49 protein-coding genes, 3 tRNA genes and 1 riboswitch (2 of these 53 only partly in view) are annotated in these 57,671 nt (G+C 62.2%); of the genes, 25 read left to right on the top strand and 27 right to left on the bottom strand.

Annotated elements, in window-relative coordinates; genetic code table 11:
• Positions 1-164, top strand: the end of a protein-coding gene (locus J3A64_RS14145) for a sulfurtransferase (protein WP_210064581.1). 658 nt of this gene lie to the left of the window's left edge; 164 of the gene's 822 nt are visible here — the last part of the coding sequence; its start codon lies off the left edge, out of view; the stop codon is at positions 162-164.
• 67 nt (positions 165-231) lie between these two features.
• Here J3A64_RS14145 and J3A64_RS14140 read toward each other — a convergent pair whose 3' ends face one another.
• The 7 genes from J3A64_RS14140 to J3A64_RS14110 form a co-directional block, all read right to left on the bottom strand.
• The gene (locus J3A64_RS14140; protein ID WP_011773569.1) at positions 232-918 is read right to left on the bottom strand and encodes an N-acetylmannosamine-6-phosphate 2-epimerase; all 687 of its coding nucleotides are present in this window, start codon (positions 916-918) and stop codon (positions 232-234) included.
• Between the two features lie 22 nt (positions 919-940).
• Complete coding sequence (locus tag J3A64_RS14135) at positions 941-1,921, bottom strand: ROK family protein (protein ID WP_210064579.1); 981 nt, start codon at positions 1,919-1,921, stop codon at positions 941-943.
• 5 nt (positions 1,922-1,926) lie between these two features.
• Positions 1,927-2,844 carry a dihydrodipicolinate synthase family protein gene (locus J3A64_RS14130; protein ID WP_210064577.1) on the bottom strand — a complete coding sequence of 306 codons (918 nt, stop codon included), beginning with the start codon at positions 2,842-2,844 and terminating at the stop codon, positions 1,927-1,929.
• A 37-nt stretch (positions 2,845-2,881) separates the two neighbouring features.
• Positions 2,882-3,697, bottom strand: coding sequence for an ABC transporter ATP-binding protein (locus J3A64_RS14125; RefSeq protein ID WP_210064575.1), 816 nt, complete (start codon positions 3,695-3,697; stop codon positions 2,882-2,884).
• Positions 3,694-5,805 carry a dipeptide/oligopeptide/nickel ABC transporter permease/ATP-binding protein gene (locus tag J3A64_RS14120; RefSeq protein WP_210064574.1) on the bottom strand — a complete coding sequence of 704 codons (2,112 nt, stop codon included), beginning with the start codon at positions 5,803-5,805 and terminating at the stop codon, positions 3,694-3,696. The genes J3A64_RS14125 and J3A64_RS14120 overlap by 4 nt, the downstream gene beginning before the upstream one ends.
• A gap of 3 nt (positions 5,806-5,808) precedes the next feature.
• Positions 5,809-6,765 carry an ABC transporter permease gene (locus J3A64_RS14115; RefSeq protein WP_011773574.1) on the bottom strand — a complete coding sequence of 319 codons (957 nt, stop codon included), beginning with the start codon at positions 6,763-6,765 and terminating at the stop codon, positions 5,809-5,811.
• Between the two features lie 101 nt (positions 6,766-6,866).
• On the bottom strand, positions 6,867-8,504 hold the full coding sequence (locus tag J3A64_RS14110; protein WP_210064573.1) for an ABC transporter substrate-binding protein: 1,638 nt from the start codon (positions 8,502-8,504) through the stop codon (positions 6,867-6,869).
• Positions 8,505-8,826: 322 nt separating this feature from the next.
• On the opposite strand from J3A64_RS14110, the gene J3A64_RS14105 reads away from it, so the two are divergent.
• Complete coding sequence (locus J3A64_RS14105; RefSeq protein WP_011773576.1) at positions 8,827-9,555, top strand: FadR/GntR family transcriptional regulator; 729 nt, start codon at positions 8,827-8,829, stop codon at positions 9,553-9,555.
• A 138-nt stretch (positions 9,556-9,693) separates the two neighbouring features.
• Here J3A64_RS14105 and J3A64_RS14100 read toward each other — a convergent pair.
• Positions 9,694-9,767, bottom strand: a tRNA-Arg gene (locus J3A64_RS14100).
• 284 nt (positions 9,768-10,051) lie between these two features.
• On the opposite strand from J3A64_RS14100, the gene J3A64_RS14095 reads away from it, so the two are divergent.
• Positions 10,052-11,878, top strand: a complete 1,827-nt coding sequence (locus J3A64_RS14095; protein ID WP_011773577.1) for a phosphoenolpyruvate carboxykinase (GTP) — start codon at positions 10,052-10,054, stop codon at positions 11,876-11,878.
• A gap of 89 nt (positions 11,879-11,967) precedes the next feature.
• Here the strand turns inward: J3A64_RS14095 and J3A64_RS14090 are convergent, their stop codons facing one another.
• The 4 genes from J3A64_RS14090 to J3A64_RS14075 form a co-directional block, all read right to left on the bottom strand.
• The gene (locus tag J3A64_RS14090; protein WP_210064571.1) at positions 11,968-13,125 is read right to left on the bottom strand and encodes a globin domain-containing protein; all 1,158 of its coding nucleotides are present in this window, start codon (positions 13,123-13,125) and stop codon (positions 11,968-11,970) included.
• A 186-nt stretch (positions 13,126-13,311) separates the two neighbouring features.
• The gene (locus tag J3A64_RS14085) at positions 13,312-13,782 is read right to left on the bottom strand and encodes an Rrf2 family transcriptional regulator (RefSeq protein ID WP_011773579.1); all 471 of its coding nucleotides are present in this window, start codon (positions 13,780-13,782) and stop codon (positions 13,312-13,314) included.
• A 22-nt stretch (positions 13,783-13,804) separates the two neighbouring features.
• Positions 13,805-14,254 (bottom strand): hypothetical protein, encoded by a 450-nt coding sequence (locus tag J3A64_RS14080; protein WP_014920807.1) that lies wholly within the window; start codon positions 14,252-14,254, stop codon positions 13,805-13,807.
• A 12-nt stretch (positions 14,255-14,266) separates the two neighbouring features.
• Complete coding sequence (locus J3A64_RS14075) at positions 14,267-15,685, bottom strand: phosphomannomutase/phosphoglucomutase (RefSeq protein ID WP_011773581.1); 1,419 nt, start codon at positions 15,683-15,685, stop codon at positions 14,267-14,269.
• Between the two features lie 125 nt (positions 15,686-15,810).
• Between J3A64_RS14075 and J3A64_RS14070 the strand changes: the two genes are divergently transcribed.
• A complete protein-coding gene (locus tag J3A64_RS14070) occupies positions 15,811-17,976 on the top strand; it encodes an ATP-dependent DNA helicase RecQ (RefSeq protein WP_210064570.1) in 2,166 nt (721 codons plus the stop codon).
• Between the two features lie 131 nt (positions 17,977-18,107).
• Entirely contained in the window at positions 18,108-19,538 is a 1,431-nt protein-coding gene (locus J3A64_RS14065; RefSeq protein ID WP_210064567.1) for an MFS transporter, read from the top strand.
• A 65-nt stretch (positions 19,539-19,603) separates the two neighbouring features.
• On the opposite strand, the gene J3A64_RS14060 is transcribed toward J3A64_RS14065, so the two are convergent.
• A tRNA-Ser gene (locus tag J3A64_RS14060) sits at positions 19,604-19,691 on the bottom strand.
• Between the two features lie 153 nt (positions 19,692-19,844).
• Positions 19,845-22,100 carry a prolyl oligopeptidase family protein gene (locus J3A64_RS14055; protein ID WP_210064566.1) on the bottom strand — a complete coding sequence of 752 codons (2,256 nt, stop codon included), beginning with the start codon at positions 22,098-22,100 and terminating at the stop codon, positions 19,845-19,847.
• 60 nt (positions 22,101-22,160) lie between these two features.
• Between J3A64_RS14055 and J3A64_RS14050 the strand changes: the two genes are divergently transcribed.
• Both J3A64_RS14050 and cycA read left to right on the top strand, forming a co-directional pair.
• Positions 22,161-24,098: an FAD/NAD(P)-binding domain-containing protein gene (locus J3A64_RS14050; protein WP_210064564.1), complete on the top strand. Its 1,938-nt coding sequence runs from the start codon at positions 22,161-22,163 to the stop codon at positions 24,096-24,098.
• Between the two features lie 74 nt (positions 24,099-24,172).
• Positions 24,173-24,271, top strand: a riboswitch (glycine riboswitch).
• Between the two features lie 151 nt (positions 24,272-24,422).
• Positions 24,423-25,889 (top strand): D-serine/D-alanine/glycine transporter, encoded by a 1,467-nt coding sequence (gene cycA / locus J3A64_RS14045; RefSeq protein ID WP_210064562.1) that lies wholly within the window; start codon positions 24,423-24,425, stop codon positions 25,887-25,889.
• Positions 25,890-26,010: 121 nt separating this feature from the next.
• Here cycA and J3A64_RS14040 read toward each other — a convergent pair whose 3' ends face one another.
• The 3 genes from J3A64_RS14040 to J3A64_RS14030 form a co-directional block, all read right to left on the bottom strand.
• Positions 26,011-30,540 (bottom strand): ExeM/NucH family extracellular endonuclease, encoded by a 4,530-nt coding sequence (locus J3A64_RS14040; RefSeq protein WP_374100548.1) that lies wholly within the window; start codon positions 30,538-30,540, stop codon positions 26,011-26,013.
• A 190-nt stretch (positions 30,541-30,730) separates the two neighbouring features.
• On the bottom strand, positions 30,731-31,516 hold the full coding sequence (locus tag J3A64_RS14035; RefSeq protein WP_210064560.1) for a VOC family protein: 786 nt from the start codon (positions 31,514-31,516) through the stop codon (positions 30,731-30,733).
• A 193-nt stretch (positions 31,517-31,709) separates the two neighbouring features.
• Positions 31,710-31,797 (bottom strand) — tRNA-Ser (locus J3A64_RS14030).
• 101 nt (positions 31,798-31,898) lie between these two features.
• On the opposite strand from J3A64_RS14030, the gene J3A64_RS14025 reads away from it, so the two are divergent.
• From J3A64_RS14025 to J3A64_RS13985, 9 genes are all read left to right on the top strand, one after another.
• Positions 31,899-32,882 (top strand): NAD(P)H-quinone oxidoreductase, encoded by a 984-nt coding sequence (locus tag J3A64_RS14025; RefSeq protein WP_011773589.1) that lies wholly within the window; start codon positions 31,899-31,901, stop codon positions 32,880-32,882.
• A 30-nt stretch (positions 32,883-32,912) separates the two neighbouring features.
• Positions 32,913-33,452: a PadR family transcriptional regulator gene (locus tag J3A64_RS14020; protein WP_210064558.1), complete on the top strand. Its 540-nt coding sequence runs from the start codon at positions 32,913-32,915 to the stop codon at positions 33,450-33,452.
• A gap of 229 nt (positions 33,453-33,681) precedes the next feature.
• Positions 33,682-33,819: a hypothetical protein gene (locus J3A64_RS14015; RefSeq protein WP_162486109.1), complete on the top strand. Its 138-nt coding sequence runs from the start codon at positions 33,682-33,684 to the stop codon at positions 33,817-33,819.
• A 183-nt stretch (positions 33,820-34,002) separates the two neighbouring features.
• Entirely contained in the window at positions 34,003-36,273 is a 2,271-nt protein-coding gene (locus tag J3A64_RS14010) for a carbon starvation CstA family protein (protein ID WP_011773591.1), read from the top strand.
• 12 nt (positions 36,274-36,285) lie between these two features.
• Positions 36,286-36,477, top strand: a complete 192-nt coding sequence (locus J3A64_RS14005) for a YbdD/YjiX family protein (RefSeq protein ID WP_011773592.1) — start codon at positions 36,286-36,288, stop codon at positions 36,475-36,477.
• Between the two features lie 91 nt (positions 36,478-36,568).
• Entirely contained in the window at positions 36,569-37,225 is a 657-nt protein-coding gene (locus tag J3A64_RS14000) for a bacterial proteasome activator family protein (protein WP_011773593.1), read from the top strand.
• 8 nt (positions 37,226-37,233) lie between these two features.
• Positions 37,234-37,674 (top strand): hypothetical protein, encoded by a 441-nt coding sequence (locus J3A64_RS13995; protein ID WP_011773594.1) that lies wholly within the window; start codon positions 37,234-37,236, stop codon positions 37,672-37,674.
• A 136-nt stretch (positions 37,675-37,810) separates the two neighbouring features.
• Positions 37,811-38,650, top strand: coding sequence for an aldo/keto reductase (locus J3A64_RS13990; protein ID WP_043469787.1), 840 nt, complete (start codon positions 37,811-37,813; stop codon positions 38,648-38,650).
• 142 nt (positions 38,651-38,792) lie between these two features.
• Positions 38,793-39,749 carry an Lrp/AsnC family transcriptional regulator gene (locus tag J3A64_RS13985; RefSeq protein ID WP_210064557.1) on the top strand — a complete coding sequence of 319 codons (957 nt, stop codon included), beginning with the start codon at positions 38,793-38,795 and terminating at the stop codon, positions 39,747-39,749.
• On the opposite strand, the gene J3A64_RS13980 is transcribed toward J3A64_RS13985, so the two are convergent.
• Positions 39,730-41,178 (bottom strand): amidase, encoded by a 1,449-nt coding sequence (locus J3A64_RS13980; RefSeq protein ID WP_210064556.1) that lies wholly within the window; start codon positions 41,176-41,178, stop codon positions 39,730-39,732. The two genes, J3A64_RS13985 and J3A64_RS13980, sit on opposite strands and share 20 nt — an antisense overlap.
• A 274-nt stretch (positions 41,179-41,452) precedes the next feature.
• Between J3A64_RS13980 and J3A64_RS13975 the strand changes: the two genes are divergently transcribed.
• From J3A64_RS13975 to J3A64_RS24135, 4 genes are all read left to right on the top strand, one after another.
• Positions 41,453-42,214 (top strand): DUF5058 family protein, encoded by a 762-nt coding sequence (locus tag J3A64_RS13975; protein WP_011773598.1) that lies wholly within the window; start codon positions 41,453-41,455, stop codon positions 42,212-42,214.
• A 64-nt stretch (positions 42,215-42,278) separates the two neighbouring features.
• Positions 42,279-43,013 carry a hypothetical protein gene (locus J3A64_RS13970; protein ID WP_011773599.1) on the top strand — a complete coding sequence of 245 codons (735 nt, stop codon included), beginning with the start codon at positions 42,279-42,281 and terminating at the stop codon, positions 43,011-43,013.
• 43 nt (positions 43,014-43,056) lie between these two features.
• Entirely contained in the window at positions 43,057-44,286 is a 1,230-nt protein-coding gene (locus J3A64_RS13965; protein WP_210064555.1) for an amidohydrolase, read from the top strand.
• A complete protein-coding gene (locus J3A64_RS24135) occupies positions 44,174-44,944 on the top strand; it encodes a DUF6226 family protein (protein ID WP_374100563.1) in 771 nt (256 codons plus the stop codon). Before J3A64_RS13965 ends, J3A64_RS24135 begins: the two co-directional genes overlap by 113 nt.
• Positions 44,945-44,973: 29 nt before the next feature.
• On the opposite strand, the gene J3A64_RS13955 is transcribed toward J3A64_RS24135, so the two are convergent.
• The gene (locus J3A64_RS13955; RefSeq protein ID WP_210064554.1) at positions 44,974-45,111 is read right to left on the bottom strand and encodes a hypothetical protein; all 138 of its coding nucleotides are present in this window, start codon (positions 45,109-45,111) and stop codon (positions 44,974-44,976) included.
• Between the two features lie 421 nt (positions 45,112-45,532).
• Positions 45,533-47,026 carry an NAD-dependent succinate-semialdehyde dehydrogenase gene (locus tag J3A64_RS13950; RefSeq protein ID WP_011773602.1) on the bottom strand — a complete coding sequence of 498 codons (1,494 nt, stop codon included), beginning with the start codon at positions 47,024-47,026 and terminating at the stop codon, positions 45,533-45,535.
• Positions 47,027-47,210: 184 nt separating this feature from the next.
• On the opposite strand from J3A64_RS13950, the gene J3A64_RS24130 reads away from it, so the two are divergent.
• The 4 genes from J3A64_RS24130 (at position 47,211) to J3A64_RS13930 (ending at position 50,352) form a co-directional block, all read left to right on the top strand.
• Positions 47,211-47,336, top strand: coding sequence for a hypothetical protein (locus J3A64_RS24130; protein ID WP_374100562.1), 126 nt, complete (start codon positions 47,211-47,213; stop codon positions 47,334-47,336).
• Between the two features lie 125 nt (positions 47,337-47,461).
• Positions 47,462-48,349, top strand: coding sequence for a transketolase (locus J3A64_RS13940; protein WP_210064552.1), 888 nt, complete (start codon positions 47,462-47,464; stop codon positions 48,347-48,349).
• Positions 48,346-49,287: a transketolase family protein gene (locus tag J3A64_RS23980; protein WP_210064551.1), complete on the top strand. Its 942-nt coding sequence runs from the start codon at positions 48,346-48,348 to the stop codon at positions 49,285-49,287. The genes J3A64_RS13940 and J3A64_RS23980 overlap by 4 nt, the downstream gene beginning before the upstream one ends.
• A gap of 12 nt (positions 49,288-49,299) precedes the next feature.
• Positions 49,300-50,352 (top strand): 1-phosphofructokinase family hexose kinase, encoded by a 1,053-nt coding sequence (locus J3A64_RS13930; RefSeq protein WP_286176322.1) that lies wholly within the window; start codon positions 49,300-49,302, stop codon positions 50,350-50,352.
• Positions 50,353-50,439: 87 nt separating this feature from the next.
• Here the strand turns inward: J3A64_RS13930 and J3A64_RS13925 are convergent, their stop codons facing one another.
• The 7 genes from J3A64_RS13925 to J3A64_RS13895 all read right to left on the bottom strand — a co-directional run bounded on the left by J3A64_RS13925 (position 50,440) and on the right by J3A64_RS13895 (position 56,531).
• Entirely contained in the window at positions 50,440-51,516 is a 1,077-nt protein-coding gene (locus J3A64_RS13925; RefSeq protein WP_210064549.1) for an SDR family oxidoreductase, read from the bottom strand.
• A 125-nt stretch (positions 51,517-51,641) separates the two neighbouring features.
• Positions 51,642-52,607 (bottom strand): NAD-dependent epimerase/dehydratase family protein, encoded by a 966-nt coding sequence (locus J3A64_RS13920; protein WP_210064548.1) that lies wholly within the window; start codon positions 52,605-52,607, stop codon positions 51,642-51,644.
• Positions 52,608-52,648: 41 nt separating this feature from the next.
• Positions 52,649-52,987, bottom strand: a complete 339-nt coding sequence (locus J3A64_RS13915) for a Dabb family protein (RefSeq protein ID WP_011773608.1) — start codon at positions 52,985-52,987, stop codon at positions 52,649-52,651.
• 15 nt (positions 52,988-53,002) lie between these two features.
• Positions 53,003-53,452: a hypothetical protein gene (locus tag J3A64_RS13910; protein WP_286176321.1), complete on the bottom strand. Its 450-nt coding sequence runs from the start codon at positions 53,450-53,452 to the stop codon at positions 53,003-53,005.
• Between the two features lie 32 nt (positions 53,453-53,484).
• Positions 53,485-54,279, bottom strand: coding sequence for an SDR family NAD(P)-dependent oxidoreductase (locus tag J3A64_RS13905; RefSeq protein WP_011773610.1), 795 nt, complete (start codon positions 54,277-54,279; stop codon positions 53,485-53,487).
• Between the two features lie 273 nt (positions 54,280-54,552).
• Positions 54,553-55,440, bottom strand: a complete 888-nt coding sequence (locus J3A64_RS13900) for an NAD-dependent epimerase/dehydratase family protein (RefSeq protein ID WP_011773611.1) — start codon at positions 55,438-55,440, stop codon at positions 54,553-54,555.
• A 125-nt stretch (positions 55,441-55,565) separates the two neighbouring features.
• Positions 55,566-56,531: a LysR family transcriptional regulator gene (locus tag J3A64_RS13895; protein WP_286140256.1), complete on the bottom strand. Its 966-nt coding sequence runs from the start codon at positions 56,529-56,531 to the stop codon at positions 55,566-55,568.
• 175 nt (positions 56,532-56,706) lie between these two features.
• Between J3A64_RS13895 and J3A64_RS13890 the strand changes: the two genes are divergently transcribed.
• A protein-coding gene (locus J3A64_RS13890; RefSeq protein ID WP_011773613.1) for an amidohydrolase family protein crosses the window boundary here: on the top strand, positions 56,707-57,671 show its 5' portion. Its footprint extends 43 nt past the window's final position; 965 of the gene's 1,008 nt are visible here — the first part of the coding sequence; it begins with the start codon at positions 56,707-56,709; the stop codon falls past the right edge of the window.

Below are 57,671 nucleotides of genomic sequence, written 5' to 3'. Positions count from 1 at the left end.
TCCTGTCCGCAGAGGGGACTATTGCCTACTGCGGATCCGGAGTGACTGCGTGCCACAACCTGTTGGTGATGGAGCAGTTGGGAATGGGCTCCGGCCGGTTGTTCGTTGGCGGATGGTCCCAGTACGGCCATGCACTGGACAGGCCAGTGGAGACGAAAATCTAGCTTGTGGGGCCCGTTTTGCTGGGTTGGGGTGGGTTTTTGGGCGCAGAGGGGGCCTCGCAACGCAGGGCTACGCGTGCATCGCGCCCTTGAACCAGCCCGTAATCGACGCCGGGTGAGTGATGGCCGTGCCCACCACCACGGCGAATGCCCCGGCATCGAGGGCTTGGCGGGCGTGGGCCGGGGTGTGGATGCGGCCCTCCGCGATGAGTGGCTTGTCCAGGCCGGCGGAAGCGATGTGCTCCAAGAGTTCCAGGTCCGGGCCGTCGGTCTTGGGGCGCTCGCCCGTGTAACCGGCCAACGTCGTCCCAATCAGGTCCGCACCCGCTTCGACCGCAGCCACTGCGTCATCGAAGGACCCACAATCGGCCATGACCAGTGCATGCGAATCCGCGTGAATTCCCGCGACGGTCTCAGAAAGCGAAAGCCCATCCGGGCGGGAACGCCGCGTCCCGTCAATGGCCACAACATGCGCACCCGCATTCGCCACCGCCAAGGCGTGACGAAGGGTGGGGGTGATGAAGACGCCGTCGTGCCCGTCCTTCCAGAGGCCAATGACAGGAAGCTCGACGGCGGCACGAGTGAACTGCACGTCGGCCAACCCCTGGACGCGGATCGCCGCAGCGCCCCCGATGACGGCGGATGCCGCTACTTGGGCAGTGGTCCGGGGATCACGCATGGGCTCTCCGGGGTACGCCTGGCAAGAGACGATCAGCTGGGAACGGAGGGCTTCGAGGCCTTTGGGCGTGAGGATCATGACGTCTCCAATTACTTTCGGACTACTTAAGGACGAGTTTTGCGGCGCCAACAATGGCGGCGGTATTGCCGAGAGTCGCCCGCACCACGGGCACGGAAACCAAGGGAGCCATCAGTTCCTGTCGCAAGGCAAACTCCATAGGCTTCCACCAGAGCTCGCCGGCGTCGGCCAAGCCACCGGAGATCACCACGGTTTCAGGGTCGAGGACGTTGATGAGACCGCCTACTGCTTGTCCGGCTGCTGCCGCGCCGACGCCGATGGCACGCAAAGCGGCGGCGCGGTCCCCAGCAGAGCTCGCGGCAGCACCGCCGTCGTGGGCTTCAGAAGCGGCCAGGGCAAACACGTCCCGCGTGTCCGCCGCATCCACAGCGGAACCGCCAAACCGCAGGAAAGACTCGTAAATCGCGGGCCCCGAAGCGATGGCCTCAACATGCCCGGAACCACCGCACACGCAGGGGAGCGGAGTCCCGTCAAAGGCGGCGTAAGGAGAAGCGAAGTGCCCCACATGCCCGCCAACAAAACGGTGACCCAAGACAGGAGCGCCGTCCAGCACAAAGCTTCCGCCGACTCCCGTTCCGAACGCCACCATGAGCGAACTTGAGGATCCGGCCGCAGCGCCGAGCCATGCTTCGCCGAGGGCGTGGGCATGGACGTCGTTGACGGCGCGCACGGCCGAAGGATGAAGCGACAGACGGGACGAAAGCCCGGAAACAAGCTCAGTCCCTGCCCAGCCAAGAATCGCATCCGTCGCAGACACCACGGTCCCGGAAGAAGCGTCAATGACCCCGGCGGAGCCGATACCGACGCTGGACACTGAATGTCCGGCGTCGGCAGCGCGCTCCACCAAGCCCGCAATCAGCGCAGCGGTGGCGTCGAGGATCGCTTCGCCACCAGCCCGGTTCAACGTCGGAATGGTCTCCGACATGAGCACTTCACCTGCAGGGGAAACAACCCCGGCGGCAGTCTTGGTGCCGCCGAGGTCAACGCCGATCACGTGGGTCATGAAGCTTAGACCAGCCCGTTCCGCTCCAGGATTTCGCGAATCGCGGCAGTCTCGGAATCGTTCAAGGAAAGCATCGGCGAGCTCATGGTGTTGGACTCGATGACACCCATCACCTGCAGTGCCGTCTTGAACGCACCCAGACCAGCGGCGCCGCCGGAGACGCGGCCGTTGGGGGTGTAGACGATCTCGAAGACGTCGGCCAAGCGGTCCTGCTCCCTTGCCGCGAGAGCCCAGTCGCCGGCCTGTGCGGCGTCGAACAGGCGACGGTAACCGGCAGGGTCAACGTTGCCGAGGCCCGGGACAACACCTTGCGCGCCGCCCAGGAGCGCGCCGTCCACCACAACCTCGTGACCGGTGAAGATGTCGAAGTTGGGGATGTCCTTGGCTGCGAGGAGCAGTTGGCGGAAGGAAACGTCGTCGCCCGAGGAATCCTTGACACCGGCAATGACGCCGTCACGGCCGAGGCGAACCAACAAGTCGGTGGGCAGCTTGAAGTGCGTGCGAACCGGGACGTCGTACGCGAAGATCGGCTTCTCGATGGCGGCGTGGATGCTGCGGAAGTGGGTTTCGGTTTCCGCGGCGTTGCCGATCGCGTAGTACATGGAGGTGACCACGATCGCGTCGGCGCCAAGGTCAACCACCTTGCGGGCTTCCTCGATCACGCGGTTGGTGGTCTGCTCGTTGGCGCCCACGATCAGCGGAACTGCTCCGGCGTTGGCGTCGGCGATGGTGGAGACCACCAATTCACGCTCTTCGTTGGTCAGGTAGGGGACTTCGCCGGAGGAGCCCAGGACGAAAAGGCCGGAGACACCGCCGTCGATCAGGTGCTTGGTGACGTTCTTCAGCGACGCGGTGTCGATGCTGCCGTCTGCGTGGCGGGGAGTGATGACCGGGGGGATGACGCCTTGGAACTGAGTGGACACAGAATTCTCCGTTGTTTGTAGCTTGTGAAGGGAAAAACTAGATATGAAGCAGGCTCGGCGCGGCGCCCAGGAGCTTCTTGGTGTAGTCGTTGCTCGGGTTGTCGAAGACTTGCGCGGCTGAGCCTTGCTCAACGATCTTGCCGAAGTACATGACGCAGATCCGGTCCGAAACGTAGCGGACGGTCTGGATGTCGTGCGAGATGAACACCATGCCCAGGTTCAGCTGGGTCTTTAGATCGGACAGCAGGTTCAGGACCTGCGCCCGGACGGAAACGTCCAGGGCCGACGTCGGCTCGTCCGCCACGATGATGTCCGGGTCCAGAGCCAGTGCACGGGCGATGGCCACGCGCTGGCGCTGCCCGCCGGAAACCTGCGACGGCGTCACTTCGGCTGCCGATTGCGGCAAGCCGACCAGCGCCAACAGTTCCTTGACCTTGGCGGCTCGGGAGGCTGCGTTGCCGATGCCGTGGATCTGCAGCGGATCCGTGAGGATGTCCTGGATGGTCATGCGCGGGTTCAGTGCGGTTGCCGGATCCTGGAAGACCACGGAGACGGAGCGACCAAACTGCTTGCGCATGGCAGCGTTCCGCTTGATGGCGGGCTTTCCGTGGAACAAGACCTTGCCCGACGTCGGCGGCTGGAGTCCCACGAGTACTGACGCGAGTGTGGACTTGCCGCAGCCGGACTCACCGACGATGCCCACGGTTTCGCCGCAGCTGATGGTGAAGTCCACGCCGTCCACGGCTTTGACGATGTTCGGCCGGAACAAGCCGCCGGTCCGTGCATGGTGATAGACCTTGACGTCCTTGAGTTCGATGACCGGCTTGGAGCCTTGCTGTGTTGACTGGCTCATTTCGCGTCCTCCTTCAGGTGGCTCGCCCAGAAGTGGTCGGCATCGTCGCCGTTCGTCGAAGCAACGGTGGTGAGGACCAGCTTCTGGTGTGGATCGGCGTCGGGCCTCAACGAGCGGGCCGCGAAGCGGTCGCCCGTAGCGAAGTCGCGAGGCGACGGGACCGTGCCGGGAATCTGGTGCAGGCGGACGGCGTCGGCCTCGATGGAGAGGACCGCGCCCAGCAGGCCCCGGGTGTACTCGTGCTTGGGGTTCTGCAGGAGTTCGGATGCCTGTGCGGATTCCACCACCTGGCCGGCGTACATCACCGTGATGCGGTGCGCCAAGGATGCCACCAGGGCGAGGTCGTGGCTGACGAAGACCATGGCGAAGCCCAGCTGCTCGCGGAGTTCGTTGAGCAGGTCCACAACCTGCTTCTGGACAGTGACATCCAGGGCAGTAGTGGGTTCATCGGCAACAACAATCTTGGGCGAGCGGGACAAAGCCATGGCAATCAGCACGCGCTGGCGTTGGCCGCCGGAAAGCTCGTGCGGGTAGCTGGCGAGGGTCCGGACCGGGTCCAGTTTCACCATTTCCAGAAGCTCTGCCGGCGTCTTGCGGCCGCCGCGCTTGGTGAGCTGCTCCATCTGGTCCTTGATTTTCATGGACGGGTTCAGGGAGCTCAGGGCGTCCTGGTACACCATGGCAATCTGCTCGCCGCGGAGACCCTCGTAGGCCTTGGGGTTGCTGTGCTTGGTGTTGGCATCCAGGAGTTCCTTGCCATCGAACTTGATGGAGCCGGTGACCTGGGCTGTTTTGGGCAGCAGCCCCATGACGGCCAGCGAGGTGATGGACTTGCCGCAACCGGATTCGCCTACCAGGCCCATGGTTTCGCCTTCGCGGACCGTGAACGTGACGTTGTCCACGATCGCGATGTCGCCGAAGCGGCCCGGGAAACGGATGGACAGGTTTTTCACTTCAAGCACGTTGCGGGCTTCGGGAGAAACCTGCGGGAGTCGGTCGGTGCGCTTCGCTTCAATGGCTGCCAGCAGTTCCAACTCGCGGTCCAGCAGGAGATGCGGGTTGGCGGCGGCCAGCTTCACATCGGTCAGCACGGCTGAAGCGCCCACATCAGACGTGACGTCACCAACGGAAGCCGCGCGGACGCCGTCGAGCTCGTGTTCCTCCACCACGGAGGCCTGGGCCACAGATGTGGCAACTTCGGTGTCCACGGCGACAACTGCAGCGGAACCGTCGTCGTCCTTCACTACCGGCGCGCGCCGCAGCTTCGGATTGACCATGGCGTCGGTGAGGCCTTCGGCCAGGATGTTCAAGGACAGCACGGTCAGCAGAATGGTCACACCGGCGAAGGTGGTGGCCCACCAGCCGCCGGACAGGACCAGGTTGCGGCCGTAGGAAATGACGTTGCCCCAGGACGGTGCAGGGTCCTGAACGCCGGCGCCCAGGAAGGAGAGGGAGGCTTCGAGGATGATGGCGTCGGCCACCATGACCGTGGCGAACACCAGCACGGGCGCGGCAGTGTTGCGGACAATGTGCTTGACCAGGATGTAGAAGCGGCCGGCACCGATCACGCGCTCGGCGCGGACGTAGTCTTCGCCGTACTGGGCCAGCACGTTGGCGCGGACCACACGGGCCAGTTGCGGGGTATAGATGATGGCGATCGCGATGATGATGGTGGGCACCGAGTTGCCGAACGCGGCCAACAGCACGGCCGCCAGCGCGATGCCGGGGAATGCCATGAGGATGTCCATGAGCCGCATGATGATCTCGTTCACGGACTTGCTGGAGGTGGCCGCGAAGGAACCGAGGAGTGCACCGGCAAGGATGGCCAGGGCAACCGCTCCGAGGCCGATCATCAGCGACGACTGTGCACCGAAGAGGAGACGCGAGAAGATGTCACGGCCCAAGCGGTCGGTGCCGAAGAAGTGCTCTGCACCCGGCGGGGTGGCTGGAATGAACGTCTCCAGAGGATCGTGCGGTGCAATGACCGGCGCGAAAATGGCCGCCAGGACAATCACGATGAGGAAGAGCAGGGCGATACGGGAGCCCCAGGGCAGGGCTTTGAAACGAATGCCCGGGGCACTTAGCCGTTCTGCGAGCTTGCTGCGCATGAGCTATACCGTCCTGATTCGGGGGTTGATGAGCAGGTAGAGAAGGTCCACCACGATGTTCACCAGAACGAAGGTGACAGAGATGGTGAGCACCACGCCCTGGACCAGGTTGACGTCCAGGTTGGTGATGCCGTTGAGGATCAGTTGTCCCATACCGGGCAGGGCGAAGATCATTTCAATCACGACGGCGCCGCCCAGCAAGTAGCCGACGCGCAGTCCCAGCACGGTCACCGGGGTGACGAGGGCGTTGCGGAGGACGTTCTTGGAGACCACCTCGCGGTAGGGGACACCGTTGCCGATGGCTGTACGGACGTAGTCGCGGTCCAGTTCTTCCACCATCGACGTACGGACCACTCGGATCAGCGACGCTGACACAGGGATGCCGAGCGCCAAAGCCGGGAGGGCCATCGAGTTGAGCCAACCGCCGAAACCGGATTCCGGCGTCGCAATTCCGCCTGAGGGGAACATCGGGTTGGCACCGAGAGCGAACCACTGGATGAGGAGGATGCCCAGCCAAAACGACGGCGTGGCGATCGCGGCGATGGAGAAGACTCGGACCAGCTGGTCCTGCCATTTATCGCGGTACAGGGCGCCGAGGATGCCGAACGCGAGCGAGAGCACTATCGCGATAAGCACGCCCAGGAAGGTGAGCTGCAGCGTCAGGGGGAACGCCGAGCCGATCATGGAAGCCACCGATTTGGCCGGCGGGGTGGTGACGCCGAGGTCGAACTGCAGGAGCTTGCCGAGGAATCGGAAGTACTGCAGGACCAGGGAATCGTTGAGGCCATTTTCCTGGCGGTACTGCTGTTTCGCTTCTTCGCTGGCACCGTCGCCGAGGGCGGAGCTGGCCTGGTCGCCGGGGGCGGCCTGCAGAACGAGGAAGACGAGCAACGTGATGCCCAGGATCATCAATGGCAATGCTGCAAGCCTGCGGCCAAGCAGACGCAATATCGTGACCAATTTATTCTCCGGTTGGTTGGGTGCTGCTGGTTGTGGGGCCTGCTCTGCGGGCTATTTGGGGGATTTAGGCCGCAGAGCAGGCCTCACAACTCGAAGGGTGCTTAGGCAGTTCGTCCGACGTCGATGAACGACAGGCCGGTGGTGGGCAGGGGCTGGAAACCGTTGAGTTTCTTCTCGTCCCAGGCACTGGGGAGTTGGCGGTGGAAGACCGGGTACAGGGGAACTTCGTCTGAGACCATATCCACGATTTCGCCCACGATCTTCTTGGCCTCGTCACCGGAAGCCTGCGAGCCCTTGTTCATGAGTTCCTGCAGCTTGGTGCGCTCCGGCGTGGTCCAGAAGGCACGCTTGTCCATCCAGGTCGCACCCGAGTAGAACCAGCTCAAAAGGAGGTCCGCGTCGTTACCGAAAACGGAGGGATCGCCGGGGGCAGCAACCACGGAGAAATCACCCTTGCCCACGCGGTCGCTGTACAAGGCGCCGGACTGGAGGCTCTTGACGGTGACCTTGACGCCGGGGATCTTGTTCCAGGATTCGAGGATCAGCGGTGCAACATCCTTGACCCAGGCGGTGTCCGTGGTGAGGAGTTCGAATTCGAGGCTGGTGACGCCTGCCTGCTTTAGCAGCTCCTCGGCTTTGGAGGTATCGAAGCCGTAGACATTCTTGGCCTTGACGTAGTCCGGGTGGCCTTCCTGGAAGTAGGACGTGGCAGCCTTGGCGTTGCCGAACAGGGCCTTCTTAATGATGGCTTCCTTGTCCATGCCGTAATGCAGGGCTTGGCGGACCAGCTTGTTGTCGAACGGGGCCTTGGCGCAGTTGAACATGAGGAACAGCAGGCCGAACGACTGGACGGATTCAACCTTGACCTTGGACTTCAGGCCGTCAACGTCCAGGTAGGGAACGTCTTCGATGGCTTGGACGCGGCCGGACTGGACTGCGGTAACACGGGCTGCTGCGTCGGACAGCAGCAGCCAGGTCATACCCTTGGCCAGTGCAGGCTTGGGGCCGTTGTAATCGGCGAAAGCTTCAAAAACGATCTTGTCGTCCTTGACCGCTGAGACGAGCTTGTAGGGGCCGGAGCCGACGGGCGCGGCGTCGAAGGCCTTCAGATCGGTGGCGAGTGCCTTCGGAACGATCTTCACCACGGAGATGCGTGGCCCGAAGCCCGGGAAGGCGTACTTCAGGGTGAACTCCACCGTCTTCGCGTCCAGAGGCTTGACGTCCTGGATGAAGGGAATGAACTGGGAGAACAGGGACTTGTTCGCCGGATCCATCACCCGGGTGAAGGAGAAAGCGACGTCTTCGGTGGTGACGGGGGAGCCGTCATGGAACTTCGCACCTTCGCGGATGGTCACCTGGTAGGTGGTGTCGTTGACCTTCTTGGGGTCCGACGCTGCGAGGGCGTTGTAGGGCTGGCGGGTTGCCGGGTGGAGTTCAAGGAGGCCCTCGAAGATGTGCAGGTTGGCTGCCATCGGTGTGGCGCCGGACGAGCTCAGGGGATCGAAGCCGGTGGACAGGGCGTAGGAAATGCCGGCCTCGATGATGAGGTCCTTGTTGACGGCCGCCGTGTTGGTGGTGGCGCCCGTGGTGGTGCTGGCAGCGCCGCCGCACGCAGAGAGGCTTGCCGTGAAGGCGGCTGCTGCACCAACTGCGCCGCTTAGCTTCAGGAAGTTCCGGCGGCTGGCGTCGTTGACCAGCGGCAGGCTTTGGATCGTCTTGCTCATAGGGTGCCTCACCATTCGCGTTTCGTGGGTTATCGGATGTAGGACGTCCGATGCTCGTATGGAAACTGTAAGGGCGGTCACAACGGAACGTCAAGTGAGAATTGGCGCTTGGGTCTCTGCCGCGCGCCTGGCGGTTTGCCGGCTGCGGCCGGTCCTGGTGGGAAATCTCAGGGAATTCCCGTACATAGCTATGACGGAGGTGGGACATCCGATATTGTATGTTGCGTGCCACTCGTTCTTGGGTGGGCACTAAGCTCGCCTCAATATTAACACCGCACTTGTTTCCAACGCTGGCTTTAGCCGGTGGCGGGGGAAGTGCATCGGCAAGGAGAAAGCCATGACAACTTCCGGTGTAGTTCCGCAGGCGCGGTTCAGTGCACAGGCCCGGCTGCGTGCATTGCAGTCGGACATTATGGAATTGATCCTTGAGCGTGAACTGGAGGCCGGCGATCCATTGCCCACGGAGAGTGAGCTCTCTGTCGCCTTGGGCGTGGGGCGCAATACGCTCCGTGAATCCCTCAAGGTGCTTCAGGCGCTGGGCGTCATAGAGATCCGGCACGGGTTCGGCATGTTCGTGGCACCGAGCAACTTCGACGCCCTCGCGGACGGACTTACGTTCCGTGGCAGGCTCTCCCTGCGTCACCAAGGACTTGAAGCCTTGCAATTGGTGGATGTCCGCCAGGCGTTGGAGTCCGGATTGATTGGCTCCTCCATTGACGTCATGACCAAGGAGCAACTCACCTCCATCGAAGAAGCCGTGAAGCAGATGGAAGAGCTGGCCGCCGAGGGCGAGAACTTCGTTGCCGCCGATGCCGAGTTCCACCGCCGACTCTTCGAACCCCTGAACAACGAACTCCTGATCAACCTCATGGGGGTCTTCTGGAAGGTCTACCGGAAGATTCATGTGGAGATCGGCCCAGGCAACGAGGATCTGGCAAAAACCGCCGCCATGCACCGCAACATCTATGCTGCCGTTGCCGCCGGCGACAAAGTTTCTGCCTCGGAGTTGCTCAACCGACACTTCGACGGCATCCGGCGCCGCATCGGCGAGGCCGTGGGGGACTGAGCCTCCGCGCCTAACGCAAGGGCCGCCGTCGTACTTCTATGAAAAGTACGACGGCGGCCCTTGCGTTTGCGGGGTGGCTCACCTCATCCGGGCAAAACAAAAGACCCGCACCGGCGAACCGGTGCGGGTCTTGATCTGTGCGCCCAAAGGGATTCGAACCCCTGACCTTCTGTTCCGTAGACAGACGCTCTATCCAGCTGAGCTATGGGCGCATTTCGTGTGATTCTCGGCGGTCTGTTTCTCTGACCCCCTCGAACCTCAATAAACTTTACAGAAGTTCATGTGAAGTTCCAAATCCAAAAGCTGTAATCTGCGCAACTAGACCGGTCTACGTGACCTTCGTCACTTAAAATGAGCTTTGTCGATCCCGAATCCTTGATTTCTAGCGGTTTTCCCTTCACGCCTCTTTGGATGTCCGATGTCTGACAGCGGATTGGTCTGGTCCGCGGCCCCTATCGTTTAGGACACACCACTGAACCCGAGGAAGGGAACCGCAATGGGCGATCTGGCGCGACTGCCGCTGCTTGAGAAGGCACCTACTACGCATGCACGCCTGCTGGCCTGGGTTGAGGAAGTTGCCGAGCTGACTCAGCCGGACCGCATCCACTGGGTTGATGGCAGCGAAGCAGAAAACAAGAAGCTCACCGACGAACTCGTCGAAGCCGGCACGCTGAAGCGACTGAACCCGGAAACGTTCCCGAATTCCTTCGCGGCGTTCTCCGACCCCGCTGACGTTGCCCGTGTGGAAGAGCAGACCTTCATCTGCTCCGAAAACGAGCGCGACGCAGGCTTCACCAACAACTGGATGGCCCCGGCCGAGATGAAGCAGAAGCTGCGCGGACTATTCGCCGGCTCCATGCGCGGCCGCACCATGTACGTCATTCCGTTCGTCATGGGCCACCTGGATGCCGAGGATCCCAAGTTTGGCGTCGAGATCACCGACTCCGCCTACGTTGTCGCCTCCATGCGCATCATGGCCCGCATCGGCACTGACGTCCTGGATCGCATCACGCAGACCGACGCCTTCTTCGTACCGGCCCTCCACTCACTGGGCGCACCTCTGGAAGCCGGCCAGGCCGACGTCGCATGGCCGTGCAACACCGACAAGTGGATTGTGCACTTCCCCGAAGAGCGCTCCATCTGGTCCTTCGGCTCCGGTTACGGCGGAAACGCCCTCCTTGGAAAGAAGTGCTACGCGCTGCGCATCGCTTCGGTGATGGCCCGTGACGAAGGCTGGCTGGCCGAGCACATGCTCATCCTCAAGCTGACCTCCCCCGAGCAGAAGACCTACTACATCTCCGCCGCTTTCCCGTCCGCTTGCGGCAAGACCAACCTCGCGTTGCTCGACCCCACCATCAAGGGCTGGAAGGTTGAGACCCTGGGTGATGACATCACCTGGATGCGCTTCGGCAAGGAAGGCGAGCTCCGCGCCGTCAACCCCGAGGCCGGCCTGTTCGGCGTCGCTCCCGGCACCGGCTGGGGCACCAACCCCAACGCCATGCGTGCCATCGCGAAGGGCAACAGCATCTTCACCAACGTCGCCCTGACCGACGACGGTGGCGTCTGGTGGGAAGGCATGACCGAGGAAACTCCGGCACACCTGACCGACTGGCGCGGCGAGTCCTGGACTCCGGACTCTGACGCCCCGGCCGCGCACCCGAACTCCCGCTTCTGCACTCCGATCGACCAGATCGACATGCTGGCCGAAGAGTACTTCAGCCCGGAAGGCGTGGAACTGTCCGCGATCCTGTTCGGCGGCCGCCGCAAGACCACCATCCCGCTGGTCACTGAGGCCCGCAACTGGTCCAACGGCATCTTCATGGGCTCCACGCTGTCCTCCGAAACCACGGCTGCTGCCGCCGGTGCCGTTGGCGTCGTCCGTCGCGACCCCATGGCCATGCTGCCGTTCATCGGCTACGACGCAGGTGACTACCTGAACCACTGGGTGAACCTGTCCGCCAAGGCCAACCCGGAGCGTCTGCCCAAGATCTTCCTGGTCAACTGGTTCCGTCGCACGGCTGAAGGCGGCTTCGCCTGGCCTGGCTTCGGCGACAACGCCCGTGTGCTCAAGTGGGCCATCGAGCGCCTCGAAGGCAAGGCCGACGCCGTGGAGACCCCGATCGGTTTTGTACCGACCGGCGAATCCATCGACCTCGAAGGCCTGGACATGACCCCGGCTGAGGTTGAGTCGGCTGTTCGCGTTGACCCGGCCGAGTGGGCAACCGAGCTGGCGTCCATCGAGGAATGGTTCGCCAACTTCGGCGAATCCCTCCCGGCGGCACTTCAGTCCGAGCTGGACGGTCTCAAGACCCGTCTGGGCTAGACCTCTTAGGAACAACGGCGTTCTTAAGTGAACGACGACGGCCCGTCACCTTTCAATCGAAAGGTGACGGGCCGCCGTCGTGCTGCGCCTTAGTTGGCGAGCCACACGTCCGGACCAAAGACTTCGTAGTGGATGCGGGTAGCCGGAATGCCGGCATCGATGGCTTCGTCGCGGATCTTTTTCATGAAGGGGAGAGGGCCGCACAGATAGAGCGAGGCATCTGCGGGCATGTCGACTTCGCGCAGCGACATGAAGCCTTCCTTGGAACCTTGTTGGGGACTTTCAAGCCATAACTGCAGCTCGGCATCGATTTTGGCGGCGTCTGCAGTCATCTGGTCACTGAGTGCCCAGTTTTCCATGGTCTTTTCGGCATGAAGAACCATGACCTGCCGATCGGTGCCCGTCGCCGCGAGCGACCGCAGGATGGACGCCGTTGGAGTGCAACCGATACCCGCGGATGCCAGGATGACGGGACCTTCCCCTTCTCTGAGGGTAATTTCGCCGTAGGGGTTTGAGATCTCGAGGATGTGGCCGGGTTCGACGCCGGCGTGCAGGGCGGTGGACACCTCGCCGCCGTCGTTGAGCTTGGTGGTGAACACGCGGCTGCTGCCTGCTGTGCCGGAGAGCGAATACTGGCGCACCTGGCGCAGTCCGTCGGGAAGTTGGACCTTGACGCTGACGAACTGACCGGGTTTTGCCGCCGTTACCGGGGTGTCGTCCGCCGGTTCCAAGGTGAATGTCATGGCATCCGTGCCTGCCGGCTCCTTGTTCACCACACGCCAGGGCATCCACATTCTGTGGTTTGCCTGGGATGCGTAGAGGTCCTTTTCAAGCTTGATCAGGGCATCTGCCATGAGCCAGTAGACCTCTGTCCATGCTTCGGCGATCTCCGGAGTGATGACCTCGGCCAAGTCCGCCGCGATGGCTGCGAAGAGATGCTCGTAGACCACTCCGTACTGATCCTCCGTGATCCCGAGGGACGCGTGCTTGTGGGCAATGCGGGAGAGTACTTTTTCGGGGAGGGTGTCCGGGTTGTTGATCAGGTGGGTCGCGAAGGCCGCGATACTCCCGGCGAGTGCCCGCTGCTGATCTCCTGAGCGTTGGTTGGAACGGCTGAAGAGTCCATCGAGCAATTCAGGATGCGCGGCGAAGAGCCGATTGTAGAAGTCGACGGTGATCGCGCTGATCCGTGACCCAACCAAAGGCAGGGTGGCTTCGACGATGGGGCGGGACTTTTCCGAGAGCATGGTTCTCCTGGGTGTAGGGGCCGGTTTGCCCGGCCGCTATATATAAGCATTGAGAATGCCTATATTTATATTCCAATTTCTACACCGCGTAGAAGAGTTCTGCAAACCGGGGAGGTGCAAACCGGAAAGGTGCGTAAACCGGAAAAGGCTGGCGCTCGTTCGGCGCATTGCTGGTGCCCGTGATGGCTACGACAGCGTGGCGGGGGTCCTGAACTCCGGCTTGAGCCCGATGGATTGGAACACCGGGATCATCTGGCGGGCATGGGGGAGGGAAGAGATCACCACGGTATCGAGCTCGCGGTAGAAAGCTTCCCTGGCCTTATTCATCGCGTGACGCAGTCCGCACTCATTGATGAGGGGGCAGGCCTTCGTGGGCGATTGGCACTCCGCTGGATCCTGCCGGCTGTCGAGATGCCGCAGGAGCTCGCCAACGGTAGCCTTTCTTCCGGCTTCATTGAGCCGGGAACCGCCAAGCCGTCCGCGTTCGACGTCGATAAATCCGAGGGCTCGCAGGCGGACCATCGCCTTGCTGACATGGTTGTACGGCGTCCCCACAGCATCGGCCACCGCTTGTGTTGTCAGCAGTGTGCCTTCGGGAGCCGCGGCCAGCACCATGATGGCGCGGAGACTGACATCTGCGAAGGCGTTGATTTTCATGGGATCAGCTTACGGATTAGGTCTAGTCCACCCAGATGGATGGTTCGTGGGTATCAGGTTCCATGGCGCTAAAGGCGAATCCGTCCACTGTGGGCGTGTACGGAATAATGGCCGCACGGACTTCGCCATCCCTGTGCTCGGCTGCACCATGAATGCCGTCAGAACCATGGTCCGGCAGATTGACGTCGCTCACAACTGCTACAGCCTTAAAATCATCGCGGCCTTGGCGCAGCAGGTCATGGATGTCGGTCAACATCTGTCCTGCATCCACTTCGCCATTCTCGTCCGGCTCGCCCGGGGCAATCATCACTATGCGTAGTTCACCATCGTTGGACAGTGTGACTCCGAACGGGAAGAAGCCGCCGTTCTGCTGGATGTGCTCCTGCGCGGTCCCGAGTGCAGTGCCCAGTGTCTCGCGGAGTTCGCGGTCCTGGACTGATTCGGGGGCATCGGTGGAGGCGGTTTCGCTCATGCCAGCCAGTCCCTACGCCCGGACCAGCGCCAGGACGCGGTCGCGGATCTTTTCCATGGTGGCTTGGTCCTTGGCTTCTGCATTCAGGCGAAGGAAGGGCTCAGTGTTGGACGGGCGAAGGTTGAACCACCAGCTACCGTCCTTTGCTGTGAACGTGCTGCCGTCCATGTGGTCGATGTCGATGTCTTCGGTTTCGAAGTCGACGCGAACGCGCTCGACGGCGCCGGCCTTGTCTTCGATTTCGGAGTTGATCTCGCCGGAGGAGACGTAGGGCTCGTACTGGCGGCCCAGCTCCGAGAGAGGTCCGTCCTGCTCACCCAAGGCGGCAAGGACGTGCATTGCGGCAAGCATGCCCGTATCCGCGTTCCAGAAATCCCGGAAATAGAAGTGCGCCGAGTGCTCCCCGCCGAACACGGCGCCTTCCTCCGCCATGACAGCCTTGATGAAGGAGTGTCCTACGCGGGTACGTACGGCACGGCCGCCGTCCTTGGCTACGAGCTCTGGCACGGCCTTGGAGGTAAGGAGGTTGTGGATGATGACGGGGGTCTCTTCCCCTGCGGCCTGGGCCCGGGCGATCTCACGCCGGGCCACCATGCCCGTGATCGCTGACGGGGAAACGGGCTCGCCCTTTTCGTCGATGACAAAGCAGCGGTCCGCGTCGCCGTCGAACGCGAGGCCAATGTCGGCGCCGTGCTTGATGACAGCGGCCTGCAGGTCGCGCAGGTTTTCCGGCTCCAGAGGGTTGGCCGGGTGGTTGGGAAATGAACCGTCCAGTTCAAAGTAGAGCGGGATGATTTCAAAGGGCAGAGCCGGGAGCAATTTGTCGCCCAAGACAGCCGGGGTGGTCAAACCAGCCATGCCGTTCCCTGCATCCACCACGATCTTCAGCGGGCGGGACCCGGACAGGTCCACCAGTTTGCGCAAGTATTCGGAGTAGTCCTTCAGGACGTCGTGCACGCCAATCTCGCCGCGAGTGACCGCCGCAGGGATGGTGCCGGTGTTCAGGTACTGCTCAGCGAGGGCTTGGATTTCCTTGAGCCCACTCTCGGAAGAGATGGGCTGAGCGCCGGCCTTTGCCATCTTGATGCCGTTGTAGGCGGCCGGATTGTGGCTTGCCGTGAACGTGGCACCGGCAGCGTTGAGGGCGCCACATGCGTAGTAGAGCTCGTCGGTAGAGATGAGGTCGAGCAGTTGGACGTTCGCTCCGCGCGTTGCTGCACCGTTGGCAAAGGCGCGGCTGAACTCCGGCGATGAGGGACGCATGTCGCCGCCAACAAGGACCGTTTCGCCCTCGAGTCCCAAGACATCGATGAAGGCAGCGCCTACGGCCTCGACGATTTCAGCCGTGATGGACTCACCCACGATGCCCCGGACGTCGTACGCCTTGAAGGAAGCCGAGAGGTCGAATGTCTTGTTCTGCTCGATAGTCACGGGCTCAATCCTACTGTGGCAACGCAGTTGGGGTTGAACCTGAAGAGATGACCTGTGGATAGTGGTTGTCCACATAGCAGGACGGCCCGGTTCTGGCTGTCAGGGTCGGCTGGAATACTGGGTTGATGGCCAACAACTCCCCAAACGCTGCCGTTTCCGTGCAATCACCTACACATCAGCAGGCGCTGGCGTGCCTTCGTGAGTTGGTAGGCCACCCCGAAGCCCGGTTCCATGACGGGCAGTATGAAGCCATCGAGGCGTTGGTGGACGCGGGCCGCCGAGCGTTGGTAGTACAGCGGACAGGATGGGGAAAGTCAGCGGTTTACTTCGTGGCGTCATTGCTGTTGCGTCGGCGTGGCTCCGGTCCAACGCTGATTGTGTCGCCGTTGCTTGCGCTCATGCGTGACCAGGTAGCCGCAGCTGCCCGGGCGGGCGTGCGGGCCGTCGCCATAAACTCCGCCAATGCCTTGGAGTGGGACACGGTCCTTGCCCAGCTGGCCGCGGACGAGGTTGATGTCCTTCTGGTCTCCCCGGAGCGGCTCACCAACCCCTCGTTCAGGGAGAATCAGCTTCCGGAGCTCATTCGCCGAACCGGGCTACTGGTGATTGACGAGGCCCACTGTATATCGGACTGGGGCCACGACTTCCGCCCTGACTACCGCCGCATCGCGGACCTCATTGCACAGTTGCCTGAGTCTGTTCCGGTTTTGGCAACCACAGCCACCGCCAATTCCAGGGTGGTTCACGACATCGAAGAACAACTTGGCGCCGGAGTGTTGACCATACGAGGCGCACTGGGTCGCGAATCCCTTCGGCTCGGTGTCCTGACGCTGCCCGATTCCAGGGATCGGCTGGGGTGGCTGCTGACGCACCTTGCGGACATGCCCGGCAGCGGCATTATTTACACGCTCACGGTCTCGGCGGCCGAGGACACCGCACGGCTTCTTGCGGAGGCCGGGCACAACGTTTTGTCCTACACGGGAAGAACGGACCCGGCGGACCGGGAGCGTGCCGAACAACTCCTGAAGGACAACCAAGTGAAGGCCCTCGTGGCCACTTCCGCCCTGGGAATGGGATTCGACAAGCCGGACCTGGGCTTCGTGATCCACCTCGGCGCTCCGTCGTCACCGGTTGCCTACTACCAGCAGGTTGGCCGTGCGGGACGTGGAGCAGCCAACGCCGACGTCCTGCTCCTGCCGGGCACCGAAGACCGGGAAATCTGGCAGTACTTCGCCACAGCATCCATGCCATCGGCAGAGAAAGCCGAGGCTGTGCTGGGCGTGCTGGGGGAGGCAGGCTCAGCCTTGTCCACCGTCGCGCTGGAAGCCAGGGTGGATCTTCGCCGTACGCCTTTGGAACTCCTCCTCAAAGTCCTGGCAGTCGACGGAGCGGTAGAACGCGTTGGGGGCGGTTGGCGATCAACCGGCCAGCCGTGGAACTATGACGCCGAACGCTACGCACGCATCGCCGAAGCCCGCGTGGATGAGCAGGATTCCATGGTGATCTACCAGGACACGGCCGGCTGCCGCATGGAATACATCACCTCGGTCCTGGATGACGAAACTGCAGCTTCCTGCGGACGCTGCGACAATTGCGCCGGCCGCTGGTTCCCGGTGGACGTGGCAGCGTCGGCAGCCGACGCCGCGGGACAAACCCTCCGGCGTGCCGGCATAGCCGTGGAACCCCGGCTACAGTGGCCCAGCGGCATGGACCGCCTCGGTGTTGCAGTCAAGGGAAAGATCAAGCCCGACGAGAGCGTTTCAGAAGGACGCATCCTGGCCAGGCTTACTGACCTGGGCTGGGGCGGAGCTTTGCGGGAGCTGTTCGCTGCCGGGGCTCCGGACCACGCCGTGGATCCTGCCATGCTGCAGGCCTGCGTCCAAGTACTGCGCGAGTGGTCTGGGGCCGAAGGCGGAACCCCGTGGAGCGGCGTCGGACGACCTGCGGCGGTTGTCAGCATCCCGTCGCGCAGCAAGCCACAGTTAGTGGAATCCCTGGCGCAGGGGATTGCCGGGATAGGGCGGATGCCGTACCTCGGGCAGCTGCAGCCCCAGTACGGAGGACCAACAGGAGCCCGCGGCGGCAACAGCGCATACAGGCTGGCCGGTGTCTGGGACAGGCTCGTTGTGGGCCCCGAGCTTGCCCAGGCCTTGGCGGGCACGGGCGGACAGCCCGTGTTGCTGGTGGACGACCTCATAGACAGCCGCTGGACCATGACCGTATCCGCCCGTGCCTTGCGACAAGCCGGCGTGGGCGCCGTTCTGCCACTGGCGCTGGCCCAAGCCGGATAAGGCAGGGTAGTTGGGCGTGGTCGAACTACGTCATGTTGTGATCGCTCCCACTGCACGTCTATAGGATCGAGCAAACACGCCTGCTTGCCTGCCCGGATCACGGGCCACCAGCCAGAACTTGGACCGGAGCCATGAGCACAAAACCCAACACCGACGTCGAAGCGGCCAACGAAACCAGTTGGCGGCCGCGGCTGGCCCTGTTGGTGGCGGCAACGTTCTTCATGGAGTTCCTCGACGGGACCATCCTCACCACGGCCATCCCCAGCATCGCCTCCGACTTCAGGGTGGCGCCGGCAGACATCAACATCACCATGACCGCATATCTGGTGACGGTGGCCATGGGCATCCCGCTGAGCAGTTGGCTTGCTGAGCGGTTCGGCGCTCGCCGGATCTTCTGCCTTGCGATATCGATATTCACCATTGCCTCCCTGCTCTGTGCGATCAGCACGGACCTGACCATGCTCACGCTCAGCCGTGTGGCCCAAGGCATGGGCGGGGCCATGATGGTTCCCGTCGGCACTCTGGTGGTGTTGCGGGGTACTCCCAAGTCCGAGCTTCTTCGCGCCACTGCGTACCTTGTGTGGCCAGGCCTGCTGGCTCCGGTCCTGGCTCCCATGGTGGGCGGTGCCCTGACCACCTTCCTGTCATGGCACTGGATCTTCATCATCAACGTCCCTCTCGGCCTGGCCGCATTCATTGCAGCTCTCAGGCTGGTGCCGCGAACACAGTTTGATGCCAGGCGCCGGCTCGACTGGTTCGGGCTACTGCTCACTACGCTGGGCGTGGGTGCCCTCGTAGTTGGGCTGGAGACCTTGGGAGGGCACGCGTCCAATGTGCTTGCCGTGGTGGTGGTCGCTGCCGGAGTGCTGTCCTTGGCGGGGGCAGTCTGGTGGATGAGGAAAGCCAGCGTTCCCCTGTTCAACCTCAGCGTCTTCGGCACCAGGACTTTCAGGGCGACTTCCACCGGCGGCTTCATTTACCGGCTGACCATCAGTTCCGTTCCGTTCTTGTTGCCCTTGATGTTCCAGGACGGATTTGGCTGGGATCCGCTGAAGGCCGGCGTGATGGTGGCGGCAGTCTTCGTGGGCAACATAGGGATCAAGCCGGCCACCACGCCGCTCATCAGGCGTTTTGGGTTCAAGCCCGTGCTTGTCTTTGCGTCGTTCGCGTCAGCCGTGACGTTTGCGTTGTGCGCTTTCCTGGACGCCCAAACACCTGAGCCACTGATCTTTGCTTTGCTGCTGCTCAGCGGGGCGTTCCGCTCCATCGGCTTCTCTGCCTACGCTTCGGTGCAGTACGCGGACATCGTCCCGGGTCAGCTGCCCTCAGCCAATGCCATCTCCGCGACGCTCGTTCAATTGGCGGCGGCTGCGGGCATCGCGGTGGGCGCCCTTTTCCTGCGCCTGTTCGAAACCACGCAGGTGTTCGGGGGGGAGCACGTGGCGGCTTACAAGGGGGCATTTGTTGCCATGGCCATCCTGATGCTGATCAGCACGGTGGACAGCCTGACCCTTCACCGTCACGCCGGGGCCGAAGTCAGCGGCGGAGCAAAGCGCGGCTGAGCAGCGGCTTCATGGAGAAGAGCCTTAAACGCAAAGGTCCCGGTTCGAAAACCGGGACCAATTCGCGGAGACGGGGGGATTTGAACCCCCGGTGGAGTTGTGCCCCACACTTCATTAGCAGTGAAGCCCATTCGGCCGCTCTGGCACGTCTCCCTTTGCTATTGCTAGCCCACCAAGGATACGCAGAAGGTGCCTTCCAGCGCAAAACGCCCCGGCCAAGCCGCCCGTTTCGTTGGTTCCCTGCCAGCCATGCCGTTCGCACGGCACAGTTCGCAGGGAACCGTCGAATCGGGCTTCAGCGAACTGTTAGTTGCTCCCAGCCAGCGAACGCCACAGGAAGTGGTTGCTCCGGGCCTGAAGCGCTGCGGCCTGCCTGTTGTCGGAGGCCCCCGCGTGGCCGCCTTCCAGGGCTTCATGGAACCATACGTTCGGGATGCCCATGGCTTGCATTCGCGCCGCCATTTTGCGGGCCTGGACGGGTCCCACACGATCATCGGACGTGGCGGTCCAAATGAAGGTCTCCGGGTATTCCACGCCGTCGTGAAGCAAATGGTACGGCGAGAAGGTGCGGATGAAATCCCATTGCGCGGGGACATCCGGGTCACCATATTCGGCGATCCACGAGTATCCGGCGGAGAGCTTGGTGTAGCGGCGCATGTCCAGGAGCGGCACTCCGCAGGACACAGCGCCGAACAGTTCCGGATATTGGGTCAGCATGTTGCCTACCAGGAGGCCGCCGTTGGAACCACCTACGCAACCGAGTCGACGGCGGCTGGTGACGCCTCGCGAGATGAGGTCCTTCGCCACGGCCGCGAAGTCCTCGTACGCGCGGTGCCGGTTTTCCTGGAGGGCTGCACGGTGCCAGGAGGGACCGTATTCGCCGCCGCCGCGGATGTTGGCAACAACGTAGACGCCGCCGCGTGAGTGCGCGGCAGCACCGTCGTCGGAGGATGCGCCCAAGGTGCGGCGCTCCAGCCAGGCCCGACCCATGGTTCCGCTGTATGCCGGAGTCCGCGAAACCTCGAACCCGCCATATCCGGAGAGCTGAGTGGGGTTTTGCCCGTCCAGCACCAGGTCCTTGGAAGCGACCTGGAAGTAGGGGACCTTGGTCCCGTCGTCAGACACCGCGAAGTGCTGCTGGACTTCGTAGTCGGCTTCGTTGAAGAACGACGGCGACCGCTTGACTTCGGCGTGCTGGCTCGCCACGCCACTGGCCTCCGAACCACTACCCGCCGAAGCACCACCCGACGACGACGCACCGAGCGTCCCCCGGGTCAATGTGGTGGGTGTCGTGAAGCCGGTGGCCACCAGCCAAAAGTCGTTGCCTTCAGGGCCAGCGTCTTCGTCATCCACGGCGTAGGCGTTGACGTCGTGCAGGGGCGGGCACGCGTCCAGGACGGTGGACGTCCAGCCGCCTTCGGAGTCGGGACGGGATGGGTCCAGCACCCGGATCTCGGAGGACACATCGCGCAGGAGGTTCAGCAGGAGGTAGTCCTTGGTCCAGCTCCACGACTGCAGCGACGTGTGGGCATCCGGCGTGAACAGGACCAGCAGTGAACGGGTCCCTGCCAGATAGGACTCGAAGTCCGCGGCCAGCAAGGACCCGGCAGGGTAGAGAACACCGGCAACATCCCAGTCCTTCTGCGGACGGAACAGCAGCCAATCCCGGTGGGCGCTGATGTTCACATCCGTGGGAACGTCGATGACCACCCAGGAGTCGTCGCGCAGCAGCGATGTACTGCGGTTGTAGAAGTCGATGTAGTCCACGGCGAAAGTCCGCTCGTAGCCAGGCGTGGAGTCGTGGGCCACCATGGCCAGCATGTGGTCCTCGGGGATTTCGAAGAGGCGCTCGGCGTCGGCAAGGGACTGGCCACGGCGGAGCTTCACGCCGGTCCGCGCATAGGACGAGGTAGTTGCTGGCAGGCCTTCGGCTGTGCTGGATACGAGCAAAGTGTCGGCGTCCAGCCAGCTGACGTTGCCCTTGGCGGTGGGCAGATCAAAGCCACCCTCCACGAAGGTGCGGGATTCGACGTCGAACTCGCGGTGGCGGTCAGCGTCGCCGCCGTCGGGAGATAGCGAAACCATGGCCAGGCGGTACTCGGAGCCGTCGGCTGGACGGAGGAAGCCAACGCCGTGGAAGACCCACTCGACGCCTTCAGCGGCGGCGAGGGCGTCGATGTCCAGCAGAACGTCCCACTCGGGTTCTTCGGTGAGGTAGCTTTCCCAGGTGGTGCGGCGCCAGAGGCCCTTGGGGTGTTCCTGGTCTTTCCAGAAGTTGTAGTAGAAATCGCCTCGTTTGGAGACCATTGCGATGCGATCGGTGGAGTCGAGGACCTCCAGGATGCCGGCCTCAACGGCCTCATATTCGGCGTCCTCCAAGAGTTCCTCGGTGCGGGCGTTCTGCTCGCGGACCCACGCCAGCTGCTCTTCGCCGTGGATGTCCTCGAGCCAGACGTTTTCGTCCGTGGGTTCGGGCGCGACGTCCGCTGCGTGGCGGGGGCCGGAGGCCGGCGCAGCGTCATTCTCGGGGAGTGGCGTCGGATCAGCTTCTGTGGTGGTCATCGCCCCATCCAAGCAACACTGTTCAACGGTAAGCAAGTCACGCAGAAGTTAGGCTTGAGCGTGGCTAAATCCCAAACCAACCGTGTTGCCCTGATTGGGGCCGGCCCTCGGGGCACCAGTGTCCTTGAGCGGTTGCTCGCGAATTGGGCTGCGGACAGCCCGCACGGCACCACGTTGCACATCGACGTTGTGGATCCTTATCCGGCCGGTTCGGGTCATGTGTGGCAGCCGGAGCAGTCACGACTGTTCCTCATGAACACCCAGTCGTTCTATCCCACGCTTATTCCGGAGGACCCCCAGCTCGCACCGCCGCTCGCGGGTGGTTCGTTCGATCAATGGCGTGAGGCCCGTCGTCGTGATGGCATGGGACTGAACGACGCCGAAAAGGCGGAGCTTTCCACCCTCGAATCGCACAACTTTCCCAGCCGCGCGATCTACGGGCGCTACCTTCGCCAGACTCTGGACGGATTGCTGGAACGGCTCCCCGACGGCGTCAAGGTCACCTTCCATGAGACGCTCGCCGTTGCTGCGCGCCCCGTAGCGGACGGGTTCGACGTCGAACTCGCCAGCGGTGCGACGCTCACCGCCGGTTCCGTGGTCCTCGCCCTGGGCCACATCGAGTCCCGGCTGAACCCTGAGCAGCGGTCCTTCAAGAGTGCCGCGGACGAACAGGGCCTGCTGTACTTCCCGCCTGCTCCGCCGGCTGACGTTGATTGGCAGGCTGTTCCGGACAATGAGCCCGTGCTGGTCCGCGGCATGGGCTTGAACTTCTTCGATGTCATGGGCCAGTTGACGGAGGCCCGCGGCGGCAAGTTCGTTGAGGCTGGTTCGCCCGGCGCGGGCATCCTCGAGTACCGGGCATCGGGCAGGGAGCCCCGGATCATTGCTGCGTCCCGCAGGGGCACCCCGTATCGTGCCAAGGCGGGGCTGGCGGGCTACTACCCCAGCAGCATCACCATGCGCTACCTGACGGAAGATGCCGTGGACCGGTTCCGTGCAGCGGGTATCCAGCCGGGCTTCGATCATGACCTTTGGCCTCTGCTTCACCGTGATGCACTCTGGGCCTACTATTCAACGCTTGCACGGTCCCAGCCCGCCGCGATCAAGGACCCCGCACAGTTCCTGGCTGACCTGGAGGACGCGCTCCAACCACATGCGCACACTACGGCGAACTGGGAAATAAAGGTGGGAGACGTGGTGGAAAAGCACGTTGTTACCTCCCGCCGGCTGAACCTGAGAGGGCTCGCGGCGCCGCTCGCAGGCCGTACCTTTGCTTCCCGGAGCGAGTTGGATGCCGCAATCACGGCCTACCTTGATGATGATGCCCGACGATCTGCGCTTGGCGAGGCGGACCCCGTCAAGATGGCCATCGGCGCCCTCCACACCGGCCGGGCCATCCTCAAATCCGTCGTGGCGGATGGCGGAATCACCGATGAGTCCTGGCTGGCGGGTTTGCGCGGCTGGTTCGAGTCGTTCGTGGAAGGCCTCGCCAGCGGAGCGCCAGCCCTGCGATCGGAGCAGTTGGCCGCTTTGGCGCGTGCCGGCGTCGTAAGTTTCGTGGGACCGGATCCGAAGTTCAGTGTGGACCGGGGTGCCAAGCTGTTCCGGGCGGTTTCGCCGTGGGTTCACGACGGTCCGGTTGAAGCGCGGACGCTTATCGAGGCGATGTCGCCGGCAAACAGGGTGGGCATCAACCTCTCGCCGCTGCTGGAACAGCTCATGTCCGACGGGCTGGTCCGCACCAAGATCATGATGAGTGTTGAGGGCACGCCCATGCAGACCACCGGCCTGGACGTGGAACCCCATCCTTACAGGCCTCTGGCTGCCAACGGATCCATCACCAGGAACTTGTATGTCCTTGGCCTGCAATTGTCCGCTTCGCAGTGGGGGACAGCCATCGCTGCCGAGGCCAGGCCGCGCACCGGACCCGCCTACGCGAGCGGCCAGCGGACGCTCCGCGATGCTGATGAGATTGCGCGTAGCATTCTGGGCCGCTAGGGACGTGGGGTTGCACCTCTACCCGACCTTGGCTACTGTGTGAGCTGCATCACCCACTTGGGTGTGCGCGCTTTTGATCTGCGGCGGGAGAGTCCTGCCGGTACATCCCGTCAGGCGCCGTAGGAGCAAACCCTCCCCAGGAATCTCTCAGGCCCATGTACCGCCGCGGCGAGGCAACTCTGGAAAGCAGTCCGGTCACCGGGCTCACCGAAGGTGCAAGCCTTCCTGCCCTGCAGGAAGGCGGAAACTCTCAGGTCCACGTACAGAGCGGGGAGGAACCCGAATCAATGTGGCACCCCGTGCCGCCTGAACGATGGAGTTCCTTTGACGATTCAGCGCCCGCCTTCCACCGGCACAGATTCACCCCACCTCGAGCGACAACTCAGCAACCGCCACATCCAGCTCATCGCCATCGGCGGAGCCATTGGCACCGGCCTCTTCATGGGATCCGGCAAGACCATTTCCGCTGCCGGCCCATCCGTCATCTTCGTGTACATGATCATCGGCTTCATGCTGTTCTTCGTTATGCGCGCCATGGGCGAACTGCTGCTCAGCAACCTCAATTACAAATCCTTCAGCGACTTCGCCGCCGACCTCCTGGGACCGTGGGCCGGCTTCTTCACCGGCTGGACGTACTGGTTCTGCTGGGTGATCACCGGGATCGCGGACGTGATCGCAATCGCGGGGTATTCCCAGGAACTTTGGCCCTCCCTGCCCCTCTGGGTGCCGGGCCTGATCACCATCGGCATCCTCCTGCTCCTGAACCTCGCCACCGTGAAAGCCTTCGGTGAGACGGAGTTCTGGTTCGCCCTCATCAAGATTGTGGCCATTGCGGCGCTCATCATCGTTGGCCTATTCATGATTTTCAGCGGCTTCCAGTCCGACGCCGGACCGGCCAGCTTCACCAACCTGTGGAGCCACGGCGGCTTCTTCCCGAATGAATTCATGGGCTTCGTGGCCGGCTTCCAGATCGCCGTCTTCGCGTTCGTGGGCATCGAACTCGTGGGCACAACAGCTGCCGAGGCCAAGGACCCCGAGAAGAACCTCCCCAAAGCCATCAACTCCATCCCCATCCGCGTGCTGCTCTTTTATGTGGGCGCGCTGATCATCCTCATGTCCGTCACCCCGTGGACCCAGTTTGCTGCCGGACATAGCCCCTTCATCGCCATGTTCTCGCTCGCTGGTCTCGGCGCAGCGGCCACCATCGTCAACCTGGTGGTGCTGACCTCGGCCATGTCGTCGGCAAACTCTGGCATCTACTCCACGTCCCGCATGGTGTTCGGACTCGCGCAGGAAGGCGACGCACCCAAGGTTTTCGGCGCGCTGTCCGGACGCAAAGTGCCCCGCAACGCCCTGTTCCTGTCCTGCATCCTGCTGCTGTCCGGCGTCGTCCTCATGTATGCCGGCTCGGACATCGGCAAGGCGTTCGACATGGTCACTACGGTGTCCGCTGTGTGTTTCGTCTTCGTCTGGTCCATCATCCTGGCGAGCTACCTTGCCTTCCGGAAGCGCCGCCCGCACTTGCACGAGTCCTCGGCGTTCAAGATGCCCGGTGGAGTGGTGATGGTGTGGGTGGTGTTCGCGTTCTTCGCCTTCGTCCTCTGGGCTCTGACCACGCAACCGGACACGCTCGCGGCCCTGTTGGCCACGCCCGTGTGGTTCATCATTCTGGGTGTCGCCTGGTTGATTCTCCGGCGCCGTCCCGCGCACTTGGCCCGTTACGAGGAGTTCAAGGCTGAGCTCCAGCGGGATGCAGAAAGGGACCGGGAACCGGAACCCGTGAACAAGTAACCGCGCAGGCCCAAAAGGCCGCAAACCAAAGGCAGGACCCCTCACGAAGAAGATCGTGAGGGGTCCTGCCTTGTACCGGCCTCGCGGGTACTGGCCTCTCGGCCCTGTGGCTCAGGGGCGGCTAGCCCCTCAGGCACCTCTGGTACTCCAACCAGGCAAAGCCGTACCGGATCCATCCCACGATGTCGTACCACTTGGACGGCTTGACGGGTGCGGTGCACTGCGGCGGGTTGGTGCCGCTTTCCGCCACGTTCACCAGCGTTTTCACCACGGTTCCGCTCTCGACGGCGGTCAGCACCAACGTGCCGGTGCCTGCAGCTGCCGCGGCGGGAACCTTGAGGTCCACCGTGGCGGTGCCCGCGGTCACCGGGACCGAACCGAGTGCCGATTCCGAGCCCTTGCCATCGACGAACACTGCATTCAGCGTTGCGTTGGCCGGGCTGCCGATGGAGGTGAGGTTCAGCTTGGAGATGGCCAGCGTAATGGACTCTCCGGCCTTGACCTCAGCCGCCGTGGAGTTGGCCACGGCAACGGAACGGCGTGCGAAGTCGGGCGAAACAGGGTTGTGCTCGCGCAGGTACTTGATCCACGCATCGCGGTCCACCAAGCCCGTGTCTTTGGTGTTGGTCCCTTCCTTGAAGACCCGGAAGTTGTCACCGCCGGTAGCCAGGAAGCTGAACGTCCCGATCCTGTACTGCTTGGCAGGATCGAGCACAGCACCGTTCACCCAGATGCCGGTGATGCGGTCACCTGCGGCGCGGGCGGCGTCGTAGGTGTAGTTGACGTTCTTGGACACGCCCAGCTGCTGGTAGGGGCGGCTGGGAATGGTGCCGTCGGCGTTGGTCTGCCACTGCTGCTCCAGGAGCGTCTTGAACTGAGCGCCGGTCAGCGACGTGGTCCAGAGATTGTTCACGAACGGCAGGACCGCGTTGGCCTCGGCGTAGGTGATGGTCCCGTCCGGTGCGTAGTACAGCTCATTACGCAGGCCTCCGGGGTTCACGACGCCGATCTCCGCCGCACCCAGTTCGGGAGCCTTGAGTGTATCCACCAGGGAGTCCGCCACCAGGTTGCCGAGCGTGGATTCGTTCGCGCGATCGTCCCGCTTGGGGGCGCCGCCGGCGGGATCCGGGGTGAAGGCCGTGGTGATATCAGCTGTCACCGCGCCTACCGGCTGGTTGCCGATCTCGGCAGCCTGGGCGAGGGCCTTGTCCACGATGGTTTTCACTGCCGCCACACGCGGGTAGGTGGCAACGAGGCTTTCAGCGGTCTCGGTAGTCCGGTCCACGATGGCGGCCTTGTAAGAGGTCACGGACTTGCTTGCGGTGTCCACTGTGAGGGTCACGCTGCCCACGTTCTCGCCGTAGTTGCCAGTCTGCACAATGGGGCGGGTCTTGCCGGTGGGCTGGCCGTTGGCGTCCAGGATCGGAGCGTCCCAGGCGTATTCCTTGTGCGTGTGTCCTGTGAAGATCGCGGCGACGTCGGGAGTGGTTTCGTTGACCAGCTTGGCGAACGGCCCGCCGGCTGCAACTTCCTGCTCCAACGTGGCGCCCTCGGGTGTTCCGGAAGCAGCGCCGTCGTGGTTTTCCACGATGATGAGGTCTGCCAGGTTGTCGGCCTTGATCTTCGCGGCAACCCGGTTGATGGCTTCCACAGGATCGCCGAACTCCAGATCCGCGATTCCGGCAGGGGTCACCAGGGACGGAACTTCCTGCGTGACAGTACCGATCACTGCTACCCGCATGCCGTTCATGTCCATCACCTTGTACTCCGGCAGGACCGGGGTGCTGGTGCCCTTCTGGTAGACGTTCGCGCCCAGGTAGGCGAACTTCGCGTTGGTACCTCCAGCTGTGACGCGGTCGCGCAGGTCCGCCCAACCGCCGTCGAACTCGTGGTTGCCTACAGCGGAAGCCTGCAATTCGAGCGCGTTCAAGACGTCGATGGTGGGTTGGTCCTTCGCCACTGAAGAAGCGAAGAGGGAAGCACCGATGTTGTCACCGGCCGAAATGAAGGCCGTAGCGCCGGGAGCAGCTGCAGCGCGGAGCTTTTCCACCGTTCCGGCGAACAGGACGGTGTTTGAGTCGATCCGCCCGTGGAAGTCGTTGATACCCAGGAACTGCAGGTCGACGGTTGCCGGTTGGTCCGCAGTCAGGTTCAGGCCCACCACCACAGGATCGTGGTCGCTGGCCCGGAACTCGTCCTGGGCATAGTAGTTGGTCACATTGTTGTTATACCTGCTGTACTCCAGCGCGACGGACTCCACGGAGTTGATGTTCCAGATGTCTGTTCCGGTCACCACCTTGCGGGCGGCAGGAGAAGCGAGGATGTGGTCCAGCGAGCCAACCATGCCTCCGAAGAGGTACGAGTGCTTGCCTGTACCCACCTCAAGGTCGGTGTAACCGGCGCCGGTGAGGACGTTGATGGGATCTTCCTTCGCGTAGGCGTTGAAGTCGCCGATCAGGAAGACCTTGTCCGTGCCCTTGGACGCCTGGAGGTCCTTGGAGAAGGCGAGCAGGGATTCAGCCTGCTTTGTGCGTGCGATGTTCGACGCGCCCTGGCCCTTGTCCGTGTCATCCGGGGTCGCGGCGGAGCCCTTGGACTTGAAGTGGTTCACGATCGCGATGAACTTTTTGTCATCGTCCCCGCCAACCGGCTTGAAGAGCTGCGCGAGGGGCTTGCGGGCACTTGCGAAGGCCACGGTGTCGTTGTGGATGATGGACTCGCCCACGGGCTCGGCCGCTGCCTTCTTGTAGATGAATGCTGTGCGGATCATGTCCTCGTCGCTCAGCGGGGGAGCGTTGGCGGGTGTGCGCACGTAGTCCCAAACACCGGGTGTCTTGACGTTGAGGGCATCCACCAGCTTGGACAAGGCGTCGTCGCGGTTCTTGCCGAACTGTGCCGAGTTCTCGATCTCTTCAAGGGATACGACGTCAGCGCCGGACTTGGTGATGGCGGCAACGATCTTGCTCTGCTGGCGCTCGAAGTTCTCCGCGTTGGCAGCACCGCGGGCGTTGCAGCCTTCCTTGACCGTGATCGGGTTGCCCTCGCGGTCGGTGTAGAAGACGCAGCCGGCCAGCTGGTCACCGGTGGTGGGGAAGTAGTTCAGCACGTTGAAGGAAGCCAGCTTGAGGTTGCCCCCCACGTCGGCGGGACCTTCGGGCCGGGAGGCGGTGAAGCTCGCCGGCTGGACAGAGCCAGCGTTGGCCGGGCTCAGCGCAGTCAGGGGCTGGAACTTCCAGGAGTTGTTGCCGTAGCCCAGGATGACGTCAGTCCGGAACTGCGCCGGGGAACCGACGCGGACAGGATCGGACGTGGTCAGGTAGGGCAATTGCTGGGCCTTGGTGGTGGCGTCCTTCAAGAAGTTGGTGGACGCACCGTCGTCGAGCTTGATCCCGCGCAGCGCGTTGTCCGCTACCACAGCGGCATACTCCGGCGAACCGTAGGTGGCTACCGCCGTCGGCTGTACCAAAGGCGATGTGCCGGCCGCGAGGCCGATCTCGCCGTACTGGTTCAGGGAGTAGTTGTCCGAGACCGTAAAGTCACCTTGCGGGGCCAGGAGCATGCCTTCCAGGCTTTCCCGGGCGGCCTCATTGGCTGGCAGCGTGAACGGCGTGGACTTAACCTCCGGCGCGGCTTCGGTCAGCTTCTTTAACCCCGCCGCCTCAACGGTCAGCTGGGTTTGGCTGGCGAATTCGCTGACCACACCGGTGAGCTGCACGTAGTCGCCCGGTTGGACCGTTGGCGCCGTCGACGGCGAATAGACGAACAAAGCGTCCGACGCCGTCCTGGCCGCCCCCGCGTTGTCCCCGCCACTTCCGGCGGTTTGGACGTAGTAGCCGTTGAAACCGCCGGTCGCATAGACAGCGGTGACCTTGCCGCTGGTTGTCACGGTGCTGCCAACAAACGGGCTGGCTGTACCGGTTCCTTGAATCTCGGCGATGGTCTTGACCCCGGGCTCGGGCTGGGGGTCAACGGGCGGGGTTCCGCTGCCGTTGGAGGCGGTGGGGGTGATGGTGGCGCTGAGGCTGAAATCCGCCGCGTTGGAGTCGGTGTCCGCACCATTGGTGCGGTTGAGGCTCTTAACGTCCGAGTTGACGGTGGGTGCGGTGGCAACGGCGGTCTCAAAGGTGTTGGAGGTGCCGTAGCCCAGGAGGTCAGCGATGGCTGCGTTGCCCGTCACCGACCCCGTCGGAAGGGGAGTGACGGCAGTGGCCTGCTTGGCCAGGATCAGCGTCCCGGTAGTTCCGCTGGGGTTCAGCGTGCCGGCTGCCTGGACATCGGCTTTGGGTAGTTCCGGCGCCGTGGACGTTTCGCTGTTGGTGGCGCCTTGGACCAGGAAATATCCCTTCGCGGGGATGCTGCCGGTCAGGGGCGTGATCCCCGTGGGCGCTGTGCTGGTAGTGGCAGACCGGTACTGCAGCGACCAGCCCGCCAGGCTGACCGGTGCGTCCGAGGAATTGTAAAGCTCCACGAACTTGTTCTTGAAGGCCGCACCGTTGCTGCCACCGCTGAGGTAGGCCTCGTTGATCACCACGGGCGATGCGCCGGCTGCGAGCTCATCAGCTGCAAAGGCCGGTACTGCCGTCAGCGGGGCGGTAATCAGCCCAGCCGACAGGACAGTGCCCGCCAAGGATTTCCAATGCATAAATTTCATCCGCTTGAACTTTCATCAGTGAGCCCTGTGGAGCTCCATGAATGGCGCCCACTGTCTTGTGAAGTGGGCGAGTGCCGGAAGTTACTCCCGGGTAAAGCTGCCTCGGACCTAGCTGAACACGAACGGATGAATGGAGGGTTGACCTGGGGTCAACAATGAGGGACCGTGCAACGGCCCAATAGCCCGACGACTAGGCGGTCTGGCCCAAGTCCTGGATCACCTTGAAAACGGCGCCGGTGGGGTCCGATAACGTGACCAAGCGCCCGAAGGGTGTGTCCTCGGCGGGCTGCATAATGGTGGCACCGAGGGACGCGGCTCGCTCAGCAGTGGCGTCCGTGTCTTCCACCGCGAAATACACACTCCACATGGAGGGGACCTGCTCGGGCAGGAAACCGGAGGCATCCATGATGCCCGCCTTGGCGTCGTCACCGGCACCCAGGGTTGTGTATCGGAATTCCGGAGTGTCGCTCATGACCTCCGTGTCCCAGCCGAAGACCTTCTGGTAGAAAGTGACCGCGGACTCGTAGTCCTTGGAAAGCAGTTCATGCCAGGCGGGAGCTCCGGCCTCAGCCGCCACCTCATAGCCCTTCATTTCACCGAACTGCCAGGCGCCGATTGCGGCGCCTGAGGCATCCCCGTACATGGCCATGCTGCCTTGCTCGGGGACCTCCATGGGTTCCATGAGCACCCGGCCGCCGTTGGCGGCAGCGGCCTCGGTGGTTGCTTTGATGTCGTCGGTGCGAAGGTAGGTGGACCAAACGTCCGGCATGGCCCCCATGTCCGCCTGCTTCTCCATGATGCCCGCAACCATCCGGCCATTCTTGGAAGCCGTGATGTAGCCGCCGTACTTTTCCTGGTCTCCGGTTTCATAGGTCCAGCCGAAAAGTGCCGTGTAAAAGGCCTTGGCCTTCTCCGTATCGGACGTCACAAGGTCGATCCAGCAGGGGGAACCGGGAGTGATGTCAGGCTTGGGCATGGGTAAGGCTCCTGTGGTTGTGCCGCGGCCAAAACTGCGGCTGATGTCTGTGTGGTGTGGAGACAGACAGAACACTATGCGGGGCCTCTGACAGTTTCAATGATCTTCCGGTTGTGAGTTATCAGTTCCGCACGGGAACCCTGGCTCAGACGCAAGAATGCCCCGGGTCCTGGGACCCGGGGCACCTCATTCGCGGAAGGTAAGGGATTTGAACCCTTGGTACGGGGTTACCGCACACTGGTTTTCAAGACCAGCTCCTTAGGCCGCTCGGACAACCTTCCTCGCCTAGTAGTGTTTCATAGGGAGTTGGCTGTTCCAAAACATCACGTCTTCCGGCCCCTGCCCCGGGGTCTGGAGACAAGCAAGAAACCGGGAGTTCGTCATGAAAGCCGTCTACATCTCAGAGCCAGGCGGGCCCGAAGTCCTCGAAATCCGCGAGGTCCCCTCTCCGGTGCCCGGCGAGGGCGAGGTGCTGATCGACGTCGTGGCTGCGGGCCTGAACCGTGCGGACGTCCAGCAGCGGCGTGGCTTCTATCCGCCGCCCCCGGGCGCCTCGGAAGTTCCTGGCTTGGAGGTCTCCGGCCGCATCGCCGCTTTCGGCCCCGGCGTCACCAAGGCATTCTCTGTGGGGGACAAAGTAGTGGCACTGTTGTCCGGCGGTGGCTACGCCCAGCAGGTCGCAGTCCCGGCGGAGCAGGTTCTCCGGATTCCCGACGGCGTGGACCTGATAACAGCGGCCTCGCTGCCCGAAGTTGCGGCCACGGTGTACTCGAACCTGATCATGACCGCTCAGCTGCAACCCGGCGAGACCGTGCTCATCCACGGTGCAACCGGCGGCATCGGCACCATGGCCATCCAACTGGCCAAGGCCTATGGCGCAAAGGTGGCAACCACGGCGGGCACTGACGAGAAAGTGGGTACCGCCAAGGCCTTCCTGGGTGCCGATATCGCCATCAACTACACCGAAGAGGATTTTGCTGAAAGCCTCAAGGCGCATAACGGAGGCAAAGGCGCGGACGTGATCCTCGACGTCGTGGGTGCCAAATACCTGCAACAGAACATCGAGGCGCTCGCCGACTACGGACGACTCATCGTCATCGGCCTGCAAGGTGGTACCAAAGCTGAGATTAACCTCGGCCAGCTCCTCAGCAAACGGGCTGCCGTCATCGGAACAGCCCTCCGGCCGCGACCGGTTACTGAAAAGGGAATCATCATGTCCGCCGTGCGTGAGTCGGTGTGGCCCATGCTCACCGATGGCCGGATCAAGCCCCTTGTGGCCAAGTCCTTCCCCTTGGATCAAGTCCGGGAAGCGCATGAATACTTTGACTCCGGCGAGCACGTGGGCAAAGTCCTCCTGCTCCTCTGAATCGTCCAACCAACCGCAGCGAGGAGCCTCATGTCCATCCGGCACAGCTTGCTGGCCCTGCTTCAGGACCAGCCCCGGTACGGCTATGAGCTGCGCGTCGAATTCGAGGACAGGACCGGGGCAGCCTGGCCGTTGAACATCGGCCAGGTGTACACAACGCTGGACCGGCTGGAGCGCGACGGCCTGGTCAGCAAAGACGGCGACGACGGCGGCGGGCACGTCGTGTACAGCATCACCGACGCCGGGGCTGAGGAAGTCGAAGCGTGGTTCGCCGGCGCAGTGGACCGAGGCAATCCTCCACGAAACGAAATTGCCATCAAGTTGGCGCTCGCGGTGTCGCTTCCGGACGTGGATGCCTCTGCGGTGATCCAGTCCCAACGGGAAGTCTCGGTCAAGGCTCTGCAGGAACATACGCAGGCGAGAAAGGCGGTCTCCGCCAACCAACGATCGTCGGATACCGCCTGGCTCCTGGTGCTCGATTCACTGATTTTCCAGGCCGAAGCGGAAGTTCGATGGTTGGATCTCTGCGAGGCGCGCATGGTGCAAGTTCAGCGCCGGCCGGGAGAGTGAACTGACTCCGCTTGATGCGGGCGGGTGCCAGACCCGTTCGGCCAATACCGGTGGTTTTGGTCTTCTTGGAGGAGCCCGTAGGCGTCTTGAATACGCGTCGTCGCTCCATGCCGGAGTCTCCAGGCGCGACCTCACCCTCATCACACTGGTTGAGGCAGGCATATGGTCCAGCGCCGGTGGACTGGCCGCCTCAGCAGGCGTCCTCCTGGCAGCACGTTTTGGTGCGCCGATGATCGCCACCGCACTCTACGGCCAAATCCTCACCATAGGACTTGCAGGCACCCTCGGGGCCATCACAGGAAGCCTCCTCGCTGCCACTCTCAGCCGCGAATCCCGGCTCTTCAAATATTTCAAGGAACGGAACTAGGCACATGGTCGCATCGGCGAGCAGGGTTGGCCGTTCGTCGCACCCTCGCCGCCGTTCGGCGCCGGATGTATGATGCTCCGGTGCGTTCCACATTGCACCAGTAACCTCCTTGGTAGCATGCCGGTGACGCGTGACTGCCAGGGCGGGCGTCCACGGCGGCAGAGCAGTTCTCAAGGAGGAGATATGGGCAAGGTTCCTGACCAGACCGGACTCGCGGAAGGACTGGATCCCACACTGCCTGCACCGGCCGTGGATGATTCTGTTCGCGAAGCCGAAGAACGAAAGTGGACTCCGGCCAAGATCGGGCTTTGGGTGGCGATTTCGCTGCTGGGAGCCGTGGCATGGTTCATGCTTGCGCTGGTTCGCGGCGAGACCGTCAACGCGATCTGGTTTGTCTTCGCGGCAGTTTGTACCTATTTGATCGGCTACCGTTTCTACTCCAAGGTTATTGAGCGCTATCTGCTCAAGCCCGATGATCGCCGTGCCACCCCTGCCGAGTACAAGGCCGACGGCAAGGACTACGTCCGCACGGACCGCAATGTCCTTTTCGGGCACCACTTCGCGGCCATTGCGGGCGCCGGACCGCTGGTGGGACCCGTCATCGCGGCCCAGATGGGTTACCTTCCCGGCACAATCTGGATCATCATCGGCGTCGTCCTCGCCGGCGCAGTGCAGGACTACCTGGTCATGTTCTTCTCCATGCGCCGCGGTGGACGTTCCCTGGGCCAGATGGCACGTGAAGAATTGGGCGTCATCGGCGGCACTGCTGCCCTCATCGCAACCCTGCTCATCATGATCATCATTGTGGCCATCCTCGCGCTGGTGGTGGTCAACGCCCTCGGCGAGAGCCCGTGGGGCGTGTTCTCCGTGGGCATGACCATCCCCATCGCGTTGTTCATGGGTGTCTACCTGCGCTTCATCCGGCCGGGCAAGGTGATGGAGGTGTCCATCATCGGCTTCGTGCTCCTGATGGCAGCCATCATCGGCGGCGGCGCCGTTGCCGGTACCGAGTGGGGTGCGGCCTTCTTCCACTTGGACAAGGTCACCATTGCCTGGGGCATCATCATTTACGGTTTCATCGCCGCAATCTTGCCCGTCTGGCTGCTCCTGGCTCCGCGCGATTACCTCTCCACGTTCATGAAGATCGGCGTGATCGTGATGCTCGCGCTCGCCATCATCGTGGTGCGGCCGGAGATCACCGTCCCGGCGTTCAGCGAGTTCGCCAGCCGGGAGAACGGCCCTGTGTTCTCCGGCGCACTGTTCCCGTTCCTGTTCGTCACCATCGCTTGTGGCGCCCTGTCCGGTTTCCATGCGCTCATTTCTTCGGGAACCACACCCAAGCTGATCGAGAAGGAACGGCAGACCCGCTTCATCGGTTACGGCGGCATGCTGATGGAGTCCTTCGTGGCCATCATGGCCTTGGTGGCCGCGATCTCGATCGACCGTGGCATCTACTTCGCCATGAACGCACCTCTGGCCCTTACCGGCGGCACTGTGGAATCCGCGGCGCAGTGGGTGAACAGCCTTGGCCTGGCCAATGTGAACATCACCCCGGACGTGCTGGCCCAGACCGCAAAGGACGTCGGCGAGGAAAGCATCATTTCCCGTTCCGGTGGCGCTCCCACGCTGGCAGTCGGTTTGGCGCACATCATGCAGCAGTTCATCGGCGGACCGGGGATGATGGCTTTCTGGTACCACTTCGCCATCATGTTCGAAGCCCTCTTCATCCTTACCGCCGTTGACGCAGGCACCCGTGTTGCCCGCTTCATGCTGCAGGACTCCATCGGCAACTTTGTTCCCAAGTTCAAGGAGGCCTCGTGGCGCCCCGGAGCCTGGCTGTGCACCGCCATCATGGTGGGTGCGTGGGGTGCCGTGCTCCTGATGGGCGTCACTGATCCGCTGGGTGGCATTAACACGCTCTTCCCGCTGTTCGGCATCGCCAACCAGCTTCTCGCTGCCATTGCGCTGGCGGTGTGCATGGCCATCACTGCCAAGCGTGGCGTGTTCAAATGGCTGTGGATCGTGGCAGCTCCGCTGGCGTTCGCGGCGGTTGTGACCATCACTGCCAGCTTCCACAAGATCTTCTCGCCTGTCCCCGCAGTGGGCTACTTCGCGAACAACCAGGCCTTCTCCAAAGCACTCGCTGACGGCAAGACGGAGTTCGGCACGGCCAAGACCGTCGCTGCCATGGAGGCCGTGGTCCGCAACACCATGATCCAGGGCGTGCTTTCGGTCATCTTCGTGACGTTGAGCATCATCGTGATCGTTGCTGCGCTGATTGCCACCATCAGGGCCATCCGTGCCGGCGGCGGTCAGGACCACGAGGACCCACCGGTTCCTTCCAAGGTGTACGCACCGGCGGGGCTGTTCCCGACGGTTGCTGAGAAGAAGTTGCTCGCGGAGTGGAACGCCTTGCCTGCGGAGAAACGGACCCAGAAGGCCGGCCATCACTGATGAAGGCTACCAATGAACACCGTCGTTAAAGGCCTCCGGGGCTTCGCCACCTACATGGGCTCGCTCATGGGTGCTGACGCGTACCGGAAGTACCTTGAGCATTTCGAAGCAAGCGGCCATTCCGGTCCCGCCATGACTGAACGCGAGTTCTGGCGGGACCGGATGGACCGGCAGGACAGCAACCCGCAGGGCAGGTGCTGCTGAGGCAGCACCCGGAAGGGAGTTTCGCTACGAACGAAGTCCAAATTCAGGGCCTGGACAGTGGTTCGCGTAAAGCACATGAGAGTATGAACGAATGAGCGATCTGAACAACATTCAGCCCACGGATGAGGCTTCGGACGACACCCCCGTGGAAGGAACCACGCTGGACGAGGGTACGGCAAGCCCGGAGGAGCAACCAGCCCCGCAGGGGGAGTCCGCGAAGGAGTCAGCCAAGCCCAAGGGCGGGAACCTTCACGAACTCGTGGATGAGCCGGCCAAGGTGATGCGTATCGGCACCATGGTCCGCCAGCTCCTGGAGGAAGTTAAGGCTGCGCCCTTGGACGATGCTGCCCGGGGTCGACTGGCCGAGATCCACGAGCGGTCCATCAAGGAACTTGAAGATGGGCTGGCTCCGGAACTCATTGAGGAGCTGGAACGGATCAGCTTGCCTTTCCCTGACGAGAAAGCGCCCTCCGATGCGGAGCTTCGGATCGCGCAGGCACAACTCGTCGGCTGGCTGGAGGGCTTGTTCCATGGCATTCAGGCCGCGATCGCCGCTCAGCAGGCCGCCAAGGAACACGCGGCCGCGCAGATGCAACTCCGTCAACTTCCGCCGGGGACTGTCATTGCGCCGGGTATCGTCATTGGCGAGAATGGCCAACCGCAGCGGGCGGCTGCACCCGGTGCACCCGGCGCTGCTGCCCAGGGCCGCAGGGAAGACCCCGACCACGGCCCGGGCCAGTACCTCTGAGTTCCCAGGTGGGTTTCTTTGGGGCCGTCCGGCAAGGGCGGAAGGACGATCTGGAGCTGGGCAAGGGACTGTGGCGCCGTGCCCATGACCGTTTTCACCGGGGGCTGGACCGATACCACCAAGTCCTCGAGGGCGTTGATGATGAGCAGCTCTATAACGAGCTCGTTCAGATCGCTAACGAACTTGCCGAGCTATCGCCACGCGTGAGGACTGTCTGCGTCGAGGCGCAGAAGAGGTCTCCAAGCGATGGACTGGATGTCCCGGGAACACTGGCCGGCGTGCACCGAGCCCTGTCCAAAGCAGGAAACTCCCTGGCGACCACAGCCGAAGCCGCAGCCATGTTGAGGTTGGCCGTGGGACCCGTTCCAGTAGGCGCATTGTCCGTTCGGCGACGGGCCGAATCGGTCTTTGAGCAGGTTGCTGACGCGGAGCGCCAACTCAACGCCTAAGCAGCAGCACACTAAAGCCGCGCGTGCGCAACTACCAGCGCGCGCCCTTATTCCCTGTTTGCAAGAAGTTAAGCGCATAGCTGATCCGCGTAACATTCGGCCGTTTTGACAACCGCTTGCTGGCAGGATGGCAGACATGACTTCGTCACCAACACTTACTTTCAACGACGGCAACACCATCCCCCAGCTCGGCTACGGGGTGTGGCAAGTTGAAGACGATGTAGCCGAAAAGGTGGTGCGCCAGGCTTTCGAGGCCGGCTTCCGCCACATCGATACCGCCAAAATCTACGGCAACGAGGCTGGCGTCGGCCGTGCCATTGCTTCCTCCGGCCTCTCCGCCGAGGAAATCTTCATCACCACCAAGCTGTGGAACGCTGACCAGGGCTACGAATCCACACTCGCGGCTTTTGAAGAGTCCATGGACCGCCTGGGCCTCGAGACTCTGGATCTTTACCTGATTCACTGGCAGCAGCCCAAGCAGGAAAAGTACGTTGATACCTGGAAGGCCCTGATCGAGCTCAAGAAGCGCGGCCGGGTCAAGTCCATCGGCGTCTCCAACTTCACCAAGGAAGGCCTGCAGCACATCATCGATGAAACCGGCGTTGTTCCGGCCATCAACCAGGTAGAGCTGCACCCGTTCTTCAACCAGGCCGACCTTCGTGAGTTCAATGCTTCCAAGGGCATCCTGACGCAGGCTTGGTCCCCGCTGGGCCAGGGTGGCGAGCTCTTGGAGAGCGCCACCGTGGCTGAGATCGCGGCCAAGCACGGTGCAACTCCGGCCCAGGTCATCATCGCCTGGCACCTGGCCATCGGAAACGTGGTGATCCCCAAGTCCGTCACCGAGTCCCGCATTCAGGAGAACTTCGAGGCTCTCAACGTCACACTGGACGCCACCGACGTCGAGGCCATCAACGGCCTGGACCGCGGTGCTGAAGGCCGCATCGGCCCGGACCCGGCAGTCTCCGACTTCGCCTAACCCGACGCCTGACCACGGTGCCCCGTCCCCTTCCTTGGGGGCGGGGCAACTGCCGTTAACGCTCGACGGCGGCACTCGCCGTCGTGTCACAGCCCCCCCGAGTCCGTGGTGAAATTGATCGACCCAGACGGACGGAGTTTGCATGGTGGTGTTTGACGCATTGGAGCGGCAGATCGTGGCTGCCCTCCAACAGGATCCCCGCTGCCCTTGGCGGAAGATAGCGGCCGTCCTCGGCGAAGCCGAGCGAACTGTTGCCCGCCGGGGATCGCTGTTGTTGGAGTCCGGCTCCGTGGCTGTGGTGGGTATCCGGCCCAGGCCCGCCGTGGTGCTGGTGGAGATGCGCTGCATGCCCGGAACGGTTCGGGCGGCGTCCAACGCCCTCGCGCAGCGTGCCGACACCACGTTTGTTTACACCACCACCGGCACCGGTGACTGCGTCGCGGAAATACTCACGGAACCGTCCCGGATGGGCGATGTTCTTTCCGATGAGTTGCCCTCCACCATCGGCTTGCGTGATTCCACCAGCTATCCCGTGCTCCGTTACTTCAGGACCATCCGAGGGTGGCGGCCGGAGGTTCTCGCCCCTGACAAAGCCGAAGCGCTCCGGTCGGATCTCACCAAGGATTCCGGAATCCTGGTGCCGCTGCAGGACCTGAGCCGCCAGGATAATGAACTCATCGATGCCCTGTGCGCCGATGGCCGGGCGAGCTTCGAAGCGCTTGGGCGCCGTGTTGGCGTTTCGGAAGCAACTGCCCGGCGACGCAGCGAATGGTTGCTGGCCAACAATCACATCCAATTGCGGGCGATCGTTGAACCGGCTGCCTTTGGACTGGGCGTTGAGGCCCTTCTCTGGATCCGCGCATCGCCGCAGCATGTTGAGCGCGTGGGACGGAGCCTCGCTGAGCTTCCCACGGTTCGCTATGCCGCGGCGATTGCCGGGGACTACCAGATCGTGGCTGACGTCACTGTGGAGGACATGTCGTCCCTCTACCGCTTCATCACCGACTCGGAGTGGGCGCAGGAGGCCACCGGAGTGGATGTGTCCATTCTTCTCGATGCGCGGAAGCGCGGCGGACGGATTATGCGCTCATCGTCGTAAGGGGTGCAGGCCTCGCCGTCATGACAGGAGCGACGGCGGCGTACCCCGTCTGCTGCTCAAAGGCGCGTCCGTAACGGAGCAGCTGCATATCCGTGTAGTGGTTGCCCGCGAGCTGCAGACCGATAGGTAGTCCGGCAGAGCTGAATCCCGCTGGAACGCTGAGGACCGGCAGGCCGGTTGCGGACAGGAGGCAGGCTGAACGCATCCAGTCCAAGTACGTTTCTGACGCCGTGCCGGCAATGTCCGCGGGGAAGCGCAGCTTTGCGTCAAAGGGGAGCACTTGGGCGCAAGGGCTGGCGAAAAGGTCGTAGCGTCCAAAGAACTCCTGGACGCTGCGTTCAAGGCGGCTTCGGGCGGCCGCAGTTTCAATGAGGTCGCGGGCAGTCAAAGCGAACCCCTTATTGACGTTCCAGTGCACTTCCGGCTTGACCACATCCCCGGCCCGCTCAAGGATAGGCCCGAGTCCCGCGGCGAAGTCCATGGCTCGGGTATTGCCGAACACCAGGTCTGCTTCGCTGAAATCCGGAGTGGCTTCCTCCACGATCGCCCCCAGGTCCTCAAAGATCGCCAGTTGCCGTTCCAGATGGTCCAGGATCTCCGCTTCTACGGGAACGCCGATGCCAAAGTCACGGGACCAGCCAATACGAACCCCACGCATGTCAGTCTCCAGGCTGGACCGAAAAACTTCCGGATCGAGCCCGGCCGGGTGCGGGATTCGGGGATCCTTGCCCGCGGTCACGGACATAAAAAGGGCAATGTCCTCGATGCTCCGTGCCATTGGTCCTGTCCGTCCCAGCCACGAGTAGGCGTTGATGTCGGACGGCATGGGGATGACCGCCGTCGACGGCCTGAAGCCCACCACATTGCAGAAGGAAGCCGGGATGCGGAGCGATCCGCCCATGTCGCTGCCGTCGCCGATGCTTTGGACGCGGGAGGCGACGACGGCGGCCGCCCCGCCGCTGCTGCCGCCTGCACTCAGGGTGGGTGCGTACGGGTTGGTGGTGGTTCCGAAGAGATCGTTGAACGTGTGCGATCCGGCTCCAAACTCGGGAACATTCGACTTTCCTGTGCTGATCACTCCGGCCGCTTTCAACCGCGCAATGATGAGGTCGTCGGCGTCGGGAACAAAGTCGCGTAAGGCGATGGAGCCTTGGGTGGTGCGCATTCCGGCAGTGTTGTTGGTGTCCTTATGCGTCATGGGAACGCCGTGGAGCGGAGGGAGCAGGGCGCCCGAGGCCGTCAGCTGGTCGGCGCGGTACGCCACGGCCTGGGCTCCATCGGCATCGAGGGTCACCACGGCATTGATTACGGGGTTTACTTCGGCGATGCGATTGAGGTGTTCGGCCAAGACCTCGCGCGCGGAGACTTTCTTCTCACGGATCGCTGCGGAAAGTTCGACGGCGGACAGCTCGCCAATGGTGTCAGGCATGGTGCTCCTCTGCTGGATTGCTTCTCCCTGAAAGTGTGTCGGGTCACACTGTGCCGGGGTAGCTCTGTCGCCACCGCAGGCAGGCTTTGACTGATTCAGCCAGCAACGTGGCTGATTCCGTCAGCTATTGTGTGTGATCCGGCTCATAGCAGAGGGTGATGGTAACCCACTGGCCGATCTGGTCGATGGGAGAAGATTTGCCCCGCGGCGCCACATACCGCACAGCGTCGTCCGGATGCGGACTTGCCAAGGGGCCAACACCTGGGAGGTTCCCATGCATCAACCCCTGGCACTTCAACCACTCGCCCCCACTGATTCCACTGACATCACGGCAATTGCCAACAATCCCGTCCTCTGGATCTGCGTGGCGGGCGTCTTTGGCGTCATCATCATCCAGTCCGTCATCTTCATGAAGGCCGCCCGACGTGCTGCTCCCTCCGTGGACATGAGCACCCAAGACATCAAGACCTCGTTCCGGTCCGGGGCAGTCTCGGCCATCGGCCCCTCCCTGGCGGTATCGCTGGTGGCCATTGCCCTCCTGGGTCTCTTTGGTGCTCCGGCCGTCCTTTCAAGGATCGGCCTGATTGGTTCGGCCGCCTACGACGTTTCAGCTGCAGGCATCGCCGCCGGTTCCATGGGTGCCAAGCTGGGCGACGCCAGCTACACGCAGAGCGTCTTCGCCGTGGCGTTCTTCGCCATGAGCATCGGCGGAGCGATGTGGATGCTCGCCACCCTGATCCTGACCCCTCTGCTGCGCAAGGGAGACGCCAAGATCCGCTCTGTGAACCCCGCTGCCATGGCCATTGTTCCGGCAGCCGCCCTGATCGGCGCCTTCTCCTGCCTGGGGCTCACCGAACTGCCCAAATCCGCGATTCACGTGCTGTCCTTCGTTGTCTCCGCGGCGGTCATGGGCACCTGCCTGCTGCTGGCCAAGAAACTCGGCAAGAGCTGGCTGCGTGAATGGGGACTCGGCATCTCCATTGTCATCGGCCTGACCGCCGCTTACCTCGCCGTCGGTCCGGCCGTCGGCTCCTGACGACATCGCCCCTCACTCAATCGGCATCCGTCGTCATCCCCTGAGCTCGAAAGGAACACCCTTCATGTCTTCCATCACTTCCGCTCCCGCCACCACTAGCACCGCCATGGCGGACTTCAACCGCACCACCTCCCGCTGGGGCCAGATCACCATGATCGGCGGCCTGCTCATCTCCGTGGCCGGTCCCTTGTACTTGGTCTTCGCCACCGGCCTGGACATAGGCCCGGCCCAACTCTGGATCGCGTTCGCAGCCGTTGCTGCCACGTTCGGCATCATCTGGATCGTCGAGCCACTCACGTACTACCCCATCCTTGGACCTGCCGCGATGTACCAGGCGTTCATGATCGGCAACATCTCCAACAAGCTCCTGCCGGCGGCGCTGATCGCCCAAACCAACATCGGCGCAAAGCCGGGCAGCAAGCGGGCGGAACTGGCCGCCGTCGTCGCCATTTGCGGAGCCGCCGTAGTCCACCTGATCTCGCTGGCGATCTTTGTTGGCCTGCTGGGTAGCTGGCTGATCAGTGTCATCCCACCGTCGGTATTGCTCGTCACCCGGCTTTACGTGCTGCCCACCGTTCTTGGCGCCGTACTGGTACAGGCGATCGTATCCATGAAGCAACCCCGCACCACCGTGTTCGCCTTGCTGGTCTCAGCCGTCGTCGTGTTCGTTGTGCTGCCGCTGGTGCCGTCGCTCGCGATGGTGTCAACCGCCATTGCCGTTCTGGGCACCATCCTGCTGGCGTGGTTCTTCCGAGGGAAAGCCGCCATCACTGAATCGAAGCCCATCCACATCGAGTAGCAGTACCCGGAACAAGCCCGCATCCACCAGGAAGACAGGACCCATGACGTCAACAGCTACCGCCCTCCAGCTCGATTCCGAACAGACCACCAAGCTCCACAACCTGTACCGGCACCTTCACGCACATCCGGAACTCTCCATGCAGGAGTTCGCCACAGCCAGCTTGATCGAGAAGCAACTGGACGGCTTGGGAATCGAGCACTTCCGCTGCGGCGGCACCGGAGTGGTGGGAATTCTGCGTAACGGCGACGGACCCGTGGTGGCCTTCCGCGCCGATTCCGATGGTCTGCCCATCGAGGAAGCTACCGGCTTGGACTACGCCAGCACGGATACAGGCACACTGCCGGACGGCACGGTAGTTCCGGTCATGCACGGCTGTGGCCATGACACCCATGTGGCCAGCCTGCTGGGTGCCGCCGAGGTGCTCGCCGGCAGCCTGGACGCTTGGTCGGGGACGCTGGTGTTGATCTTCCAACCCGGTGAAGAGACTGCGGCCGGCGCGCTCGCCATGCTCGACGACGGACTCTGGGATAGAGCACCGCGGCCGGAAGTGGTCTTCGGGCAGCACGTCATGCCCCGGCCGGTGGGAACGGTTGCGATTTCCAGCGGACCGGTAGCCGCCATGGCAGACTCGCTCAGGGTCACGGTGCACGGCCAACAGTCGCACGGCTCCCAGCCACAGGATTCCATCGACCCCATCGTGATGGCCGCGCACATGGTCACGCGGCTGCAGGGGATTGTGTCCCGCGAGCTGGACCCGCGGAAGTCCGCCGTCGTGACGGTGGGGACATTCCATGCCGGCCTCAAGGAAAACATCATCCCGGCCTCCGCCGAGTTCACCCTCAATATCCGCACGTTCGATGAGGACGTCCGCGGCCAGGTCCTCGCCGCCGTCCGCCGCATCATCGAGGCAGAGGCCGTCGCGTCCGGGGCGCCGAAGCCGACCATCGAGGAAATGTACCGCTTTCCGCAATGCTTCAACGATCCCGACGCCGTTCCGTCCGTTATCGGGGCACTGCGGCTTGCGTTGGGGGATGAGGCAGTCGAAATCACCCCACCGATGATGGGCAGCGAGGACTTCGGGCACCTGGGTACCGCCATCGGAGTGCCGTCAGTGTTCTGGATGTTCGGCGGCACGCCCGCGGCCGGACACGAAGGACCTGGTCCCACTCCGGTTAACCATTCGCCGTTCTTCGCTCCCGAGCTGGAAGGGTCGCTGGCCGGGGGAGTCTCTGCCGCCGTCGCCGTCCTCCTTTCCCGGCTGGGCAACTGACGCCCTGGATCCGGGTCCAAGTATCCGGGCCCGCATCTGGATTGCCGTCACCGCTTTCCTACAAGACGGCCACGATTTCCCGTTTCTCATCTGCGGCTGCGATGCGTGTGACCAGACCGCTGAGAGCGAAGCGTCCCGCTTGGAGATGTTGGTCCTTGGCTGCCAAGTAAGATGCGGAGTACCCGCGGCTGATGTGATCGTGAGGACTTGGCGTGGGGGAACACTTGTGAAAATCGTGCTTTACGTAGTTTGGGCTCTCTTTGTCGTCGCCGTCGTATGGGCGCTTTGCCGCACCATCAAAGACATGAGGCGGCGAGAAACGTTGATGGCGGATTGGCCTAAAGTCCTCGCGACCGTGACAGGCAGCCGGCACGGCTGGACCACCGGCGTGGGCAACTCCAGCCGCAACCGCCGTTTCTGGCCGTACTACCAATTCAGCGACGCCCGCGGCGATGTTTTCCGCGGAGAGTCGGACATCTCCACGGCGGTCGAAACTGAACCAGGGTCGCCGCTGGCTGTGGCCTATAACCCGGCAGATCCCAGTGAGTCCTATCAAATGGTGACGCAGTCCAAAGTGGTGGGTGGCTGTTTGATTCCCGCTTTCGCCTTCTTTGCTGCGGGTTCATTGTGGTTTATCGGGATCTTCCCCGTGGGCTGATAGCGTGCAAGACAAAACCCCGCATCACATCACATGCCTACGGATTCGTCCAGCTCCCGCGTCACCAAGATCCCCATGCGGAGTTCTGTGGCCACGTCGCGCAATGATGCGACGGCTGCCTCAAGTCGGTCGTCACGTTCCTCACGACTATCGGCAATTACACTCACTGAATTTCGCTTCCCGTGTGCTTCTTGCATGCTGGGGTCTTTCTTGTCGGAAGGTTATGTGGCAGGACCTGCTTCAATGGTGAGCGCCGAACCGCGCTGGCGAATTTCAGGTCAGGTATCTAAAAACTCCCCACCCTGGGGTGCAGACGACGCAACCTGGTCGGTGGCGTGCCCCGAACGTAGGTCTCCGCCTGGCCGAAGAGGACTGAAATGATGCCGGGGCGCCGCATCCGAGACAAATCAACGAGGGTCGCAGATTCTGTTGTAACTCCGGTTCCTGACGGTCAAACTCCTCAGCTTCCCACTCTCTGCCGTCCCGGTCGCTCTTTGCCCATCTCATCGCATCAGATCGGACGTGACCGCGGCCCATGGTCGCCCGGCAGCGCATCCACGGACCGCAGTCGTGCCACTATCGGACTTCCTAAGCCTCAGCCGGAACGGCTATGCCGACGTACTGGGTGGAAAGGTATTCTTCAATGCCCTCGAGTCCACCTTCGCGGCCGAGCCCGGATTGTTTCACTCCGCCAAAGGGTGCTGCTGCGTTGGAGATGATGCCTGCATTCAAGCCCAGCATTCCGGTATCAAGCTTCTCGCTCACCCTCAGCCCACGGTTCAGGTCCCTGGTGAAAACGTAGGCAGCAAGCCCGTACTCCGTGTTGTTGGCCAGCCGGACCGCTTCTTCCTCCGTTGAGAAAATCACGATAGGTGCGATAGGGCCGAATATTTCCTCGGAAAGAATGGGCGATCCTTCGGTGACTCCCGTGAGAATAGTTGGCGGGTAGAAGTAACCTGGCCCATCAACGGGGGTCCCACCCGTTATTACAGTGGCGCCGGCGGTTACCGCGTCCGTCACCAGTGAGTGAATTTTGTCCCTGCTCTTGGCATCGATCATGGGTCCGATCTGCGAGTCGGGCTCCGTACCTCGGGCGGTATTCAGCGAGGCCATGCGTGCGGCAAACTTCTCCGTGAACTCGTCAGCAATTGAGTCCTGGACGATGAACCTGTTCGCTGCGGTGCAGGCTTCGCCCATGTTGCGCAGCTTCGCAAGCATGGCGCCGTCTACCGCGGCATCAATATCCGCATCGCCGAAGACAACGAACGGCGCATTTCCACCCAATTCCATCGAGGTGCGCAGCACTGTCTCCGAGGCATCGGAAAGCAAACGCCTGCCGACTTCGGTTGAGCCGGTGAAGGAAAGTTTCCGCAACCTGGAGTCTTTGATCAGTGGCCCGGTGGTGGCGCCAGCCCTCGTGGATGGGACCACGTTGAGAACCCCGGCGGGAAGGCCGGCCTCCTGCAGGACCTGAGCGAATAGCTGGGACGTAAGGGGAGTCAATCTGGCGGGCTTGAGCACCATGGTGCACCCTGCGGCCACGGCGGGGGCGATCTTCCTCGTGGCCATCGCCAGCGGAAAATTCCACGGAGTAATCAGAAGGCAGGGACCCACCGGCTTCTTTTGAACCAGAAGCCGTGACTTCCCATCGGGAGACACCGAATAACGGCCCCATGTCCGGACTGCCTCTTCTGAAAACCAGCGCAAGAACTCGGCCCCATAGGCGACTTCGCCCTTGGCTTCGGCCAGCGGTTTGCCCATCTCGAGCGTCATCAGCAAGGCAAAGTCGTCGGCTCGCTCTGTGACCAGCTCGAACGCGCGGCGCAGGATTTCACCGCGTTCCCTCGGTGCCACGGCCCCCCATGTCTCCTGGGCGGCAGCGGCTGCATCGAGGGCGGCCAAGCTGTCTTCGGCGGCAGCGTCAGCGATGCTTACCAAGACCTTGCCAGTGGCGGGATCTTCAACGTCGAATGTCGCTCCGGAGGCGGCCTGACGCCATTCGCCGCCAATCAGAAGGCCGGTGGGTACTGAGGCGAGCAGCTCGCTCTCACGCAGCTCGCTCTCACTCAGGGCAAAAGTCATCTTGTTCTCCTTGCTATGTGATGTGATCCCAATTCTATCGCTTGGTGGACAACATGTCTGCAATGTGGGAAAAATAGTTTTCTTGCCATATGACTGAGAATGCGGAGGCTTCCGTCGGAGGAAAGGTCCGTTGACCAAGTCGGCTGCTGTTCTTAGAGCACTCGCCGAGCACTCGCCGCTTCGCGTGAGCACTGTCGGGCAGCCGCCTGAGGCGACAGGGGAGCCTATGGGTTCGCTATACAGGTTGCTTTCTTCGCTGGACGAAATTGGCGGGGTGGAACAAGGCGCCCAACGAGGCAAGTTCCGGTAGGCCTGGCATCCACCAGCAGGGCTGTGCTCGTGCTCGCATCCCCTCCATTCCGAATTCTCATGCCATAGACAAGATGTCCACTTGACGGTAAATTGAATTCATACTTCGTTGAGAGAGGTTTATCCATGAACACGAAAACTGAGGTCCTCACGGACCTTGAATTGAGCGGCATCATCCAGGAAGCCCGGTGGCGGGTCATTGACACCGTTGCATCCAGCCGAGCCGGCCACATCGGTGGACCCTTGTCCGCCATGGACGTGCTTGTCTCCCTCTACTTCAGGCATCTGCGAATAGATCCACACAACCCCCAAGACCCGGACCGGGACCGATTCATCCTGTCGAAAGGCCACTGCGCCATCGGCCTCTACAGCGTGCTTGCCCTGCGCGGGTACTTTCCGGTGGACGAGCTGGCCAGCTTTGATCACGGAAACTCCAGGCTTCAAGGCCACCCGGACATGCTCTTGACCCCCGGAGTGGATGCGTCCACCGGATCATTGGGCCAAGGTCTCTCCAGCGGTGCGGGTATGGCTCTCGGAGCTAAAAAGCTGGGAAAGGACTTCCATACCTGGGTCATGCTGGGCGACGGCGAGATCGAAGAAGGCATGGTGTGGGAGACGGTCCTCTCCGCGCCAAGGTTCGGGCTGGACAATCTCACCGCGATCGTGGACGTCAACGGACTCCAGCAATATGGCTGGCCAGCTGGTCCGGGGGACCGGTTCGACCGCAGCGAACCCGTGGGGCACGTGGACCTGGAGGCCGTGTTCACCGGCTTTGGATGGAACACGATCAGCATCAATGGGCACGACCTGAGAGAGATTTCCGACGCCCTCACTTTTGCGCAGTCGTTTCGCGGAGTCTCTGGCAAACCGACAGCGATAATTTCGAACACCACCAAAGGGTTCGGCGTCTCATTTACCCAAGGAACCTACAAGTGGCACAACGGTATAGCCACTGAAGAACAACTGCGGATCGCCCGCGAAGAACTCGGTCAGAACATGGAGGCAGCCAAGTGAGCACCAAAGCGCAGCGTCAGGTTTGGGGTGAGACATTATCTGAACTCTCGGATCTGGATGAGCGGATCCTCGTGTTGGATGGCGATCTTGCGACGTCAACCAGGGCAGATATCCTGGCTGAGTCCCACCCCGACAGGTTCATTCAAGTAGGTATTGCCGAGCAGAACATTGTTGGCATGGCTTTCGGCCTGAGCACCTTGGGATACCGACCTTGGTTGTCCTCGTTCGGCGTCTTTTTCACCCACCGGGCCCTTGACCAAGTGAGAATGCTGGTTTCACAAACCAAGGCCCCGGTCCGTATTGCTGCGGCCTACGCCGGCTTGTTGAACGGTTCCAGCGGCAAAACACACCAAGACATCGAAGACTTTGCCATTATGCGAGCCATGCCCAACATGACCGTCATCGCTCCCGCAGACGCAGTGGAAGCTCGCGCAGCGATCAAGTGGGTAGCGGAGCACGACGGACCCGTTTACATTCGCTTCGCGCGGGACGCCGTTCAGGCCGTCTTTGAAGAAGACTACGTCTTTACCCCGCAGAAGCCTGTGGTCCTGCGGGACGGCTCCGATCTCACTGTTGTTTCTACGGGGGTGCAAACCTCAAGGGTCGCGGAAGCCTTGGATTCCCTTGAGCTGGAAGGCATTCGGGCGAAGCACGTCCACGTCCCGATGTTGAAGCCCCTGGATGAGCAAGAGTTGCTGCATGAACTCCGCGGAGCACAGCTGATTGTCACGGTGGAAGAGCACAGCGTGCTGGGTGGACTTGGCGGACTCGTTTGCGAGCTTACTGCCGGCTCACAAGAACCCGCGCACGTGTCCCGGATCGGACTCGCGGATAGGTGGTCCGAGTCTGCACCCAACGATTTCCTTTTGGATAAGTACGGGTTGTCTCCGGCCAAGGTGGCCCAGCAGATCAAGGCCAGCCTGAACACGCGGAAGTGAATGAAGGCCACCATGTCCAAGCCACTCCAGACCCTGAGCCCCCGTGGCACAGTGAATCAGGCCACGCCGGCATCTGTGTCGCGTATCGTCACCCTCACTCCCGCCCCGGCGATAGACAGGGTTTACTTCCTTGACCGAATGGTCGAGGGCCACGTCAACAGAGCCACCAGGGTGGAAACGTACCTCGCAGGCAAGGGAATCAATGTTGCTCGCGCCCTCAGCCTCGCCGGGAATGTTGCCACTGCCGTGGTACCCATCAACGCCGAGGACCTCGAACTGGCCGAGGGGAGCGAAAGCGTTCGCAAGAAGGTCTTCAAAACCGTGGAGGTCACTGCACCCACACGGGTGAACGCCATTATTGTGGACACAGATGGTGCCACCACGAACTTCAATGAGAGTGCGGCACCGCTGTCCACCGCAAAGTGGCAGCAACTCTGCACGGCAACGCTTCATGAAGTCGAACGGGTCAAGGCGGATTGGCTCGTCCTCGGAGGATCGCTCCCGGCGGACATCTCCACCGGCCGCGAAGTCGATCCCGGGAATCTGTTCAGGGCGGCACGACGGGCTGGTGCCTCAACCTGCCTGGACACCTCAGGCGACGCTCTCAAGGCCTGGGCATCCCCAGCAAATCCGGTGGACCTCGTGAAACCAAACAAAGAGGAACTCGCTGATATCACCGGTACCCAGTTGAGGACCATGCGGGATGTTGTCTACGCCGCAAACCTGCTCCGGAAAAGGGGAGTCCGGACAGTCTTGGCCAGCTTGGGCAGTGACGGACTCGTTGAGGTGAACGAGCACGAGGTTCTCTGGGCACGGGGACCCTCCGCCAAAGTCCTCAACACCACCGGGGCGGGTGACGCTGCCTTGGCTGGATATCTCAGCGCGCTGCCTCACGCCTCAGCTGCCCCCTACACACGTGAGGTGGTTCGTGAGGCACTTGCCCGAGCGGTTGCCTGGGGTGCGCTCGCCGTCCAGGAACCCACCACCATCCTCCCAAGAGTCGTTTTCTTTCCAGAGGGCATCTCCGTTTCCGCACCTGACCCCGACTACCTGCTCTCCCGGTAAGCCCGCTGTGACTTGCCGGCCACAAACCGCCAGGGCCCGAGCCTCGCAACCACGGGCCCTGGCTTCCCTTTTGCCAATGAATAGCGGCTAGGGGATGTAGCGGTTGCTGCGCAGGAAGCCCAAGTGGTTCAAGAGGCTCTGGTGGGTGTCTATGCAGTCGTGGAAGCCGGCCTGCCGGATCTTGATGGTGCTTTGAACCATGTCAAAGTCGGATGCCAGCCAGCCCTCGACAAATGGCCACGAGGCAATGGTCTCCCAAGAGCTTGGAAGGAGTCCGTGCGAGCTGACCATGGTTTGCCAGAGGTCATCCTTATCGCCCATGTGCTCAACCAGCGGCAGCGGCTGGGGCTCCGCCGTCGGCATATCGAAGAAGCCCGCCAGGTCCGCCCAAAGCTGGCTCCAACGGAAATTATCGCCGTTGGTGACATTAAAGATCTCTGCATGTGCGCTGTCAGCGGTCAGCGCCCACGAAATGGCGCGTGCCAGCAGCGCCGAGTCTGTGGCTTGATGCAGGGCGTTCCACGTTCCCGGGAGGCCAGGGAATCGTAACGGCACGCCCTGTTCCTTGCTGACTGCGGCGAAAACGGCCAATCCGTTAACGATGTTCATGGGAGATCCCGCGCTGAAGCCGAACACTCCATCGGGGCGCAGGACTGTCCAGGAGAAATGCCGGTCGATAGCGCGCTGTTTCAGGGCGTCTTCCTGGTTGTTGTAGAAAATGGGTCCGAGGAAGCGCGGATCCGATTCCTTCGCGGGTGTCTTGTAGTGGCCGAGGTGTTCGCCATAGGACTTTCCGCCTCCCACCATGACCACTCTCGTGAGGATGGCACCCAGGGACTGTAGGGCATCCAGTGTGTTCACCAGCATGGCGGTGTTCGGTGCCACGGCTGTCCGCATCGGCATGTCCAGGTAGGCGGCGTAGACCACGTGCGTGACTGCCGTCAGGGATGCGAAACGCTCCTTCACTGACTCCGGATCGAGGAGGTCTACGCTTACGTGCCGGACGTTGCTCCGTTCTTTCAATTCCGCCAAGGGTCCACGCCTGGCAACTGTCACCACATCCCACCCTGCGTCCGCGAGGTGCAAAGCCGCGGCCCGCCCTATGACTCCGTGCGCTCCAACCACCATGACCTGGCCCTGGCTCACGTTCTGAACTTCTTCCATCACATTCCATTCCACACTGCTGTTTTCATCTGAAATGGTTTGGGCCGGGCCATAGGCCCGGCCCAAACCGTTATGCACGCGTCGTGCGCGCGTTGTTGCTGTAGCGTTCGACGGCGGCCCCGCCCTTAGTGCGAGTCGACGCCTTCCAGCGCATCGTCGATCGCCACGGCTTGGACGTGATCGTGCGGGTCTCCCTTGTAAGCCCAGATCCGCTTGTATGAGCCGGATCCGAGATCGTCCAGGAGGTCAGGTCCTACGGGATTCCAACCCAGCTCCGTGCGAGCCTTCGCCGAGTCAACGCGGCTGTTGCTGGAAATTGCCACGTCCACCCAGCGCTGGCCCAATGCCTGGTACGCGACCTCGGGCGTGCACGATTCGGCGGCCTGGAGCCCAACCAGCCGGGCGATGGTTTCGGCTATGTCTCCCATGCGGGCTTCACCGGCCGCCAGGTTGTAGGCGCTGCCGGCCGGAGCCTTGTCCAAGGCCAGGAAGTAGGCTTCAGCCAGGTCAGCGATGTACACATTGGACCAACGGTTGTCACCCCGGCCTACGTAGAGGCTGCGTCCGGATGTGATGGCCTGGCGGATGAGCAATGGCAACTGTTCGCTGGCGCCATCGCCAAAGATCATGGAGGGACGCAGGACTACGGTGTGAATGCCTCTGCTGGCGGCGTCGATCACGGCAAGGTCCGTGGCATACCGCGTGGCAACAATCTCAGCAGGGGAATGCTGGACCTCTTCGGTGTAGATTGTCGGGTTCAGCTCGCCCTGTGCCAGGTCCGTGTAGATACCCGTTCCGCTGGTGCGGATGAATTTCTTGTTGGTTCCCTGCAACGCCGAGAGGAACACCTGGGTGGATTCAGCATGATCGGCCGTTGCCGTATCGACAACTGCATCTGCAGCCAAAGCTGCTTCCCGGAGGACCGCAGTATCGTCGAGCCCTCCGAGTACAGGAGCGATCCCGCGGGCACGCAGCGCCTTTGCGCCGCTTTCGCTCCGGACGAGGCCGCTGACCGTGTGGCCCGCTTGGAGCAGCCGTTGGGAAACGGCCTGTCCGATGTATCCAGTGGCTCCAGTGACGAAGATATGCATGGGGTTCCTTAATGTTTGCGTAGTTTCTCTGGTGGGACTTTTCAGGCCAGTTGGCTTAGCTGCTCATCCTGCTGGCCCGAGGCCAGGATGCTGGGACGGTCGTCGTCCAGGAGGAGGCGTCGAATGCGTGAGCAGACGCTTTCGGCCAGGACTCCGATCGGGGCGTGATCGGGGTGTTCGAGGTACCGTTGGTAGTCCTCTTCCGAAGCGAAGACAGACACGTAACCGGTGACGTTGACATCGTCGAATGCGCGGATGACCCGTACGTCTTCCAGTTCCGGGATCTTTCCTGGAAGGCTTCGCAGAGCGTCCTCAAAGGAGGTCCGTGCTTCACTCGTGATGTCCTCGGGAAAGGTGAAGCTGACGAGTTGGTAGAACATCGTGTTTCCTGCGCCCTATCTCTGTTGTTGTTTCAGTTGTTCGGTATTGGATTTGTGTTCAACGGTGACGAAGACCAGCTGGGACTGGCCGATGTTCTCCAGATCGTGAAGTAGGTATTCGCCGGGTCCGAACTGAAAATGACGGGTATCACCCACTGCGTAGTCCACTTCCCTGGTGGTTCCATCGTCTTCGTGCTGCCTGCTGTGTCCGGCGCTGACAGCGGTCCAAAAGTAGTCCAGGACGTGGCGGTGGGCGGGGAGCCGGTGACCGGGATCCAGCCTGATCTCCCACACCCTCACGTCCTTCGTTTCGGAGACTATGCGCTGTCCCACCGTGTAGTTGTAGGCGTTGTCATGAAAGTCCTTGAGGGTTTCGGCGGACCAGCCATTGAAATTCCGGGCTACGACGATCCCTGCCCGCCGGCTTCCCTGCGGAAGGATGGCTTGGTTTTCCTGGGTTGTCACGAAGTGTCCTCTCGATATGGGGCGAGGGAGGATCACACGAACGTCGTGACGCCTCCGTTGACGGTGTATTCGGCCCCGGTGATAAAGCCTGCGGCCGGTGAGGCGAGGAAGAGGATCACCGGTGCGACGTCGTCGGCTGTCCCCAGTCTCCCTACCGGGAGTCCTGAATCTTCCACGAAGGCCTGGATTGCTTCTTCCCGTGGCACATCGAATTTGCGGGCTTGGGAGTCAAGGAAACCTCCGGGCCGATCCCACATTGGTGTGTAGATATGCGCCGGAGCTACAACGTTGGACCGGATTCCTTTTGGCCCGAATTCCCGCGACAGGAGCTTGGACAAGGACAAAATTGCTGCCTTTGAAACGCTGTAATCCGGAGCGTCCACCAACGGGGTTCGTCCTGCTTCCGATCCAACGTGGATGATGGATCCGGAACCGGCTTCAAGCATGTGGGGAAGAACCTCCCGGCTCATCCTCACGTAGCCCATGAAGTTGAGCTCCATAGTGGATTCCCACATTTCATCGGTGGCATCCAGGAAGCCCTTCCGGACGGCTACAGCCCCGGCGTTGTTGACCAGGACGTCGATCCCGCCAAAGCGTTGCAAGGCCTGCCGCACTGCGGTCCCAGGGGTGCCGGGAAGGGATAGGTCCGCGGAGATATGGAGGAAATGGTCGGCATTCGTGCTGGTTGTGCTTGCCATGTCCGCAGGTTCGCGGCTGACTCCAACAACGTTCGCTCCTTCCTTGAGGAAATGTTCGGCGGCCGCGAGCCCGATTCCTTGGCTCGCACCTGTAATGAGGACAGTTTTGCCACTGAATGTTCTGTTCATGGGTCCAATTGCCTTCCTCTGTTCGTGCAAATCAGATGTTCGCAGAGGACACCGAGCCTAGCTGCCAAGTGGCGGCGGGTCTCGGGTTCGAGGGTCAGGGGTCGGCTGTGAGTTCTTGCGTTAGTGGGAGTTGGAGAATCCTGAAGCCCTCGAATGGGGCTTGTCTCAATGGTTCCACGAAGGCGGGCGGGGCGTCCAAGACCAGAATGCAATGCCGGACCAAAGCGCTGCTTATGGCTTTGGTTCGCCGCTTTTGGGCGGCTGGCCTGGATTTCAGGACCACATCAGGGCGTATGATCCCTCGCGGAGTTCGTCCTGCAGGCCGGGACCTTTGGGCTGCCATCCAAGCTCGATTCTGGCCTTGGTTGCATCAACACGGCAGTTGCCGGCCAGGACGCCGTCGACGAATTTCACGCCGTACGCCTCGTAGGCAGCGTCCATGGTGCATGACTGTGCGTCCGGGTACCCCAGAATTGCGGCGATGTCCTGGGCAATGTCAGCGAGGGAAGATTCGCCGGCAGCAATGTTGTACAAACTCCCTGAGGGCGCCTTCTCTATAGCCAAGGCAAATGACTCCGCGAGATCCGCAAGGTACACGTGTGATTGCCTGTTGGCGCCAAGACCAACGTAGAGGCTTCGCCCTGCGGTGATGGCGCGCTTGATCAGCCCACCGATCACCGGCCCGCTGGCCTCTCCGTAGGGAATGGAAGGACGTAAGACGGTGGTGTGAATGCCTCTTTCGGAAGCCTGCTGGACCTGGGCATCCGTTTCGAGAATTTCAGCCAGTCCGCGAATGGGAGATACGGCCTTTCCCTCTTTGTGGACAATCCTGCTTAGTGAACCGAGCGAGGCGTCCACGTACACCCTGGCGGTGCTGTTTCGGATGTATCGTTTGCCGGTCCCCTCCAACGTGGCAAGGAATAGTTTGGCAGCTGGCAAGTGACCGGAGACGTCCACCACCGCATCAACCAGCTGGGTGACGTTCCGGATAGTTTCTCCGTCTTCAAGCGTGGCCAGAATCGGAGTTATGCCCCTGGACTCCAAGACTTTCGTCCCTGTCACGGTGTCGGTTAGCCCGAATGTTTCGTGGCCCGCCGCTTTGAGCCGCAACGCAATGGCCAGTCCGACGTATCCGGTTGAGCCGGTGACGAGTACAGACATTCTTGTTCCTTTCGGCTGAACGTCTACCAGACGCTTCGGATCCCGCACTGTACGCCCGCCAACATCGTTTCATGGTAAATGCCGGGCCTCTAATAGAACTCCGTTTAGGCCGCCATGAGCTTTTGTTATGGCTGATCGTGGCTTTGCCTGCGGCGATGGCTTTCGGGAGGCTCAAGAACGGCGGGAAGTTTCTGTAGAAGTTCCACGTATCTTTTGGCCGTGGGTGAGAGCTTGGTGCGGCTGTACACAGCCAGATCGCGGGTCAACGCCGGAAAAGGCTCCACAGCGACACCAGGACCGTCCATTGGCAGGGCATTTGCCGGGAGCAGGGCAACCCCGGCCCCTGCACCGGCCAGTTTCACAGCGCTGTCTATTTGACCTGTGTGGAACACGAAGTCCGGAGTCACATTGGCGGATTGCATGTATTCACGGATGAACTCGCCCAGTCCATGGTTGCCCTCGAAAGTGATCCACGAATGCGCATGGAGTGCGCTCACTGGAAGGACTCCCCGCGACTGCGGCGCACCCTTGGGCACCTCGCCTTCGTAGGGCTGGACTTTCTTCAGGATAGGGTCATCCGGAGCCAGGTACAGCACGAAAATTTCATGTCCGAGATCGATGACGGGTCCACCCCACTGCTTGGGAGTGGGCCCTACGGCGAGATCGCCGGCACCGGATGCCACGGACTCTTCCAGCGTTCTCCTGTGGGCGTATTCCAACAGTGTGACCGGGATTTTGGGATTGTCCGTGTGCCAACGGAGCAGGGACGGGGGAAGGATTCCGGCGGCGATGGAAAGTACGGTGGCGATCACCAGTTCCCCCGCTTCTCCGCTGAGGACCTCGCGGGCGGCCTTCCGCGCATCTTCGGCTGCCTTCAACGCGATCCGGGCATGCTCGGCATAAGCCCGCCCGGCGGGGGTCAGGCGCACAGTTCCCGTAGTTCGCTCTATGAGCTCCCCACCTGCTGCACGCTCAAGCGCACGGATCTGTTGACTGAGTCCCGGCTGGGAAACGCGAAGGATTTCAGCGGCGCGCGTGAAGGATCCCTCCTCGGCCACTACCAGTAGATACTCCATCTGCCTCAAAGTCACACTATAAGCATAGGTTATGTGATCGGCTGGAAATAGCTCTTGGACTTTCCTGTGCGCCACGCCACAAGCTGGAGGCGTCAGATCATGCAAAGCGGCTTGGCGTCCGCAGTTCAACCGCCCGAGTGCCGAGTGCCGCCATTGCTGCAGCTCTGCATCAATCCTTGGAGGAAAAACGATGAAAAACGGTATGTTCGTCTTCGACTGCGTGGTTCACACGCAGGACTTCACCGATCGGCAGGTACGGCCCGGCGGGGACGGCCGGCAGGTCCGGGCCCACCGCACCAACCAGGGACAGTTCAACAGGCTCATGGCAACCAAGGGCCCCGCCGACAAGCCGGACTTCTATGATCCAGTGGACGTTGACTGGGCCAACAAGACGCTTTTTGAAGAGTCCGACACCGATATTGCAATGGTGTGCACCGTGCCGCTTTTTGGGCAGTGGCAGAACTCTTTGGGCCCGGCAGAATTGAACTATCAGCTGGCTGCTTCGAACCCTTCCCGGTTCTACTTCACCGGCGGGGTTGATCCGGTGTGGCAGGGCCTGGACTTCGCGTTGGAAGAGATGGAGCGGCAGGTCAAGGAATGGGGAGCGGTCAGCTTCAAGTTCTACCAATACCACGACGAGAACCACCATTGGCGGGCAGACGACAAGGAGATCGCCTACCCGCTGTGGGAAAAAGCCATTGAGCTCGGAATCAAGATGGTTCAGTTTCACAAGGGATACCCCTTGGGCATGCAGCCAGTGGAAGCGTTCCGTCCCAACGACATCCAAATGGCAGCCTATGATTTCCCGGAATTGAACTTCGGCATCCACCACCTCGGCGATCCTTATGTTGATGAACTGGTTAGCATCGCGTCCCGCTTCCCCAACATCTACCTGATGCTTCCGCTGTGGCATAACCAGTACTACCTCCAGCCCTATCCCATGCTGCACCGCCTCGGCCAGACTCTGCTGTTCGTCGGAGCGGACAAGCTCTGCTACGGATCAGAGGGGTTCTTGTGGCCTCACATGCAGACGTACATCGACACGTGGGCCAACCTTGAGATGCCTGAGGAACTCCAGGACAAATATGGCTACCCGGAGCTGACCCCTGAGATCAAAGAGCAGGTCTTTGGCCTGAACTTCGCCCGGGGACTTGG

The organism is Pseudarthrobacter sp. PvP004, assembly GCF_017876035.1.
GTDB classification, from domain to species: domain Bacteria; phylum Actinomycetota; class Actinomycetes; order Actinomycetales; family Micrococcaceae; genus Arthrobacter; species Arthrobacter aurescens_A.
This window is presented reverse-complemented; position numbering and strand designations above follow the sequence as displayed.

What these genes read in the sequence shown, in the direction of transcription:
- J3A64_RS14140 (WP_011773569.1), bottom strand. Translation starts at nt 918, where the DNA reads ATGATCCTCACGCCCAAAGGCCTCGAAGCCCTCCGTTCCCAGCTGATC.
- J3A64_RS14135 (WP_210064579.1), bottom strand. Translation starts at nt 1,921, where the DNA reads ATGACCCACGTGATCGGCGTTGACCTCGGCGGCACCAAGACTGCCGCC.
- J3A64_RS14125 (WP_210064575.1), bottom strand. Translation starts at nt 3,697, where the DNA reads ATGAGCCAGTCAACACAGCAAGGCTCCAAGCCGGTCATCGAACTCAAG.
- J3A64_RS14120 (WP_210064574.1), bottom strand. Translation starts at nt 5,805, where the DNA reads ATGCGCAGCAAGCTCGCAGAACGGCTAAGTGCCCCGGGCATTCGTTTC.
- J3A64_RS14110 (WP_210064573.1), bottom strand. Translation starts at nt 8,504, where the DNA reads ATGGTGAGGCACCCTATGAGCAAGACGATCCAAAGCCTGCCGCTGGTC.
- J3A64_RS14105 (WP_011773576.1), top strand. Translation starts at nt 8,827, where the DNA reads ATGACAACTTCCGGTGTAGTTCCGCAGGCGCGGTTCAGTGCACAGGCC.
- J3A64_RS14095 (WP_011773577.1), top strand. Translation starts at nt 10,052, where the DNA reads ATGGGCGATCTGGCGCGACTGCCGCTGCTTGAGAAGGCACCTACTACG.
- J3A64_RS14090 (WP_210064571.1), bottom strand. Translation starts at nt 13,125, where the DNA reads ATGCTCTCGGAAAAGTCCCGCCCCATCGTCGAAGCCACCCTGCCTTTG.
- J3A64_RS14085 (WP_011773579.1), bottom strand. Translation starts at nt 13,782, where the DNA reads ATGAAAATCAACGCCTTCGCAGATGTCAGTCTCCGCGCCATCATGGTG.
- J3A64_RS14080 (WP_014920807.1), bottom strand. Translation starts at nt 14,254, where the DNA reads ATGAGCGAAACCGCCTCCACCGATGCCCCCGAATCAGTCCAGGACCGC.
- J3A64_RS14070 (WP_210064570.1), top strand. Translation starts at nt 15,811, where the DNA reads ATGGCCAACAACTCCCCAAACGCTGCCGTTTCCGTGCAATCACCTACA.
- J3A64_RS14065 (WP_210064567.1), top strand. Translation starts at nt 18,108, where the DNA reads ATGAGCACAAAACCCAACACCGACGTCGAAGCGGCCAACGAAACCAGT.
- J3A64_RS14055 (WP_210064566.1), bottom strand. Translation starts at nt 22,100, where the DNA reads ATGACCACCACAGAAGCTGATCCGACGCCACTCCCCGAGAATGACGCT.
- J3A64_RS14040 (WP_374100548.1), bottom strand. Translation starts at nt 30,540, where the DNA reads ATGAAATTTATGCATTGGAAATCCTTGGCGGGCACTGTCCTGTCGGCT.
- J3A64_RS14035 (WP_210064560.1), bottom strand. Translation starts at nt 31,516, where the DNA reads ATGCCCAAGCCTGACATCACTCCCGGTTCCCCCTGCTGGATCGACCTT.
- J3A64_RS14025 (WP_011773589.1), top strand. Translation starts at nt 31,899, where the DNA reads ATGAAAGCCGTCTACATCTCAGAGCCAGGCGGGCCCGAAGTCCTCGAA.
- J3A64_RS14020 (WP_210064558.1), top strand. Translation starts at nt 32,913, where the DNA reads ATGTCCATCCGGCACAGCTTGCTGGCCCTGCTTCAGGACCAGCCCCGG.
- J3A64_RS14015 (WP_162486109.1), top strand. Translation starts at nt 33,682, where the DNA reads ATGATCGCCACCGCACTCTACGGCCAAATCCTCACCATAGGACTTGCA.
- J3A64_RS14010 (WP_011773591.1), top strand. Translation starts at nt 34,003, where the DNA reads ATGGGCAAGGTTCCTGACCAGACCGGACTCGCGGAAGGACTGGATCCC.
- J3A64_RS14005 (WP_011773592.1), top strand. Translation starts at nt 36,286, where the DNA reads ATGAACACCGTCGTTAAAGGCCTCCGGGGCTTCGCCACCTACATGGGC.
- J3A64_RS14000 (WP_011773593.1), top strand. Translation starts at nt 36,569, where the DNA reads ATGAGCGATCTGAACAACATTCAGCCCACGGATGAGGCTTCGGACGAC.
- J3A64_RS13990 (WP_043469787.1), top strand. Translation starts at nt 37,811, where the DNA reads ATGACTTCGTCACCAACACTTACTTTCAACGACGGCAACACCATCCCC.
- J3A64_RS13985 (WP_210064557.1), top strand. Translation starts at nt 38,793, where the DNA reads ATGGTGGTGTTTGACGCATTGGAGCGGCAGATCGTGGCTGCCCTCCAA.
- J3A64_RS13980 (WP_210064556.1), bottom strand. Translation starts at nt 41,178, where the DNA reads ATGCCTGACACCATTGGCGAGCTGTCCGCCGTCGAACTTTCCGCAGCG.
- J3A64_RS13975 (WP_011773598.1), top strand. Translation starts at nt 41,453, where the DNA reads ATGCATCAACCCCTGGCACTTCAACCACTCGCCCCCACTGATTCCACT.
- J3A64_RS13970 (WP_011773599.1), top strand. Translation starts at nt 42,279, where the DNA reads ATGTCTTCCATCACTTCCGCTCCCGCCACCACTAGCACCGCCATGGCG.
- J3A64_RS13965 (WP_210064555.1), top strand. Translation starts at nt 43,057, where the DNA reads ATGACGTCAACAGCTACCGCCCTCCAGCTCGATTCCGAACAGACCACC.
- J3A64_RS13950 (WP_011773602.1), bottom strand. Translation starts at nt 47,026, where the DNA reads ATGACTTTTGCCCTGAGTGAGAGCGAGCTGCGTGAGAGCGAGCTGCTC.
- J3A64_RS13940 (WP_210064552.1), top strand. Translation starts at nt 47,462, where the DNA reads ATGAACACGAAAACTGAGGTCCTCACGGACCTTGAATTGAGCGGCATC.
- J3A64_RS13930 (WP_286176322.1), top strand. Translation starts at nt 49,300, where the DNA reads ATGTCCAAGCCACTCCAGACCCTGAGCCCCCGTGGCACAGTGAATCAG.
- J3A64_RS13925 (WP_210064549.1), bottom strand. Translation starts at nt 51,516, where the DNA reads ATGGAAGAAGTTCAGAACGTGAGCCAGGGCCAGGTCATGGTGGTTGGA.
- J3A64_RS13920 (WP_210064548.1), bottom strand. Translation starts at nt 52,607, where the DNA reads ATGCATATCTTCGTCACTGGAGCCACTGGATACATCGGACAGGCCGTT.
- J3A64_RS13915 (WP_011773608.1), bottom strand. Translation starts at nt 52,987, where the DNA reads ATGTTCTACCAACTCGTCAGCTTCACCTTTCCCGAGGACATCACGAGT.
- J3A64_RS13905 (WP_011773610.1), bottom strand. Translation starts at nt 54,279, where the DNA reads ATGAACAGAACATTCAGTGGCAAAACTGTCCTCATTACAGGTGCGAGC.
- J3A64_RS13900 (WP_011773611.1), bottom strand. Translation starts at nt 55,440, where the DNA reads ATGTCTGTACTCGTCACCGGCTCAACCGGATACGTCGGACTGGCCATT.